The sequence below is a fragment of the Acidiferrobacterales bacterium genome (assembly GCA_028820695.1).
GTDB lineage: Bacteria > Pseudomonadota > Gammaproteobacteria > Arenicellales > JAJDZL01 > JAJDZL01.
Genome location: JAPPIB010000050.1, coordinates 115231 through 172901, shown reverse-complemented (window position 1 = coordinate 172901; position 57671 = coordinate 115231). Strand labels below are relative to the sequence as shown.

At 52.2% G+C, this 57671-nt stretch carries 48 protein-coding genes and 1 pseudogene (2 of these 49 only partly in view); 9 read left to right on the top strand and 40 right to left on the bottom strand.

Going from position 1 to position 57671, the window contains the following annotated elements; translation table 11 throughout:
- The 3 genes in view from OXI60_09015 to tldD are tightly spaced (at most 51 nt apart) and all read right to left on the bottom strand, a layout consistent with a single transcriptional unit that may run on beyond the window.
- Positions 1 to 170 carry the 5' portion of a zinc ribbon domain-containing protein gene (locus OXI60_09015; GenBank protein ID MDE0309952.1) on the bottom strand. It extends 157 nt beyond the left edge of the window, so 170 of the gene's 327 nt are visible here — the first part of the coding sequence; it begins with the start codon at positions 168 to 170; the stop codon falls past the left edge of the window.
- 51 nt (positions 171 to 221) lie between these two features.
- Positions 222 to 1568, bottom strand: a complete 1347-nt coding sequence (gene pmbA, locus OXI60_09010; protein ID MDE0309951.1) for a metalloprotease PmbA — start codon at positions 1566 to 1568, stop codon at positions 222 to 224.
- Positions 1569 to 1577: 9 nt separating this feature from the next.
- A complete protein-coding gene (gene tldD, locus OXI60_09005; protein MDE0309950.1) occupies positions 1578 to 3026 on the bottom strand; it encodes a metalloprotease TldD in 1449 nt (482 codons plus the stop codon).
- A 529-nt stretch (positions 3027 to 3555) separates the two neighbouring features.
- Between tldD and OXI60_09000 the strand changes: the two genes are divergently transcribed.
- On the top strand, positions 3556 to 4524 hold the full coding sequence (locus tag OXI60_09000; protein MDE0309949.1) for a DNA cytosine methyltransferase: 969 nt from the start codon (positions 3556 to 3558) through the stop codon (positions 4522 to 4524).
- Positions 4517 to 5251, top strand: coding sequence for a hypothetical protein (locus OXI60_08995; protein ID MDE0309948.1), 735 nt, complete (start codon positions 4517 to 4519; stop codon positions 5249 to 5251). The genes OXI60_09000 and OXI60_08995 overlap by 8 nt, the downstream gene beginning before the upstream one ends.
- 34 nt (positions 5252 to 5285) lie before the next feature.
- Here the strand turns inward: OXI60_08995 and OXI60_08990 are convergent, their stop codons facing one another.
- From OXI60_08990 to lptD, 20 genes and pseudogenes are all read right to left on the bottom strand, one after another.
- On the bottom strand, positions 5286 to 6089 hold the full coding sequence (locus OXI60_08990; protein MDE0309947.1) for a carbon-nitrogen hydrolase family protein: 804 nt from the start codon (positions 6087 to 6089) through the stop codon (positions 5286 to 5288).
- Positions 6086 to 6439, bottom strand: a complete 354-nt coding sequence (locus tag OXI60_08985) for a hypothetical protein (GenBank protein MDE0309946.1) — start codon at positions 6437 to 6439, stop codon at positions 6086 to 6088. The genes OXI60_08990 and OXI60_08985 overlap by 4 nt, the downstream gene beginning before the upstream one ends.
- Before the next feature lie 2 nt (positions 6440 to 6441).
- A complete protein-coding gene (locus OXI60_08980; GenBank protein ID MDE0309945.1) occupies positions 6442 to 9711 on the bottom strand; it encodes a DUF3971 domain-containing protein in 3270 nt (1089 codons plus the stop codon).
- A 52-nt stretch (positions 9712 to 9763) separates the two neighbouring features.
- The gene (locus OXI60_08975) at positions 9764 to 10423 is read right to left on the bottom strand and encodes a Maf family protein (GenBank protein ID MDE0309944.1); all 660 of its coding nucleotides are present in this window, start codon (positions 10421 to 10423) and stop codon (positions 9764 to 9766) included.
- Between the two features lie 44 nt (positions 10424 to 10467).
- Positions 10468 to 10833 carry a ribosome silencing factor gene (rsfS, locus tag OXI60_08970; protein ID MDE0309943.1) on the bottom strand — a complete coding sequence of 122 codons (366 nt, stop codon included), beginning with the start codon at positions 10831 to 10833 and terminating at the stop codon, positions 10468 to 10470.
- Positions 10834 to 11478, bottom strand: a complete 645-nt coding sequence (gene nadD, locus OXI60_08965) for a nicotinate-nucleotide adenylyltransferase (GenBank protein ID MDE0309942.1) — start codon at positions 11476 to 11478, stop codon at positions 10834 to 10836.
- Between the two features lie 83 nt (positions 11479 to 11561).
- The gene (locus tag OXI60_08960; protein MDE0309941.1) at positions 11562 to 12842 is read right to left on the bottom strand and encodes a glutamate-5-semialdehyde dehydrogenase; all 1281 of its coding nucleotides are present in this window, start codon (positions 12840 to 12842) and stop codon (positions 11562 to 11564) included.
- A gap of 397 nt (positions 12843 to 13239) precedes the next feature.
- Positions 13240 to 14301, bottom strand: a complete 1062-nt coding sequence (holA, locus tag OXI60_08955; GenBank protein ID MDE0309940.1) for a DNA polymerase III subunit delta — start codon at positions 14299 to 14301, stop codon at positions 13240 to 13242.
- Positions 14302 to 14321: 20 nt separating this feature from the next.
- On the bottom strand, positions 14322 to 14831 hold the full coding sequence (locus OXI60_08950) for a hypothetical protein (GenBank protein MDE0309939.1): 510 nt from the start codon (positions 14829 to 14831) through the stop codon (positions 14322 to 14324).
- 8 nt (positions 14832 to 14839) lie between these two features.
- On the bottom strand, positions 14840 to 17341 hold the full coding sequence (gene leuS / locus OXI60_08945) for a leucine--tRNA ligase (protein ID MDE0309938.1): 2502 nt from the start codon (positions 17339 to 17341) through the stop codon (positions 14840 to 14842).
- Between the two features lie 54 nt (positions 17342 to 17395).
- Positions 17396 to 19666, bottom strand: a complete 2271-nt coding sequence (gene mrcB, locus OXI60_08940; protein ID MDE0309937.1) for a penicillin-binding protein 1B — start codon at positions 19664 to 19666, stop codon at positions 17396 to 17398.
- 39 nt (positions 19667 to 19705) lie between these two features.
- On the bottom strand, positions 19706 to 20020 hold the full coding sequence (locus OXI60_08935) for a DUF2007 domain-containing protein (GenBank protein ID MDE0309936.1): 315 nt from the start codon (positions 20018 to 20020) through the stop codon (positions 19706 to 19708).
- Positions 20017 to 20400: a nucleotide pyrophosphohydrolase gene (locus OXI60_08930; GenBank protein MDE0309935.1), complete on the bottom strand. Its 384-nt coding sequence runs from the start codon at positions 20398 to 20400 to the stop codon at positions 20017 to 20019. Before OXI60_08930 ends, OXI60_08935 begins: the two co-directional genes overlap by 4 nt.
- On the bottom strand, positions 20397 to 21680 hold the full coding sequence (locus OXI60_08925; GenBank protein MDE0309934.1) for a cyclopropane-fatty-acyl-phospholipid synthase: 1284 nt from the start codon (positions 21678 to 21680) through the stop codon (positions 20397 to 20399). The genes OXI60_08930 and OXI60_08925 overlap by 4 nt, the downstream gene beginning before the upstream one ends.
- 65 nt (positions 21681 to 21745) lie before the next feature.
- A complete protein-coding gene (locus OXI60_08920; protein ID MDE0309933.1) occupies positions 21746 to 22813 on the bottom strand; it encodes a PA0069 family radical SAM protein in 1068 nt (355 codons plus the stop codon).
- Positions 22814 to 22837: 24 nt separating this feature from the next.
- A complete protein-coding gene (locus OXI60_08915; protein MDE0309932.1) occupies positions 22838 to 23905 on the bottom strand; it encodes an AI-2E family transporter in 1068 nt (355 codons plus the stop codon).
- Between the two features lie 394 nt (positions 23906 to 24299).
- A pseudogene (locus OXI60_08910) lies at positions 24300 to 24515 on the bottom strand (transposase).
- A 169-nt stretch (positions 24516 to 24684) separates the two neighbouring features.
- Complete coding sequence (locus OXI60_08905) at positions 24685 to 29493, bottom strand: NAD-glutamate dehydrogenase (GenBank protein ID MDE0309931.1); 4809 nt, start codon at positions 29491 to 29493, stop codon at positions 24685 to 24687.
- Positions 29494 to 29800: 307 nt separating this feature from the next.
- Positions 29801 to 31102 carry a peptidylprolyl isomerase gene (locus OXI60_08900; protein MDE0309930.1) on the bottom strand — a complete coding sequence of 434 codons (1302 nt, stop codon included), beginning with the start codon at positions 31100 to 31102 and terminating at the stop codon, positions 29801 to 29803.
- Between the two features lie 120 nt (positions 31103 to 31222).
- Entirely contained in the window at positions 31223 to 33631 is a 2409-nt protein-coding gene (gene lptD / locus OXI60_08895; protein ID MDE0309929.1) for an LPS assembly protein LptD, read from the bottom strand.
- 95 nt (positions 33632 to 33726) lie between these two features.
- Between lptD and OXI60_08890 the strand changes: the two genes are divergently transcribed.
- Entirely contained in the window at positions 33727 to 34743 is a 1017-nt protein-coding gene (locus OXI60_08890; GenBank protein ID MDE0309928.1) for a phosphotransferase, read from the top strand.
- 3 nt (positions 34744 to 34746) lie between these two features.
- Positions 34747 to 35451, top strand: coding sequence for a nucleotidyltransferase family protein (locus OXI60_08885; protein MDE0309927.1), 705 nt, complete (start codon positions 34747 to 34749; stop codon positions 35449 to 35451).
- Here OXI60_08885 and OXI60_08880 read toward each other — a convergent pair.
- Genes OXI60_08880 through OXI60_08865 form a run of 4 tightly spaced genes read right to left on the bottom strand, consistent with a single transcriptional unit; the run spans position 35434 to position 38287 of the window.
- Positions 35434 to 35862 (bottom strand): OsmC family protein, encoded by a 429-nt coding sequence (locus OXI60_08880; GenBank protein MDE0309926.1) that lies wholly within the window; start codon positions 35860 to 35862, stop codon positions 35434 to 35436. The two genes, OXI60_08885 and OXI60_08880, sit on opposite strands and share 18 nt — an antisense overlap.
- Before the next feature lie 13 nt (positions 35863 to 35875).
- Positions 35876 to 36676, bottom strand: coding sequence for an indole-3-glycerol phosphate synthase TrpC (trpC, locus tag OXI60_08875; protein ID MDE0309925.1), 801 nt, complete (start codon positions 36674 to 36676; stop codon positions 35876 to 35878).
- 1 nt (position 36677) lies between these two features.
- Complete coding sequence (trpD, locus tag OXI60_08870; protein ID MDE0309924.1) at positions 36678 to 37694, bottom strand: anthranilate phosphoribosyltransferase; 1017 nt, start codon at positions 37692 to 37694, stop codon at positions 36678 to 36680.
- A gap of 2 nt (positions 37695 to 37696) precedes the next feature.
- Positions 37697 to 38287: an aminodeoxychorismate/anthranilate synthase component II gene (locus OXI60_08865; protein MDE0309923.1), complete on the bottom strand. Its 591-nt coding sequence runs from the start codon at positions 38285 to 38287 to the stop codon at positions 37697 to 37699.
- A gap of 1211 nt (positions 38288 to 39498) precedes the next feature.
- On the opposite strand from OXI60_08865, the gene pyrE reads away from it, so the two are divergent.
- The 3 genes from pyrE to OXI60_08850 are packed head-to-tail and all read left to right on the top strand — an operon-like array spanning position 39499 to position 42390.
- Positions 39499 to 40155 (top strand): orotate phosphoribosyltransferase, encoded by a 657-nt coding sequence (pyrE, locus tag OXI60_08860; GenBank protein MDE0309922.1) that lies wholly within the window; start codon positions 39499 to 39501, stop codon positions 40153 to 40155.
- A 29-nt stretch (positions 40156 to 40184) separates the two neighbouring features.
- Positions 40185 to 41141, top strand: coding sequence for a complex I NDUFA9 subunit family protein (locus OXI60_08855; protein MDE0309921.1), 957 nt, complete (start codon positions 40185 to 40187; stop codon positions 41139 to 41141).
- A gap of 22 nt (positions 41142 to 41163) precedes the next feature.
- Complete coding sequence (locus tag OXI60_08850; GenBank protein ID MDE0309920.1) at positions 41164 to 42390, top strand: multifunctional CCA tRNA nucleotidyl transferase/2'3'-cyclic phosphodiesterase/2'nucleotidase/phosphatase; 1227 nt, start codon at positions 41164 to 41166, stop codon at positions 42388 to 42390.
- Positions 42391 to 42424: 34 nt separating this feature from the next.
- Here the strand turns inward: OXI60_08850 and OXI60_08845 are convergent, their stop codons facing one another.
- The 13 genes from OXI60_08845 to OXI60_08785 all read right to left on the bottom strand — a co-directional run bounded on the left by OXI60_08845 (position 42425) and on the right by OXI60_08785 (position 56300).
- Positions 42425 to 42832 (bottom strand): hypothetical protein, encoded by a 408-nt coding sequence (locus OXI60_08845; GenBank protein MDE0309919.1) that lies wholly within the window; start codon positions 42830 to 42832, stop codon positions 42425 to 42427.
- A gap of 67 nt (positions 42833 to 42899) precedes the next feature.
- On the bottom strand, positions 42900 to 43460 hold the full coding sequence (locus OXI60_08840; protein ID MDE0309918.1) for a gamma-glutamyl-gamma-aminobutyrate hydrolase family protein: 561 nt from the start codon (positions 43458 to 43460) through the stop codon (positions 42900 to 42902).
- On the bottom strand, positions 43346 to 43768 hold the full coding sequence (locus OXI60_08835; GenBank protein ID MDE0309917.1) for a hypothetical protein: 423 nt from the start codon (positions 43766 to 43768) through the stop codon (positions 43346 to 43348). Before OXI60_08835 ends, OXI60_08840 begins: the two co-directional genes overlap by 115 nt.
- A gap of 19 nt (positions 43769 to 43787) precedes the next feature.
- Positions 43788 to 44552 carry an HAD family hydrolase gene (locus OXI60_08830; GenBank protein MDE0309916.1) on the bottom strand — a complete coding sequence of 255 codons (765 nt, stop codon included), beginning with the start codon at positions 44550 to 44552 and terminating at the stop codon, positions 43788 to 43790.
- 35 nt (positions 44553 to 44587) lie between these two features.
- Positions 44588 to 45109, bottom strand: coding sequence for a hypothetical protein (locus tag OXI60_08825; GenBank protein MDE0309915.1), 522 nt, complete (start codon positions 45107 to 45109; stop codon positions 44588 to 44590).
- Positions 45102 to 48089 carry a sarcosine oxidase subunit alpha family protein gene (locus tag OXI60_08820; GenBank protein ID MDE0309914.1) on the bottom strand — a complete coding sequence of 996 codons (2988 nt, stop codon included), beginning with the start codon at positions 48087 to 48089 and terminating at the stop codon, positions 45102 to 45104. Before OXI60_08820 ends, OXI60_08825 begins: the two co-directional genes overlap by 8 nt.
- Before the next feature lie 12 nt (positions 48090 to 48101).
- Entirely contained in the window at positions 48102 to 48371 is a 270-nt protein-coding gene (locus OXI60_08815; protein MDE0309913.1) for a sarcosine oxidase subunit delta, read from the bottom strand.
- 17 nt (positions 48372 to 48388) lie between these two features.
- Positions 48389 to 49663: a sarcosine oxidase subunit beta family protein gene (locus OXI60_08810; protein MDE0309912.1), complete on the bottom strand. Its 1275-nt coding sequence runs from the start codon at positions 49661 to 49663 to the stop codon at positions 48389 to 48391.
- 4 nt (positions 49664 to 49667) lie between these two features.
- Positions 49668 to 50078: an 8-oxo-dGTP diphosphatase MutT gene (gene mutT / locus OXI60_08805; GenBank protein ID MDE0309911.1), complete on the bottom strand. Its 411-nt coding sequence runs from the start codon at positions 50076 to 50078 to the stop codon at positions 49668 to 49670.
- A complete protein-coding gene (gene argJ, locus OXI60_08800; protein ID MDE0309910.1) occupies positions 50059 to 51309 on the bottom strand; it encodes a bifunctional glutamate N-acetyltransferase/amino-acid acetyltransferase ArgJ in 1251 nt (416 codons plus the stop codon). The genes mutT and argJ overlap by 20 nt, the downstream gene beginning before the upstream one ends.
- A 3-nt stretch (positions 51310 to 51312) precedes the next feature.
- Complete coding sequence (gene secA / locus OXI60_08795) at positions 51313 to 54054, bottom strand: preprotein translocase subunit SecA (protein ID MDE0309909.1); 2742 nt, start codon at positions 54052 to 54054, stop codon at positions 51313 to 51315.
- Positions 54055 to 54562: 508 nt separating this feature from the next.
- Positions 54563 to 55018: a cache domain-containing protein gene (locus OXI60_08790; protein MDE0309908.1), complete on the bottom strand. Its 456-nt coding sequence runs from the start codon at positions 55016 to 55018 to the stop codon at positions 54563 to 54565.
- Between the two features lie 46 nt (positions 55019 to 55064).
- Positions 55065 to 56300 carry an aminotransferase class V-fold PLP-dependent enzyme gene (locus OXI60_08785; GenBank protein ID MDE0309907.1) on the bottom strand — a complete coding sequence of 412 codons (1236 nt, stop codon included), beginning with the start codon at positions 56298 to 56300 and terminating at the stop codon, positions 55065 to 55067.
- Between the two features lie 344 nt (positions 56301 to 56644).
- Here OXI60_08785 and OXI60_08780 point away from each other — a divergent pair, with 344 nt between their 5' ends.
- Together OXI60_08780 and OXI60_08775 are read left to right on the top strand one after the other, a co-directional pair.
- Positions 56645 to 57340: an ABC transporter ATP-binding protein gene (locus OXI60_08780; protein MDE0309906.1), complete on the top strand. Its 696-nt coding sequence runs from the start codon at positions 56645 to 56647 to the stop codon at positions 57338 to 57340.
- A protein-coding gene (locus tag OXI60_08775) for an ABC transporter permease (protein MDE0309905.1) crosses the window boundary here: on the top strand, positions 57337 to 57671 show its 5' portion. 2176 nt of this gene lie beyond the right edge of the window; 335 of the gene's 2511 nt are visible here — the first part of the coding sequence; it begins with the start codon at positions 57337 to 57339; the stop codon falls past the right edge of the window. Before OXI60_08780 ends, OXI60_08775 begins: the two co-directional genes overlap by 4 nt.

The following is a 57671-nucleotide window of genomic DNA, read 5'->3' as shown; positions in this document are numbered from 1 at the left end:
TCTGTTTCATACCAACCTGTCCCTTTCAGATGAAAAGCCGCAGCCGACAATTTTCGCCGTAACGACTCTTCGTTACAGGCCGGACACCGGGTCAACCGGGCTTCCTTGATTCTCTGGATGATCTCGAGTTCGTAATCGCAATCTTCGCAGACGTATTCGTATATCGGCATGACTGACAGTTCTTGCTTTGTTTATCTGTATTGATCCTGGACGGATTCAGATCACTCGCCCGATACCGCCATATTGCTGATCAATATTGAACCGGTTCTGATGTTGTGACGCAAATCGACATCGTTTCCAACATCCACAATCGCACCAAACATATCACGAAGGTTCCCGGCGACGGTCAATTCCTCAACAGGATACTGCATCTCACCGTTCTCCACCCAGAACCCGCGGGCACCCTGAGAATAGTTTCCGGTTACAGTATTCACGCCAAATCCCATCAAACCCGTCACCAGCAAGCCGGTATCCATCAACTTGAGCATGCCTGCAAAATCCCGCTCTCCGGAATCAATTGTCAGGTTGTGAACTCCGCCTGCATTGGCGGTGGTTTCCATGCCTAATTTTCGCGCGGAATAAGCGTCAAGCACATAACCTTTGAGCACACCATCCGAAACAATGTCTCTCGGAACGGTCGCGACACCTTCAGCGTCCGCGAAAGCGCTTCCAAGCGCTCGCTTAAGGTGCGGTTGCTCATGTATTCGGGTTCCTTCGGGAAATATCCGCTCACCGATACTGTCGAGCAGAAAACTCGCCTTGCGGTAAAGAGCGCTGCCGCTGATTCCGCCGACCAGGCAACGAAGCAGACCAGAGGCAATCGGTGCCTCAAACAGCACCGGCACATCGCAGGTATTGATTCGCTGGGAATCGAGTCTGCGTAACGTGCGCTTCGCTGTCATCAATCCGATCGACCGTGCACTTTCTAACTGATTCGGGTCACAACCTGTGCTGTACCAATAGTCCTGCTGCATCCCCGAATCAGACTTTCCGATGACGCAGCAGCTTACGGTGTAGGATGTCGATTGCTCCTCATGAAGAAATCCGTCACTATTGCCGAACGCCGACGTTACTTGCCGGGTTTCGACAGTCGCTCCATCGGAATTGATGATTCTCGCATCGCTTGACATTGCGGCTGATTCACATTCCTGAGCAATCTCCAATGCTTTGTCCCGGTCTATATCCGACGGGTGGAAAAGGTCCAGGTCTGAAAACTCGCTGGCCAACCGATCTTTGGGTGCCAAGCCATTGCAGGAATCTTCCGAGGTAAATCCGGCAATTGACTTTGCCGCCTGGACTGTGGCGGCGATCGCCTCATCGCTGAAGTCGGAAGTGGTGGAACTGCCTTTCTTGTGTCCCATGTAAACGGTAACGCGTAGCTCTCCTCCATTGTGGTGCTCAATGGTTTCGAGTTCACCCATTCGAACGGTCAACTCATACCCTTTACCGCGCCCGACATGTGCGCAAGCACTGTCAGTACCTAACTTCGATGCGTAATCCAGGGCTTGTACGACGTACTTGGAGACGCCGTCGCCATCGGTTGCGGATACCAGGCCGTTGCCGGACATTTTCGTTACCTAAATCTCAACACCGCCGACTGTCAGCGAGTTGATTCTGATGGTCGGCTGCCCAACACCCACTGGTACACTCTGTCCGTTTTTCCCGCAGGTACCGGTCCCGGAATCCAACTCCAGATTGTTTCCAACCATCGTAATACGGTTAAGGACATCCGGCCCGTTGCCGATGAGGGTCACACCCTTGACGGGATGCGATACTTTCCCTTTTTCGATCAGATAGGCTTCTGTTGCGGAAAATACAAACTCGCCAGACGTTATGTCCACCTGACCTCCGGAAAAACTGACAGCGTACAGACCCTTGTCAACGGAGCCGATTATCTCGTCATGAGTCGAGTCGCCCGGCAGCATATACGTATTTGTCATCCGGGGCATTGGCTGATGTCGGAACGATTGGCGACGACCATTGCCGGTAGCCGGCTGTCCCATCAGTCTCGCATTGGTCAAATCCTGCATGTAACCTTTCAGGATTCCGTTTTCGATCAGGACTGAATTCATTGACGGCGTGCCCTCGTCATCAATGGTCAGCGACCCCCGCCTATTGGCGATCGTTCCATCATCGACGATCGTGCACAATTCGGATGCAACCTTTTCCCCAACCCGTCCGGCGTAGGCAGATGTGCCCTTTCGGTTGAAATCCCCCTCCAACCCGTGACCGACCGCTTCATGCAGAATAATTCCAGGCCAACCGGGTCCGAGAACAACATCCATCGTTCCCGCCGGCGCGTTAATCGATTCGAGATTGACCAATGCCTGTCTGACCGCTTCGCGGGCATATCCGAGAGCGACATCATCATTTGTCAGAGAGTCGTATGTTCCCCGAGAACCCCCACTGAAACTGCCCTGTTCGCGACGCCCGTTGCTCTGTGCCACCACATTGACTGTCAAACGTACCAGCGGACGAACGTCCGCGCAGACTTCTCCGTCCGCTCGCACAACCATCACGATCTCATGTGACCCTGCCAGATTCGCGATTACCTGACTGACTCTGGGGTCAGCCTTCCTTGCCTCTTGCTCGACACGCTCGAGCAATGACACCTTGTCCGCATCCGAGATGCTAGCGAGTGGATCATGAGGTTCATAAAGAATCGGCGCATTGACCGACCGGCGCGCTGCGGCAGCGATTCGGCCTGAGCCCAATCCCTGCGAGATTCCGCGAGCTGACTCGGCCGCCTGGGCAAGAGTCGGGAACCTCAGGTCGTCCGAAAAGGCAAATCCTGACTTGTCGCCGCTCACGGCCCTGAGCCCAACACCCTTGTCAACATTGTAGCTGCCAGACTTCACGATTCCCTCTTCAAGCACCCAACTTTCCTGACGCGTGAATTGGAAATAAAGATCCGCGTGATCTATGTCCCTGCCCGTCATTTTGCCAAGCAGGGTATCCAATTCCCGATCGCCCATCTCGACCGGATTCAGTAAGGTTGCGCGGGCCCGCTCAATGTAATTGTCCATTTTCGAAGAACTTTCCTGACACTTTATTCAGAACATCAATTCTCTAATATTATCAATTGATTGGAGATTTCAAAATCGTTATAGGTCCGAGGGAGACATTCCAATGAATATGAACCGCATCGGACGTGCGGAACTCAATCTGACAACGGAAATGAGCCGCTCGGGAATTATAGCAACTCGCGGTGGGTGCAACCCGACAATCACCAGCCCCATCAATCACTCGGACAACTCGTCTCCTTGGAAAACTATAATCTGAAATTCAATCAACCCGCACTCGCTGCCTTACTGCAGTCTCATCAAATGCGAACGAGGACAGGATATTGTTGCAAAGTGATAAAATTAGTGAAGTGACGTATTCCACCCGCTTGTCAATGAATGCTGGTTTTGTACCGTACCGCGCGTTGTAAAATCAATGGTGAGTGATCCTCCAATGTTTTGGTATGGATAAACGTATTCCAGGTATGAGATCGGCCCGCAATACAAAACGTTACTCACCTTGATAATGTCCGGAGTTAGTAATCAATCACAGATGAATTCTCCAACACGGACAGACAGTGTTTCCACACATTCACGCATCATTGGGCATGCAAGTACTCAGGGACGCAGCCTGAATACATTCATCGATTTGTTTTGTGGAGTCGGCGGATTTCACATCGCTGCTGCTGCGGTTGGTCTTGAATGCGTATTCGCCAGCGAAATTGACAAGCCGGCACGCAGCGTTTACAAGTCTAATTTTGGTATTCCCCCGAATGGTGATATTACTTGCATCGATGCGTCCGATGTGCCTGACCATGATTTGCTATGTGCCGGATTCCCCTGCCAGCCGTTTAGCATCATAGGCAACCGTCGGGGATTTTCGGATACAAGAGGAACACTTTTCTTCGACATCGCGAGGATACTGGAGCGCAAACGCCCGGCAGCATTCGTATTGGAGAATGTCAAGCAACTCGTTACTTCAGATGGTGGACGGATCATGGACCGCATTATTTCCGTGCTGCAGTCGCTGGATTACGAAGTTGACTTCCGTGTTCTAAACGCATTGGACTATGGATTGCCACAAAGAAGGGAGCGAGTCCTGATCGTTGGCCGGATTGATGGGCTGACTGATTTTGACTGGCCTGAGCCAAACATATCCATGAAGCCGCTATCAGAATTGTTGGAAAAGTCGCCTGACAAGCGGCACTATGTCAGCGATAGAATCAGAAACTCGAGGCAAAAGGCACACCAAGCCGATACCATACCGTCAATCTGGCATGAGAACAAAGGGGGCAATGTTTCCAGCCACCCGTTTTCATGCGCCTTGCGTGCTGGGGCAAGTTATAACTACCTGCTGGTCAATGGAGTGCGTCGGTTGACACCGCGAGAAATGTTCCGCCTGCAGGGATTCCCAGACAGTTTCAATTTGCACGAAGTCGACGCCCAGGCACGCAAGCAGGCGGGAAATGCAGTACCGGTCCCGATGGTGAAAGCTGTTATCCGCAAGTTAGTAAATGCTTGACTACCCGAGATTACGCGGTGTCCGCGGTTCTCAGTCCGGTCCATGGCCGATTGGTCGAGTTCCAGAATACGTCATTAGGGAGATTGGCAAGCAAATCGTACTTCGGCTAGCGATTGGCAGAAAGGATATCTCGGGCAATGACTTCAGTGAAATATTTGCAACCGCTGTAAACGGTGTGGATTATGCGAGTCCCCTAGGATTGGCTGATGTTGCCCTTCAGACTACCGCTTGGTCGGTTAAGACAATCCAATCCAGCAATCCGTTCGGCCAACAACGAGTACGTCTGATTTCCGGTCGGAATTCACCTGATTATTCTTTCGGGATAAGTGACCCGCACGCGGATTTACAGAAAACCGGCGATGCTGTATTGTCAATCTGGAATGCCCGTCTCAACACTGCGAGAAATGAACACAATGATCTTCGGATTGTCGTTCTCATTCGAAATGTCGAAACCAAGCAATTTGTGATTTTTGAAGACGAGCTTCGACAGTATGCAGCAGGCAATTACAAATGGGGTCTGAATCCTCGCGGCAATCTCAATGGTTGCGAAAGGAATGGTGGAAGACATGTTTTCACGTGGCAATTCCACGGCGGACAATTTACAGTATTGAGGAATATTCCAGCTTCTGCGAGACGATTTGCGATCAATCGGGATGTGCCTCTTGTTGAGCCCTCGCGTATAGAGCGACTGATCGAATACAGTGACGATTGGATTGATCTCAGATAACTGCACTACCCTAACGCATTCACAACATTGACACCTATTGTTCCACTTCGGAAAACCTCTTGCGAATCTCATTGACTCTTCCCGCATCCAAGTCAGCAGTGATAACACCATCGTCCCTGCCCTGTTGTGCAAGAATCTCTCCCCAAGGGTCTACGATCATGGTATGACCGTAGGTCGTTCGTCCGCCAGGATGTCTCCCCCATTGTGCCGGGGCAACAACATAGGCATGATTTTCGATGGCTCTGGCGCGTAAAAGAACCTCCCAATGTCTGCAACCCGTCGTGTATGCGAAAGCCGAAGGAATCGCAAACCAGATCGCGTCTTTTGCGGTCAGCTTTTCATAAAGAGCGGGAAATCTAAGGTCGTAGCATACAGTGATCCCGGCAACACCAGCCGGTGTCTGCTCTGCGACAATCTCACTGCCAGCAACGGTATAGCTGGACTCCGAATAGCGCTCTCCATCCGGCAACTCGATATCAAACAGGTTGATCTTGTCGTATCGGGCAATCGACTCGCCACAATGATCGAAAAGCCACGACGTGTTGCGGACCTTACGGGTATTTTCGCACTGCGTGAAAATACCGGCGGCTAAAATCCAGATTTTCTCGCGCCGTGCCAAGTCCGAAAGAAACGTCCAGACTGTTCCGCCGCCTTCCGCAGGCTCGGCAGCGGACAGCCTGCATTGATGGTTCGGTGCCATAAGCGAGAAGCACTCCGGCAAGACCGCAATGACAGCAGACTGACGTTTCGCTTCGGTGACAAGTTCTTCGGTCGATCTGAGATTGTGCTCGACATCGTCACCGGAATTCATCTGAATTGCCGCGACACGCGGCATCATGACCCCCGTTTCGGCGCTACAATCACAGCCATCGTCTCGTCTATGCCGGAGCCGGGTTCAAGCACGATGTGCTTCGACTCTATTCCCAGACCGACCAGCATTGCACGCAAATCCAATGCCCATTGATTGCCCTCATCTCCGCCGGGGTAGCGAATGATCAACTGAGCGTTTTCGGATTCCAGAAGTTTCGCAACCGCGCTTCGGATTTGCGGTATTTGAAGTACAACGTCAGCGGAAGCGTCATCGGGCCACTCATATCTGGGTATCAGCACCTGATATTCGCTTTGGGCGCACACAGCCGGTGCAGCGAGTATCGCGAGCAAAATAAAGAACTTTCCCAGTACTTTCATCTTTACGATTGGTCCGGGTCGACAGGTGCCAGTATCTGGGTATTGACCACCTCCACCTCCGGTGCGTCCCAAGGTCCCCTGATTTGATACTGCAGCTTAAAAAGTTCGACATCCATTTCCTCGAGAAACTCCTGAGCGAGGTAGGTCAGCAAGCCCTGAACGGGATTGATGAGCGTGGCAATCGTTGTGAGCGACTTTCCGACATTTGATCGGGCGCCGGCGACGAGCCTGTGTTCCTTTCTTGTCCAATCTGTCGAGCCTTGAATGACAATCTCGACCGAAGGGCTGTTCAAGCGTACACCATCAACCAAGATGATCCCGTCGACAACTGTCATCTTGCCTTCGATGCTATGGAATGCGATGCCGCCTTTCAGGATATCACTCACGTCAACAGAGATTCTCTGAAGCAAGGTGTCGTAATTCAATACGCCGACGACCGCGGTGGAGGGGTTGTTCGCCGCGTCAACCACGGTTCCATCCTTGGCGACGAATCCGACTTCACCGGATGTCAGGTTTGGCTGCCACTTGGTGAGGGCGTCGTTCCAGGTCAGATATCCGGAAAGATTGATGGCACCGCTGTCGAACTTGCCAGGATAGCCGAGCTGACTCATCGCCGCACCGAGATCCGCTGAATTGAATCTGAAGTCGATTCGCGTCGACTGATCGTATTTCCAATCTCCGGTGGCCACGATAGACAATGAAGGAGTCTGAAACTTAGCCGACTCGATATGCCAGCTGTCGTTGGTCGCCTTCGCTTGAATGACGCTATCTCCGAAGTGATATTGGCCGTAGCGCAAGTCAGAACATGAAAAGTCCAGGTTCGGTACGTTACGTGGATTGACTGATCGCTCTGGTGGATCGCTTTGCGCTTCCGGAATATGGCATTTGGACAGTCGAACTGTCAGATGCGGATATTCTCCCTCTTGAAGGAAATCGGTACTCCTGAAATCGGCTGTTCCGGCAACCTCATCGGATTCGATCTCAATTGCCCAGGACTTGTCTTTCTTTTCTATCGTCGCGCTGACCCCGTTGAGCCGACGTCCTCGAGCCATTATGGCTGATCCCAACTGCGCTTTGACAATCTGCAGACTCTCCAACTGAAGTTTGGACTGCGACTCGTTATCGGCAAAAAGATTCGACCAATCTTCATAGTTCAATTCAGGTAGCGACAGGGCAAGCCGCACACCGGGTGACGGCGTGCCGATGGGGTCCGCGTCACCGATTGCCAATGACCCCGAATGGATGTTCCAGGTTCGATTGCTCAAGGTAGCATTCAGTTTTCCACTCACAATTGAAGCCAGATCAAAATCGAACTCACGCTCAGTTCCATCAACCGTTCTTATATTGGCACGCAACGGAACGGGCAATCCAGGACCTTTTTTTAACGGAAACGGCAATGCGGAGTCCAATCCGGTCAGCGGGGACGAAAATGCGATGGTGTTCTCATTCGGTTCAAAACTGTAATCAGCGCGCCACTCAAAAGAACCCGACAGTTTCGATCCAAGAGCAGAACCGATTATCGGTCCAAGTTCAGCCGCTGCCGAACTTCCAGTCGCAGTGCCTTGGACAACATAATTTCCTTTTGTTCCCGACCCGTAGAATTGAGTCTTGAAATCTCCTCCGACGGCCTTGGCACTCAGCTCTCCGGAGGTGATACCGATTCGATCGAAATTGACCTGACCTTGAATCTGCGATACCTCGAGGCCATATTCGGTCACTGCAGAGATATCACCCGGTCGGGCAACGCCCTCGATCAGATATTCCTTGCCCCGCCTTAGCGGAACTACCACAGAAAGTGAGACGTTGCCGGTTCCGGAACCTTCCGCAATGCCCTGTGTCTTGCCTGGCAACACAATTCCATCCGGCCCGAAAAAGTCAAACAACATTGGCATGGGTACATCCATTTCCGCTGACAGGTTTAAAATCGGGTCGGATACTGTAAAGTCTTCGATATAACCTGTCAGTTCGCCAATCGGCTCACCATAAATCACACCACTCGATCCCGCCACGTCCAACCGTTTGCCGCGGACTTTGAATGTTCCATTCCCATCCTGTAACGCAGGCCATTTATTTCCATAAACGAAGTTAACGTTCTGAAAATCACCGTCAACATTCAGCTGCTCGAAATCCTTATGCAATATTGCATTCATGGGATCTCCTGCAAAGGTTCCTGTCGCCCGTCTCACCCACAACGAATCAAGTCGCTCTGACATATGTTTGTAGAACTTTGGTGGAAATACAGTTGGATACAGGTCCAGAATCCTTTTAGCATCCAAGTTGACGAGTTCAAACTCCGTATTGACCCTGTTACCTGTATCATCGGCCTCCCAACTTCCCTTGATACTCGCTATAGTTTCGGTCGAATCCGGAATATCACCGTCGAGCTGCGGATCCCGCATCTCGACAGTCCAGTTGACTGATTCGACGTGTCCATCCACGATCTCCCCATTTATATGTGCATCCGCCACCGCTGTCAGAGCGGTCGGATCAATCTTTGTCTTCCCGGCATCCGAGATTGTCCAGGCTGCGGCCAACCATGCGGCATCCAGCGAATCAACATCGATCTCGAACTTCGACATCGTTGATTCGTCCACCGGTTCTGTCAAATCGAGTCTGAACGAGAATACCGATTGATTGCGCAACTCAGATTCCACCTTACCAACCATCGAGACTCCCTGGTCTGTATGTGTGGTTTCGAGTGAGAAATCGCCAAGTACTCTGACATCAAGATCCTGCGAGTCCAGCAAGACTCCGAACGAACCGTCGCTGATGTCGATCGTACGGACATTGGACTGCAGTGCGGACAGGAACAATGAATTGAGTGCAAGCGCCCCCATTGCGCTCGTTTCACTGGATTTGCGGCCGCTCGCGACCGATATTGATGCGTCTACTGAAGGGTTGGCAATACCAATCTGATCAATTTGCACACCCTCGCTGGTGAGCAAGGGACTCGCCAATCGGACCTGAACCGCATCAGCCGACAGCAAAATTGAACCTTCATCCAATTCACGGGTGACGGACAGTCCGTGGATTTCGAATTCCGGCAACGACTCCCTGAACGAAAAATCAATCTGATCGAATGAAAATCTACCATCAGAACGGCTGGCAGCTTCAGATAGCAGCCAGGGTGTGAAAGAATCTACATTGGTGACAGCAAGTGCCAGACACAGGACGATCAATAAAACGAAACTGCTCGCGAGTGCGATGATTCGCAGGAATATCACCAACAATTTGTGGGAAATCCGCCCGGACAGGTTCAGGAAGGTGTTCATGTGCGCAGAAGTCTATTCGTCTAATTCCATTCAGGGTGTATTGTACGCACAATCAGATGCAATACTCACCACCCCATGACCGCGTGAGAGGGAATTCTTTCTGCAAATCTGTGTTGGCGAACTGTTCATCGGGTACCGGCATACCGACATTTTTCAGAAGCTGCATGGTCAGCGACACGGGTAATCCGATAACACTGCTGTATGATCCATCGAGTCGAGAGACGAACTGTGCGGCCTGGCCCTGAATGGCATACGCACCCGCTCGATTCTCGTACTCACCATCCCGCAAGTATCTAGTCAGTTGCTGTTGTGACAGCCTGACGAAATGAACCCTGGTCGAATCGCACATGGACTGCTCATGCGTACCGCGACTCACTGCCACCGCCGAATGAACCTCGTGTACGCGGTCCGACAGTTTCTGCAGCATGTCCCGCGCCTCTTCCCGGTGACAAGGCTTCCCAAAAATGCAATCGTCGATCGCGACGCAGGTGTCCGCGCCAATAACGATGGCATCTTTCGTGCCGTCGGGCAACAGGGTCAATCCTTTTCGCACTTTGTCAACCGCGAGTCGAGTTACATATTCGCGCGGTGTCTCATTTTCTGTCACTGACTCGTCGATCTGCGGATGAATGATCGAGAATCTGAATCCGAGTGCTGTAAGGATACGACGTCGCTGGGGCGAACTGGATGCCAGAAAAATCTTGCAACTCATCGTTGAGGCCTCACTCACATGGGATGCCTGAGCGTTTCAGTCAATCACTTTGACGCTACCCCGACCTTCTCGCCGTACGGAACTTTCAGTGTGTGTTTCCACAAACGTTCCAGGTTATAGAATTCGCGAGTCTCGGCGGTCATGATGTGCACCAGCACATCGCCGTAATCCAAAAGAATCCACTGTGCGTACTGCTCACCCTCAATTCCAATCGGCTTGGATCGGAACTCGCGTAATTCGTCGACAACAGTGTTCATAATCGCCTTGACATGGCGATTTGAAGAGCCGGTAACGATGATCATGTGATCGGAAATATCTGTCATTTCCTGAACGTCAAGGACGCTGATGTTCAGTCCCTTTGCGTTCCCGATCGCTTCCATGATCGCCTCAAGAATTGGATTGGACTTCAACTATGGTGTTCCTCCTGTACTTTGGTAGAGATTGTGCTTGTTGATGTATTCGTACACAGATTCTGGCAGCGACTCAGAGCAGTCGTCTCCCCGCGCAATCCTGCTTCTCAACTCGGTGGCGGATATGTTCACCCGTTCCACGGCAACGTGAAGTATGCACCCCGACATTTTCCTGTGCAGTATCCAGGGATTGAACTCCAGCGCCTGCAGCCACCATCCGGGAAGTTGATTCGGAAAATCCGCACCCGGACGATTCATTACGATGATGTTCGCGAGTTTCAGGACATCCGCCCACCAGTACCAGCGATGGATATGCAGGAATGCATCCATTCCCAGAATCAGACATAGTGGACGCAACGCGAATTCACTTCGCAGCGAACGCAGAGTCGTCACCATATATGACATTCCGGCCCGTCGCAGTTCCCGGTCATCGGCAACGAAGTCGGGGCGACTGTCAAGTGCCAGAACCATCATGTTCCAACGATGGATGGATGCTGTCTGAGGCTGATCGCGGTGTCCGGGACGGGAATTCGGAATGTAATGAACCTGAGAAATTCCCGTAGATTCGCGGATCTCCAGCATTGGTCTTATATGACCAAAATGTATCGGATCAAAGGTGCCACCGAATACTCCGATCGGTTTCATCTGCACGATACTTCGTCATCGGCTCCGACTCGGACGACAGCCTGATTACACAGGTCGGTGAAGATAGGGGCAAAGATCAAGATCTATTCTCTGATTGTGCCGTCTCCATATACGACAAATTTCTGCATGGTAAGTCCTTCAAGTCCTACCGGCCCGCGGGCGTGGAGCTTGTTGGTACTGATTCCGATCTCAGCGCCGAGTCCGTATTCGAAACCGTCTGCAAACCGTGTCGAGGCATTGACCATGACCGAACTTGAGTCCACTTCCCTGAGAAAACGTTCAGCATGAACGATACTTTCTGTCACGATCGAGTCGGTGTGTTCGGAGCCATACTTCCGGATATGATCGATCGCCTGATCCAGGCCATCGACGATCCGGACCGCCAAAATCGGTGCCAGATACTCTTCGTACCAGTCATTTTCATTCGCCGCCAGCATTTGCGGAAACAAGCGGCGGCTGTTCTCGCAACCACGCAGTTCAACACCCTTTTCAGTCAGCATCGGAACCACCCGGGACAATAGGTCGTTTGCAACCCGCTCGGACACGAGAAGAGTCTCAATGGCATTGCAGACACCGTATCGATGGGTTTTTGAATTCATCACAATTGGAACTGCCTTGTCCATATCAGCGTCATCGTCAACATAGACATGGCAAACCCCATCAAGATGCTTGAGCACCGGAATTGCGGACCGGGCCGCGATCCTCTCAATCAATCCCTTGCCACCCCGGGGGACAATCACATCAATGAATTGGTGCAGCGTCACCATTTCGTCGATTGCGCTTCTGTTCGTCGTTTCGACGTACTGGAGCGCATCAGCATTGAGCCCGCCTGACTCAAGTCCGGAACGCAAGCACGAAACGATCGCACGATTGGAGTTGAATGCTTCAGAACCTCCCCGGAGTATTACTGCGTTACCCGACTTGAGGCACAGCGCGCCTGCGTCTGCTGTCACGTTCGGACGGGACTCGTAGATGATACCGATGACACCCAGCGGTACGCGCATGCGCCCTACCCGAATACCTGACGGACGTTGGATGATTCCGGAAATTTCACCCACCGGGTCCGGCAACTGTGCCGTCTGCCTCAACCCATCGGCCATCGCCTTGATTCTGGAATCTGTCAGTTCCAGGCGGTCCAGCATCGCATCGGACAGATTTTTGTCGCGACCGAGTCCGAGATCAATCTGGTTGGCCTTCTGAATGCTGATTGAACTGGATTCGATTGACTTCGCGGCAGTCAACAACGCGTGATTGCGCTGATCGGTCGAAGAGCGGGCAAGTCCATAGGATGCCGCTCGCGCAGCCGATGCCAACAGGGTCACATAGGTACCGACATCAAATTCCTGTTGTAACTGGGTGTTCAATGCAATTCCTACTGGCTGGTGTTCAGCACGGGTCGGGGATTAATGCAGGAAAAGTGCTATTCCATACGCGACGCATTCGATCCGATCCGTGTCGGACCTGGATTCTGACTGAAATTTCCGGACGTATCAATGCCGCTGATGTCACGTTCGCCGATCCAGTGCACATGATTCAATTGTACGCAACAATTCAGTCTAGTCAATGTTAAATGTCGAGGCACTTTCGTTGCGACGGACTTCAGAGAACCGGAAGGGGCGCTTGAAGTGCTGTTGTGCCGATTCCGGTCAGATGATCCCGTCGGCCGGGGACTTTGCAGCGAAATGAATTGCGTCGCAGCCGTCACGATGAATTTTCCGGAATCAGGACGCGCTCGCATCCTCACGCGCTTTGGAATTGACGTCAGCGAACCCTGGCAAATCTTGCAGGTGCAGTTGGCTTCGCCCGCGAACGGCACATTTCGAGAATGATTCTCTCGAACTCATACCAGATGCTGCCGCCGACCGGCGGATCGTCGCGACCCTTCACAATGCGGTCGACCCGTGCCAACCGACGCAGGCACCTCGCACTGCCGCCGACGCCGAGTCTTCCTGCAGCTTCACGAATCAGATTTTCCCGAGACTTCCAAATTCGCAATTCCTTGAATATCTGCGCCAATGGCAATCGCCGGTCAGTCGCAACTGCAATCTTGTAGACAATTCTTGCTTCCCGAGCCATTGTCATCAGCACCACCACAGGTTCGACTCCCTCTGTCTTCAGGCTATGCAGCAGGCGAACGCCCCGTGCGGAATCACCGGCCAGACAGGCATCAGTGAGCGAGAACACATTGAACCTCGCCTGGTCAACAACCATCTGCTCGAATCTCTCAAGTGTCAGGCGGCTTTCGTCATGGCTGAGTTTAAGTTTGCGCATTTCGTTGGCGGCAGCCAGCATGTTGCCTTCGAAGTAATAGGCAAACCGGCTGATCACCTCGCGGTCGTAAGTGAACCCGTTGCGGTCAAAAAAGCTTTTGATCCACTCCTGAAATTCCCTGAAGTTCAATTCGCGGTTATCGACTGCGGTGGCCTCTTGAACGCACTGCTTGAACCATTTGGAACTGCGGGCGCTGGAATCAATTGCTCCGCCGATCACCAGCACCATTGCGTCTGAATTCTGATTGTCCAGGCAAGCGGTCAGGGCCGCCGCACCCTGTTGGCCTGGCCTCCCGCTGGCAGGGAGCCTTAACTCAATGAGTTTTCTTGATGCGAAAAGCGACTGCTCGGTGAGATAGTCATTGAGCAACTGCCAGTCAAAGTCCGCGTTGGCAGTCATCACGATCCTTTCCGAGTAGCCCTGCTCTTTTGCATGCTCCCGGATGATACTGCAACATCGCTCGACCAGAAAAAGCTCCTTGCCAAAGATGAAATACCGGAAATCAACTTTTTCCTTGAGCCGGCGGGCGAGTTCAGCTCTATCCATTAGCATGGCAACGGTAGCCTGCGCCCTTATTGACCCTGAATTATTGCTACCAGACGATGGGCAAGCAGTTGTGCGGCTTTCTCACGGGATCGTCGCAAGGCATCCTTGGTCGTGACGTCACGGGCTACCTCCTTGTCACCGAAGTTCGAGTAGTCAAGCCTCAGTTCTATTGTCTGGGAGACCATCATCTCATCCTGGCCAGGTTCCTTCAGGCGGAATTGGATCGAATATTCCAGAGTCTTGATATTCAATGTCAGGCTATCGTCGACATCCTCGAAATCGTCTTCGGTGTATTGCTCGTCGAAAACTTCTACGAGATAGTCGCCATCGTATCCGACAACGTTGAATTCAAGCCCGGCCAAACTCTCGGCCAGCTTCAAGCGAAATTCCGGATTGGCTGTCCGAATGGTTATGGAATAGTCATAGTTGACCGACATTGTCGACGAGGAACCGTCCGAACCGCGCAATTGAAATCCGCAACCTGACACCAGCAAGCCTGCAAGTACCAATACCAATAACTTCGTAAGGGATTTCATACTCGACCTCATATGATTACATTGACCATCTTCTGTGGAACAATAATTATCCTACGAACCGGCTTGTCGCCGACATGTCTTTGTACGCCGGCATTGTCAAGCGCGATGGCCGAGATCTGCTCATCCGATGCCTCGACACTGATTTCAATCTGACCGCGAAGCCGACCATTGACCTGTACCGGCACCGTAATTGCCGACTGTACCAAGGCAGTACTGTCGACTTGCGGCCACGGCGCGTCAATCAACGGTTCGGATATTCCCAGACGAACCCATAATTCATGGCAGATGTGCGGCGCTATGGGTGACAGCACGCGCAACAATACGAATATTGCTTCTGCGACCGCCCTTAGCCGATCGGTCGACTCAGATGTTGAGTGGTCCGAATCAAACGTCGAAACCACGTTTACAATTTCCATGCAGGCAGCGATCGCAGTATTGTATTGATGCCGATTGAAGTCGTAGCTGATTCGCTGCAGCAGCTGATGGGTACGCAGCCTCAGTTCCCTGACTGCATCATCTTTGATTCCATGAGCCCAGTCAAAGTCGTCAAGGCTGCTGCGGCCATCGGGTTTGCAGATGCCTGTGATGGATTCCTGAAATCTGATGACGAGGTTCCACAAACGATTCAGAAACCGATAGGCGCCGCCCAATGCCTCATCATTCCATTCCAGAGTCTGATGCGGCGGTGATGCAAACAGTATGAACAGCCGCACACTGTCGGCACCGAATCGGTCAATCATCTGTTGCGGATCGACCACATTGCCGACGGACTTCGACATCTTTGATCCATCTTTCAGAACCATGCCCTGTGTCAGCAGATTGGTAAAGGGCTCATCGGAATCAAGCAGTCCAAGATCGCGCATCATTTTGTGATACATCCTCGCATAGAGAAGATGCAATACCGCGTGCTCGATGCCACCAATGTAATGATCCACCGGCAGCCAGTAGTTCGCACGGTGGTCAACCTTGGATTCAACACCGGGAGTGCAGAATCTGGCAAAATACCACGACGATTCGACGAACGTATCAAAAGTATCTGTCTCGCGCCGGCCCTGAAGATCTGTTCCCGGCACCTCAGCGTCCAAAAACGCCGGATCGTCCCGGATGGGTGACTGTACACCCTTGAACTCGACGTCCTCCGGCAATACGACTGGAAGATCCTCGTCCGGCACCGCATGAGGGTTGCCGTCGGAGTCATAGATCACTGGAACGGGACAGCCCCAATATCGCTGTCTGGATACTCCCCAGTCCCTGAGGCGATAATTGATCTTGCGCTCACCATTGGCATGGTGCGTAAGGAAATCAGCGGTCGAATCAAAACAGCCTTCAAAGTCAAGGCCATCAAACTGTCCTGAGTTGCACGATTCGGTATTCACCTTGTCCACATAGGCCCCTTGATCGAGATCCACATCACCTCTGGCCGGTCGTACAACTTTTCGAATATCCAGATCGTACTTGCGGGCGAACTCCCAATCGCGTTGATCATGTCCCGGAACTGCCATGATGGCACCGGTTCCGTAGGTGATCAGCACGAAGTTGGCGATGAATATCGGAATTCTCTCGCCGCTGACCGGATGAATCGCGCTGATCGGCAGCCGCATGCCGACCTTTTCCATGGTTTCCATGGCGGCTTCCGAGGTGTTGTATTTCTTACACGACTCGATGAACTTCGCAACGTCGGAATCTAATTTGGCAAAGTGCTGTGCCAGCGGATATTCCGGTGCAATCGCAGTGTAGGTTATCCCCATGACAGTGTCGGGCCGGGTCGTGAAAACACGCATCGGCGGGTGTCCGTCCTCAACCTCGATATCAAACTCAACACCCTCTGAGCGACCAATCCAGTTTCTCTGCATGGTCTTGACCGATTCCGGCCAGCCGGGCATATTGTCCAGTTCATCCAGCAGTTCGTCGGCATAAGCCGTGATGCGAATAAACCACTGGGGGATCTCCCTTCTTTCGACCAACGCGCCCGAGCGCCACCCCCGTCCGGTGCTGTCCACCTGCTCGTTCGCCAATACGGTCTGCTCAACGGGATCCCAATTCACGATCGCCATCTTGCGATAGGCAAGATTCTTTTCGATCAAGCGCGTGAAAAACCATTGTTCCCAGCGATAGTATTCGGGTTTGCAGGTTGCAAGTTCACGGGACCAGTCATAAGCGAATCCCAGTCGCTTGAGCTGCCGTTTCATATCGGCGATATTTTCGTAGGTCCAGCGGGCCGCGGGCACACCCTTGGCAATTGCGGCATTTTCCGCCGGAAGCCCGAAAGCATCCCACCCCATCGGCTGAAGGACATTCTTGCCGAGCATCCTCTGGTATCGACTCATTGCATCGCCGATCGAATAATTTCGAACATGCCCCATGTGCAATGCGCCGGAGGGATACGGGAACATGCTGAGGCAATAGAATTTCTCCCGGCCGGGATCTTCTGTCACCTCAAAACTCCGATTGTCGGACCAGAAATTCTGGGCCGAAGTTTCTACCTGCTCGGGGATATATTCGTCAGTCATGATAGGTGGTCATTTTACCAGTATTGTTGCGGGTCAAGGCCAATCCGTGGAAGACTATCCGGCCCCATCGCAGTTTGACACCCGGTTCGGAGCGGTTCCGTTGAGAAATGGGATTCTTTTTCCGTCGCTACAGCCTGCGCCAGCCCGATACCCTGTGCGGGGATCGATGTCGACGAACTCAATCGATTCACTGACTCCCGGTTCCAGGGGCTGCAAATTCAGGTGTTTCATCATCGATGACCAGATCACCAGTGCGCCGTTTGCTCCGGTCAGCCCGACTGGACGGTTGTCATCGCGACCCACCCAGACAGCCCCAAGCATGTTTCCCGAAATTCCGACGAACCAACTGTCTCGATAATCGTCGGTCGTCCCGGTTTTTCCGGCCAGGGCCAAAGCGGCCGGGAAGGACTCCAGCAAGCGTCTCCCGGTGCCGTTGGAAACCGCTTCCTGCATGGCGAAAAGTGCAAGGTAGGCTTGCTCGGCAGGTATCGCTGAACGGGCACGGAGCTGGGTCTGAATTGACTTATTTCCTGAATTGTCGGCAATTGTTGATATGGCGCGAAGTCCGGTCAGATAACCATAGTTGGCCAATGCCTGATACATCTGAACCACCTGCATGGGTGAGAGTTCCAGCGTACCGAGTAACATCGAGGGGTAAACCGGGCCCTTGATCTCAATGCCCAACCGGCTTAGACTTCCAGCGACCGAATCGACGCCGATTTCTGTACCGACGCGGACGGCAGGTATGTTCCTGGATTTTGCCAGTGCCTCAAGTATGGTGATGTCACCCAAGAATTCCTCGTCGTAGTTCTGCGGAGACCACAATTGTCCATTTTCCGTCCTGTAGGAAAACCGCTCATCTGCAACAAGACTGCCCAGCGTCCATTTGGATTCCTCCATGAACGCGCTGAGATAGACGATGGGCTTGATGAGCGAGCCGATTGGCCGGTGGGCATCGATCGCCCGATTGAAAGTGCCCACATAGCCCGTTCTGCCACCGGCAATCGCCAGCACCTCACCGTCGTCCGGGCGAATGACTACGACTGCGCCTTCAAGAGTGCCGGAAGGGATTCCGCGCTGCCTCTCAATTGCGGTCAGTTCCTCGGCAAGTGATTTTTCCGCCGCTCGCTGTACCTCGATGTCCATGGTTGTAAACACCGAAAAGTCGCCTTCCGTGAACCCTTCCGCAGAAATCTTGCCGGACAGCTGCCGAAGCACGACGTCGGAAAACGATGCGAACTCCCGTCGAACGCGATTTTTCGAGGTTGCCAGGTCAAGTGGTTTGTTGACATGCTTCGTGAAGGTGTCCTGCGAAATCAATCCATCCCTGCTCATGATGTTCAGGACCAAGTCACGACGTTCTTGTGCCCGTTGCGGATTCCGTAGCGGATTGTAGGCGCTTGGCGCCTTGATCATCCCGACAAGCTGGGCGATTTCCGCCGCGTTCAGTTCGGACAGCGGACGACCGAAAAGAAATTGGCTTCCGAGTCCGAATCCATGAATTGCACGTTTGCCATCCTGCCCCAGAAACACCTCGTTGCAGTAGGCTTCCAGAATTTGATGTTTCTCAAGTCTGAACTCCATGACTACCGCCATGGCAATCTCAAGCAACTTGCGCTGGTAAGTCCGCTCATCCCTGCCATAGATGTTCTTGATCAGCTGCTGTGTCAGGGTGCTCCCGCCTTGTACGATTCTTCCCGCAGTCAGATTGACCCAGGCCGCGCGCAGGATTGCCTGTAAGTCCACACCTCGATGCTGTGTGAAATTCCGATCTTCCACTGCCACCAGTGTGGTGAGTAACAACCTTGGCATTTCTTCCAGTTTCTGCAACGACCGATCTTCATGCTGTAACTGCGAAAGGCTTCCGATCAGAACCGGCTTCAGCCTGATCAGGGAAATACTGGAACCGGTTTTTCGATCGGTGATCGCAGCAATCCTGTCACGGTCAATGCTTATCCGCGCAGACATCGAACTTCGCTGTCCGTCCCAAAATTGAAATTCCCTTGAAACCAGATCAATTGTGTCCTGATCTTTACTGAATTCACCCGGTTGTTTCGGATCAGCGACTGTTCGGTAACCCAGGTTTCGCAATCGCCGCTCAAGTTGATCGGCTGAAATGGGAAGACCCGGATAGATTTCGGTGGCGCGACTGTAGATGTGTACAGGAATATCCCACAACTGGCGGTCAAAGCGCTCCCGCACCTGATGGTCAATCCACAAAAATCCGGCAACCGCACCGATTGCTGTGAGGGAAACCGCCCATACTGTAAATCTGATCAGCAGACTTCGGAGCAGCCCTTTGAAACGAAGTTTTCTCTTTTTCAAGTCGGTTGTGGAAAGTCAGTTGACGGCAAAGTCACACCGTCAATCCACTGCAAGCTGCGCAGAGCAACTCCAGCAAATTTCGAAGTTGACCGGATTGAGCTGGCCACACTCCGGGCAGTCGCGTTCGGCGTCCACGAATTCCGCCGGCTGGCACTGGCTCACGATCTCAAGTGCGTAGTTTTTGTCCCGGTCATTCTCCACCCAGACTTCCGGCCAGGTGTGCGTAAACGGCAACTCCCCGACCGCGCCGTTGGAGAACTCATTGAACACGTGTGCGACGATACCGTTTTCTCGAATCCGATTGCAGACGAGATGCGCGTCCGCCAGGTTTTCGGCGATGTAGACTCTGATCAAGACTGGTATTGTGTGTATTTCAGGGCACTGCCCCGGGCTTGGCTGACTGGATATTTTTCGGTATTGATCCTGATTTTTCTGCGGGTTGCCTCCAGCAGATCGATATCCAGCCGATCACAGATGCGAATCAGGTAATTCATCACATCCGCGACTTCTTCCTCCACCCGCTGCTTTTGGTCGGAGTCAAGATTCAAACTCTGCTCTTGCGTCAACCATTGGAAGATCTCAGCCAGCTCAGAAGCCTCGACCATCAATGCCATCGCCAGATTCTTGGGAGAATGAAACTGCTCCCAGTCCCTTTCTTGGGCAAAATCCCGAATTTGCTGAATCAGTTTGTCGAATTCAACAGTTTCGGCGGATTTTGCAGTCGAGACAGTCAACTTTGCTGATATGGGTATAGGTGTTCGCGCGTCATCGCAATACTGTTGTCGGCTCCGCGGGCGAATGCAATCTGAAACAGCTGCAGTGTTCCAACCAGAAACGCCGAGATCGAGCCGCTGAGATACAGTCGCCATGCACGAACGAATCTGTCATCAAACATCCCGCAAATCTTCTCCTCGTTGTCGTTGAATCTTTCCAGCCAGTGTCCTAGTGTTTTCGCATAGTGCAGCCGCAGATTCTCGATGTCAAGCACTGAAAAATTGAACGGTTCGACAATATCCATCATTTCACGGATGGTTGGAGGGTAGGCACCGGGAAATATGCGCTTCTCAATCCATGCGCTCATCAATTCCGGGGTATTTCTGCCAATCGAATGGACCAACGCCCGGCCATTCTCAGCCAGGCAGCGATCAACGACCGCACCAAGCGCCTGATAGTTCTGACTCCCTACGTGCTCCAGCATTCCAATCGAAACAAATACGTCGTAAGAACCCGTGATATTGCGATAATCATCCTCGACGTATTCCACCAGGTCATCAAGTCCCTCCTGTCGGGCCTGTTCGGTGGCATAGACAATCTGTTCGTGTGAAATATTATAGGATCTCACATTGACGCCATAGGTCTTCGCCATATACCTTGCGAGTCCACCCCAACCGCATCCCGCCTCGACTACCGTCTGACCGGGCTGAAGCATCAATTTACGACACACGTGCTCCATTTTCGCAACTTGTGCCTGTTCCAGCGTCATGGACTCGATCGGGTAGTACGCACAGGTGTACTGCATGGCCTCTCGATCAAGCCATAGAGAATAAAACTCGTTGCCAAGATCATAATGATGATGGATGTTTGACTTGGACCCGGCCAGTGTGTTCTTTCTGGGCTTCTTCCTCGATAACAGTTCCTGCAACTGAAGCACACCTTTCGGATTTTTATCAGAATGCTTCTTTGCACGATATGCCTCACAGAGAAATTCGACCAACTCGCCCTCAATCTCGATCTGACCGTCACTGTAGCCATCACCGAAACCGATTTCTCCCTGTGTGAGCATCCGCCGATACGCAGAGCGGGAATTGAATTTCACAGTTGCGATCGATTCCTGATTCGCGACGGATATTGTCTCACCGTCCCATAATTGGACATCAATTCGAGGGTTGCCTGAATAATCGAGTAACCTCCTGACCAAAGAACGATCCAAGGCGGTGGGCGCAGAAGAGGATTCGCCGGATTTCGGCTGGTTGGTTTCCAGTGCGAGCGGTGCTGCATGCTTTTTTACTTCCATCACAACAATTCAAATGTAAACAAGTCAATTCATCCGGATGGGCGAATTACCGCGAATGTCACCGATCACGTGAACAGTGACATCTGGACTGCGCCGGTGACTGTCTTGCGAAACTTCGCAACGTCCAGTTCAACCGGAGGCGTGTCCAAACCGAATTTTCTTACCGCACTCACGAAACGCTTGTGGATCATTTCGGCGATCGGTCCGGTACCGCGCATCCTTTCAAAAAATTCAGAGCTATTGGTCCTGCCACCCCTGACCTGCTGGATCAGACTCATCACGCGAGCTTCGCGACCCGGATAGTGAGTCCTCAACCATTCCCGAAACAGATCTGCCACCTCCAGCGGCAGTCGAATCATTGTCCACTCAGCGCGTCGGGCACCCGCCTGTGCACATGATTCAAGAATCGTCTCGACTTCATGGTCGTTCAGCCCTGGAATGACCGGAGCAACGAATATTGTAATCGGAATTTGATGCTGTACAAGTCGAGAAACTGCCTTGATACGACTGTGTGGCGCGCTTGCACGCGGTTCGAGTCTTCTTGTAAGGCCCGCATCAAGTGAGGTGATAGAGACATTGACGCCGACGAGGTTGTGCCGTGCCAACTCTGAGAGTAAATCGATGTCCCGCATGATCGACGCTGATTTGGTCGTGATCTGCAACGGATGGCGATGCTCCAGAAGCACTTCGAGTATCTGTCGGGTCAGGCGCAGGTTTCTCTCAACGGGCTGATACGGATCCGTGTTGGCTCCAAGCGCTATGGTCTGACACTGATATGAATCCGCGGTAATCTCTTTGGTCAGTTTTTCCGCAACATCATGTTTGGCGAACAGTTTGGTTTCGAAATCCAGTCCAGCCGAATAGCCGAGGTAGGTGTGACTGGGCCTCGCATAGCAATACGAGCATCCGTGCTCGCACCCTCGATACATGTTGATCGACCGGTCAAATGGCAGGTCGGGCGACCGATTTCGTGCGATGACAGTGCGGGCGTTGTCGTTTTCTATTGTGGTTTTCAAGGCCGGCAACTCCTCGTGATACCAACCGTCGTCGAATTCCTGGTGATCCCAACTCTCGAATCTGCCCGAGCGATTGGATATCGCACCTCGACCTTTCGGTGGTGATTTGGGAATCATGAGGTCTGTTAGCCGAAGTTGGGTTTATTCCTCGATTGAATCGCTGGCTCTGGGCCACGAAATCAATACAGCCTGAACAAGTGTCGCCAGTGGAATCGCGAAAAATACACCCCAGACTCCCCATATTCCACCAAAAACGAGAACGGCAACGACAATCGCCACCGGATGAAGATCGACCACTTCGGAGAACAGCAACGGAACCAGAATGTAGCCATCCAGGAATTGAATGATCAGATATGCAATGACCAGGTAGGCAAATTCCGGCGAGATTCCCCACTGGACAGCAGCGACGGCGACGACCGGGATTGTCACTACTGCCGCGCCGATAAATGGAATCAGCACCGACAAGCCGACGACGACGCTCAGCAGCGCAGCGAACTGGAGTCCAAACGCGGTGAAAACAATGAAAGTCACCCCACCAACGATCAGGATCTCCCAGAACTTACCGCGTATGTAATTCGACATCTGTCGGTCGAGGTTTTCCCAGACTGTTTGTGTCAATGCATGATCCTTGTCCGGAAAAAAGTGGGAAAACCATTGGGTCAATTTGGCCTTGTCCTTGAGAAAGAAGAAAACCAGGATTGGAACGAGTATCAGATAGACGACTATGGTGATCACACCCACGACAGAGGATGCTGACCAGGTGACCACAATCTGTTGTCCCTGCCGGGTGACGAACTCCGTTGTGGCCCTGAAAAATATCTCAATCTGCTCAACCGAAATGATTCCAGGGTAGCGGTCGGGCAATTGAAGCAGTGAGTCCCGAGCCTCGGACACCCAGGTCGGCACCTGGGCCACCAATTGCAATGCCTGTTGTATGACAAGCGGCAGAATTCCGAACACCAAGGCGACGATCAGGACAAGAAACACACATAACAGAATCAAAACCGCGGTCAGGCGCGGAATTCTTATCCCCTCGCAGAATTTCACCCCGCCTTCAAGTATGTATGCGATGACAGCACCGGCAATGACTGGAGCGATCATTTTCCCCGCATAGATGACCAACGAAAATCCCACGATCAGAAAAACCGAGAGAATGATGATCTGAGGATTATTCAGCTGGCGCTTGAACCAGTCGAGAACGATCTGCACGGCTCTAACGTGTTGAAATAATAAAATTCGAAAGCGACAGTGACATCGCAACGAGTCTGATCATCGACGATTCACGGATGATCCTGACATTTGAATAATTTATTGGATACAACGATTACGTACGCTGGCTTTTCAGTTCATTTTAGTTGAGCGCAGGAATCGAAGTTGGAAAATTTGGGGATGATGCGGCAAATCCCGCAAGATCTTGAATGCCAATATCCCGGTTTTCGGTGCTTCTGTGCACGGGAGTTCCATCTTTCACAGACATGAGTGAACAACTTCTCGTCGATTTTTTGCTTGCGAGCGACCGATGTGAGGCAGATACTCTGGAAAAACACGCTTGATCGGACCCGACCCCCCCCTGTCACGCCGTCACTTCGTCTGCCATCGTCCCGATCGAGTCAATTCGACGGTTCAGACACTGCCGTGCCATCACGCCAATCTCAACTTCAGCAACATTCAGCCAACTGCCATGTTTCGGCGTGTACACGGATTCAAACCGATCCCATAGCGCCTTGACCTCCGAGGCGGTCAAGGTCTCATACAGTGTCCCTGGACGGTGGGCGTTCAAATTGTCCATCACCAAAGTAATCTTGCGACTGGGCGCGGAGGGTCGACTGTATGTTCTCACTTGGAATCACCGCAACGCCTGACCGCTGCGCTGTCGCCCGTAACGCAGCGCCCCAGAAGGAAAGCCAATGCGATTCAACCGCGTTCATTGCATCAAGTAACGCCGCTGAATCCGCTGCACCAAACTGGCACAAGCCAAGTCTCAAGTATCACTGATCGGAACTTCGACCGAGCAGATGCACCTCACTGATCGCAACAGTCAGTGTCGCAAAATCAACTTTGCTGATCGACTTCATGTCGGCAATTATGCTTGCCAACATGCGGCATCCATTGCTGTTTGCATCAATCCATTCAGAAACGGCGACCTTCGGATCACTTTTCTCAGCACTTTGTACCACGTCACCGGCAATCGAGAATTGATGGGAGTGAACATCATCGGCAAGTCTTGATTTGGCAAGATTGTGCCAGCGGTTTTCCACCGGCAGCATTGCTATTTTCTGCCGAATCCATATCAGTTCCAACCGGGCACCGATGTCGAAGTAAACACCAGCGACGAATTCAGCCGACTTGTTGGATGCCTTCATGATCTCAACGATGTCGAACGCAGTCGAAAGTGCAATCAGTTCGACAATGCGTCGTGCCAACGCTTTCGGTACCTTGTTGTCAGTCAATTCCTTCACCTGCCTGTTCATCGCAGACAGATACTGCTTGGTCAAGGATTTGGACAGGCTCTTGGTCAGTTTGGTAACGTCAGACTTGAAGTATTCCACCGACTCCTCGATATCCAATGACTGTCCTCGATAACGCAACAGCCACAATGCAGCGCGTTCCAGAAGACCGCTGACGTAGGAAAGCATGGTAATTTGGGTGTGGGCAGGAACCTTGTTATCAAGATCCTCGATCGACTGCCACGTGTCTGCCATGTCAAACACATCGCGCGCGACGCAAAAAGCCCTGGCGACATCGTCGTATCCGGCATTCGTATATTGCCGCATTCGATACACGAAAGTCGGACCACCCCGATTGATGAGATTGTTGGTAACGGATGTCGCAATAATTTCCCGTTTGAGACGATGATCGTGCATCTCGTCACTGAATCTCTCGGACAGTCGCTGAGGAAAATACGCGTATAGCTCCTGAATCAGGTAAGGATCCTCCGGCATGGCCGAATCCAGCAGGTGCTGATACAGTGTCATTTTCGAATAATCCAGCAAGATGGAAAGTTCCGGATAGGTAAGCCCCAATCCTTCATTCTGCCGACGCCTGACCTCGTCCCTGTCCGGCAGAAATTCCAATTCAGGGTCCAGATCGCCGGATGACTCGAGTTCCCGGATATATTGCCAATGCTCTCGGATCAGACTGCCTGACTCTGCATTGATTGCACTCAATGCCTGACTCTGCTGGTAGTTGTCTGTGAGCACAAGTTCCGCGACCTCATCGGTCATGTCACTGAGAATTTTTTCTCTTTGCTTGTCAGTCATGTCGCCATTGCTGACCACCTGATTGAGTAGAATCTTGATGTTGACCTCATGATCAGAGCAGTCCACGCCACCTGAATTGTCGATAAAATCGGTAAAGCAACGCCCGCCGCGCAAACAGAACTCGACACGTCCCAGCTGGGTCATGCCCAAATTCCCACCTTCGCCCACAACCTTGCAACCCAACTCGCTGCCATCGACGCGGATCGCGTCATTCGAACGGTTTTCCGTATCCGCATGGGTTTCAGTGGTCGCCTTGACGTAGGTTCCTATACCTCCGTTCCAAAGCAGATCGACAGGTGCCTTGAGCATTGCGTTAAGCAATTCGTTGGGTGTGAGCTTTTTTGCCTTTACACGCAGTGCTTGCTGTGCCTGAGGGCTGAGGCTGACTGCTTTCGCACTTCGATCGTAGATCGCGCCGCCTTCGGAAATCAGATCCTTGTTGTAGTCCTTCCAGGTCAGGCCCGGTGAATCAAACAGGCGTTTACGCTCCCTGAAACTGACCGCCGCGTCCGGATCGGGATCAATGAAAATCTCGATGTGATTGAACGCACCGATCAATCTGATATGTTCTGACAGCAGCATGCCATTGCCGAATACATCACCGCTCATGTCCCCGATGCCGATGACAGTGAATTCTGTCGTCTGCGTATTCATGCCCAATTCGCGGAAGTGACGCTTAACGGACTCCCAAGCCCCGCGGGCGGTGATACCCATGCCCTTGTGGTCGTAGCCGACTGAGCCACCGGATGCAAAAGCATCTCCCAGCCAGAACCCATATTCTTGTGACAGTGCGTTGGCAATATCGGAAAACGTTGCGGTGCCCTTGTCCGCCGCCACCACCAGATAAGGATCATCGTCATCGTAGCGCTTCACATTGGCAGGCGGGACAATCTGTCCTGCGACGATATTGTCAGTGATATCCAGCATTCCGCGGATAAAGTTCCGGTAACACTCGATTGCGTGTTCCTGCACGGTAATGCCGGAAGGTGTGGGTTGTTTGATCACAAATCCACCTTTCGACCCGACGGGAACGATCACCGCGTTCTTCACCATCTGCGCCTTCACCAATCCCAGCACCTCGGTTCTGAAGTCCTCGCGCCGGTCTGACCATCTCAGCCCGCCCCGTGCAACCTTGCCGCCTCGAAGATGAACCGCTTCGATTTGCGGTGAATAGACAAAAATCTCATACATCGGTCGCGGATCAGGCATCTTGTCAATCCTTGCGCAATCGATCTTGAACGACAGGTATCCCAGGCGATTGCCCGAAGCATCCCTACAGTAGTGATTTGTGCGAAGCGTGCTTGCGATCGCATTCAGATATCCTCTCAGAATCACATCTTCGTCCAGACTGACAACGTTGTCCAGATGAGTATGCAGCTTATCGAGCAATTCTGACTTTTGGTCTTCCGTCGCCGAACTGCGGGGTGAGAACATCGCCTCGAAATACTCGATCAGGTCAGATGTCATGTCGACATGTCGAATCAGGGTTTCGGTAATGTACGACTCACTGAACGTACTGCCGATCTGCTTGAGGTACTTGCTGTAAGCGCGAAGAACAACCACCTGCCACCAATCCAACTTCGCTGCCAGAACAAGCCGATTGAAACTGTCATTCTCGGCCTGTCCGCGCCATATGCTCTTGAATGCACCCTCGAAGCTCTCCCGATGCTCATCCGCCACCAATTCCTTATCATCCTTGTCTTCAAGTGTATAGTCATGAAGCCACAGATACGCTCCATCCGCCAACTTGATCTCGTAGGGTTTTTCCTCGACCACCCGCAAACCCATGTTCTCCAGCACAGGCAGACTGTCAGACGGGGAAATCTGCGTTCGATAACTGTAGATTCTCAGGCGAATCCTATTGCCGTCCGTCTGGTTCAGGGGCTGGTAGAACGACACCGCCAAATCGCTCTTTTCAGACAACCCGGCAAATTTGGCCAGGTCGGCCGCAGCCACCCATGGGGAATGGTCTTCCTGGTAACTCGCACTGAATGATTCTTCGTACTTCTTGTAGTATCGAAGTCCCCGATTCTCACCGTAGCGCTTTATTGTTGCGTCATACAGCGAATTGTTCCAGGTTTTGGCAGCGTCTTCCGCCAACTGTTGGATCTCGGGCAGCGTCCGCTTCGGAACTGATTGCTTCTCGACGCGTATCGTATATGTGATCCTGGCCAGAACTGAACCGGAAAACGTCGAAAGGAACTCTGAGGAAACACCATTGAGAGAATCCATCAGAATATCGTTGATCCTGACTCTCAGTGCCCGATTGAACAACTCATGGGGCGCATAGACGATAGCGCAATAAAATCGACCGTATTGCTCGCGACGCAGCAGCACCCTGACCCGCAGATGTTCCTGCAGTTCGAGCGTATCTGCGACATCCTTGAACAACTCCTTCTTGGAGATTTGAAACATCATGTCTCTCGGATAGTTCTCCATGATATTGGTCAGCACGCGGAGGCTGTGAGTCGTTGAGGAAAATCTACTCTTGCGCAATACATACTTCATCTTGTCACGCAGGACCGGAATCAGTTCAGCGCTGCCGTTGTAAACGGTGGAACCAAACAACCCGACGAAAAGTCGCAACCCCGTACACTCGCCTGCCGCGGACAGATTGGGAAATACGATCAGGTCCATATTGTCGACCCGATGAATCGGAGATGGCGCGTCGGCCTTGGTGACCAGCAATGAAGGATTCTCAATCATGGATGCCAGGTCTCCGATCGGGAAAATCTGATCAATATTGTCAATCGATTTCAGCCATCCCAATACCGACTTCTTGTCCAGCGTGACACTTCCGCCTTTGCCGAACGACAGCTCGCAATACCCGAGAAAAGTGAAATTGCCATCATTCAGCCATTCGCTGAATTCCGGATAGTCCGTCAGGTCTGAATCACCGTGTTTGCCATCGGCAGCGCGGATATTTTCGGCGGTGTCTGTGGCGCGTTGGCGCATGGCGGACCAATCCTCAACCGCCAGCTCAATGCTATCGAATGTTTTCAGCAGCAGACTGCGGAGTCTTGAGAATTCCCTGTCATCGGCAGGCTTGTCAAATTCGAAATGCAGAAACGACTCGAAGATTCCCTTCAGACCACTCGCAGTGAGTGGGGAGGAAATGGATTGAAGAACTCCGTTTTTGTCGCGTTTCGCGAAATAGACGGGATGAACCGACAATTGCTTTCGCAAACCCATCTGGCTCAATACGTTAGATATGGAGTCGACCAAGAAGGGGCGGTCGGTCGTGACGACCTCAAGCACCGCGTGCTCTGATCGCCATCCGTCGCGCTCGACATCCGGAACATAGATTCTTATGTTCGGCTGCTCCGCTTTTCGTTTCCTTCCGAGATTGATATGGGCAAGAGCCGCACCCTTCAGATCAAATAGATCCCTGTTGCTCAGGTCCTCATACGGTACTCCGTAATAGTAGTGATTGATGAAATCAGGAAAATAGGGAATATCATCGGTTGAAGTGCCAACTTCATCGTTGGTCATTCGCTTGATCAGCGCCTCAGTTTGCTTGGAATGCAAAATTGACATGAAGACAATCCTTCGTCGAAGTGTGAGTTTCGTATGCGCAATAACTATACAGCATAACCCTATACGCAAAAAAAGTTCTGTCCTTGTCGGGCGCAGACAGCTCGCAGCTGAAATATTATGTTGGTTTCGCAGGCAGAAGCCGGGAACAGATTTGTGCAGGGTCTCTATATGACCGGTTCACCGAGCCATGCGTGCGAGATTGCAACGAGCGAAATGTTTTCCTGTCCGGCCTGTCATCCGTCTCCTTTGGGAACATGGACGATGTCTGATCGTCCGCGGACTCAAGCAAGGCCAGCCGGAAAGAAAGTCAGCTTCCGAAAGTCTTTCGATACTTGATCGCGGCAGTCGCCCTTAATTGATCAACCCACTCGGCAGACTCCTTGCGCAGCTTCACATTGCGCAGTCTGTCGCGTACCACACTTCTCTTGCTGACCTCCGCCGAGCCGATTCTAAACCCCCGCAACTGAAGGATATAGACGTTGTTGGCAAAAGTCTGTACCGGTGACAGATCGCCTGGTTGCATGGTCTGCAGCAACTCAAGGTACTCAAATGGCATATTGTCCTCAGTGACCCATCCCATATCGCCGCCGTCGAATCGGGTCGTGGAATCATTCGAATACAATTTCGCCATCGAACCGAAGTCGGCGCCATCAACAATCGTTCGACGCAAATCCGCCAGCTGCTCGGCAACCACTGCCAGTCCAGCCTCGTTACTCGCATGAAGAACTATTCTCGCGAGATGAAACTCCCTGATTTGCGGCAAATCAATCAGACCCGACGTAGTATGGTTGTTTACCGCGGCAAATACGATGCGGTCAGCCGTCTTGATTGGCCCGACGACTTCACCCACCCGGACTTTGGATACTGCCGCCAGAACTTCAGGTGCTATGCCATTGACCGGAATCCAGCCCAGATTTCCTGCTTCAACTCCCTCAATATGCAAAGCGCCATCCGTTATCCGACGGAAATCGATTCCTGATTTGATGGCACCTTCGATCTCATTGGAGAGCTGGCGATATTCCGCTCTGGCCGCAAAACTCATCTGATTGCTATCCGGAATGACAATAACCGACAGATCGTACTGTTCACCACCCTCAAATTCCGACTGATTGGCACTCAGGTAACGATCGATCTCGTCCTCCCTGACCTCAATCCGACGCATGAAGACCAACTGTGTCAATTTCTCGTCCATCAGTCCTTCGCCTACACTGAGCCTTATGTCACCAAGCGTCAATCCCTGGCTCTCGAAGTGAGACAGAAATTCATCCACTGGAACATTGTTCTGACTGCTTAACTGTTCCAGCCGATTTGAAATCTCCTCGCCAAAGACATGAATGTTCAGAAAACTCGCCTCCTGGCGTTTCAGCAATTGTGAGATCTCTGTCTCAATCGCCTGAGGCCTGACAACATCGTCAGCCAAGTCCGAACCGCCGGCCTGCCTCACGTCGAAATTCAGTAACCTGATCCGCCTTTCGATATCCGTCTCTGTAATCGGATCGCCATTGACCGTGACCACGATTCGGTCTAACGAGTCCGACTGGCCCCAAACTGAAGAGATTGCCAGCGACAGCGCCACGACTGCACTGACTGACAAGGATCTAACCCACACTGTCCCCATTCGCGCGATCAACATATTCCTCCTGCAACTGCATGTAACGATTTTCTCAGCATCACTGAGTCTGCCCGATCAAATGGAACTCCGTCAACTGGTGTGCCTTGCCAGTCGCGGTCAATTAAAGTTGAAACTATCGATGGCAATAAGCAACTTAAACGAGTAGTCAAGTTTGTTGTTAGCTTCCCGTTCCCGGACGACCTGGAATCCGAGATTCAGACAGCATGAATAATAATCCATCTGCCAGAGCGCTTTTTTCAATTCATGGTCCCTTACGGATTCAATCACAAGAAATTTCGACCGCCACCCGGATTTCAATGGCAGGTCAAGCAACGCTCCAATCTGCTCATCGGCATCAATCTGCTGATAGTCATACCTCTTGAAACGATACACTGTACTGAACTTGGCATCGTCGAGAAACTTCCGGGACAGTTTCAATGTACTCTGAGTGATCTCATCATTTTTGTCGTCGTATAGCATTCCATAGTCAACCTGCCATCGAGCATCAATGAGATTCATGCCCAGAAAGATGTCGGACTTGTCCGATTCAGTGTCAGGTTCATCTGATTCGATCATCTCAGGACCATTTGAATCGGGATCAGGGTCATCTGATTCGGTCATCTCAGGACCATTTGAATCGGGATCAGGGTCATCCATTTCGGTCATGTCAGAGTCATCTGATTCGGTCAGTTTCGGCGTTCGATCACTTGAATAAAATATCCGTCCTATCCCGAACTTCCTGATATTCTGGTAGTCCGAGCCTCCGTTCATGGTGAATGACACACCCAGACTCAACTGTTCCATATCCCTGACCCGGTCCCCTCCGACATAGGGCTTGGACTCAAACAAGTCGTCGTAAACATCAATCGTCCGGATGGTGGTGTCAAAGATGGGTATTTTCTCCTGACTTTTTCTCGGTGTTGAAGTGAACTTCATGCGCGGTTCGATCGTCCATAACTGCACGTCCCCGTCTTTTTGAACGTTCCGATCAAAAAACAGCCGTCCATCCGCCTCGAAATACTTGGACGAAATCGTGTAACGACTGTCGTCATCCTTTGGTACGTTGGATTGTTTGTGGTATTCGATAGTTTCAGCACCGGCCCGGGTGTCGAACCGACCGAAGTCCTTATCAACTGAATATCCGATCGCTGAATCCGTTCGATATCGGGTTGCCGAAAACTTGGTTTTGTGACGGAATCGGTCCACAGACAATCCCAAGTCCAGGTTCAGTGAGTTACCGAAAGGAATCGAATGATCATAGGTCGCCCACGGAACCCTATTATGTGTCCGCTCGGACTCATCATCCATCGGTTTGGCGATAACGTACTGATCCGCTCCGAACGAGAACCTGTATTGGTCTCCGAAGGCACCGGCTTCCACGCTGCGTTGGAGGTATTTGTCGTCACTGCCGAATAATGTCGAGAAATCGTTCGTATAGGTATCATCGGAAACCCATCGGAAATCCAACTTTGAATACAGATTGCTGCCATTGAACCAGTTGGATTTCAGTTGCGCGGCATAACGTTTTTCCTTACTCGGATTGTGACTGACTTTGGGTTTGGAATTGTCATCGGCTCCATTTTCGGGCTCTACATTGCCTTCGCTTTCGGACCCCCCATCGCCGTTGGCATTGGATTTATCGCCCATTTTGGGCGGAATCCCGCGATTGTCCCTGGGTAGAAACTCAGCGCGTAGCATCGTGTCCGAGTACATACCCAAATACCGAAATTCGCCCTCCATTTGAAGGCCTCGTTTGGATAACACATTCGTACTGACTGTCGCATCATAGTTCGGCGCCAAATTGAAATAATACGGAGCCTTGATAATCGCGCCGTGACCACTGCGATAGCCGATGGAAGGAAACAGGAAACCGCTTAACCGTTCGCTTCCCAGCGGAAACCCCAGAATCGGCGAATAAAATACCGGCTTGTCCAGAATCATCAATACCGCACCTTTTGCCCTGCCCTGCCTGGTGTCGGAATTCAACTCGATTTCAGTTGCCATGACGTATACATCGTCAACACCATCGGGACAATGAGTGGCTGAGACTTCATCCATTTTCCACAACCCATCGTCAGCTTGCAGAGTTTCAGCTGTACCTCGAACTGTCAGGACGGGAGCATCCTCACCGGCTGCGTCAATGGAAAACAACACGAATTCGACATTACTGCCCGTGAGGGCATCGCGGGCTTGGTCGATTACGAAATCATCACCCGATATTTGGGAGCCTCGCTCGGAAATGGTCGTCTTATCTGTCGTGCGAACCATGTTGGTTTCCCGGTTGTAGGACATTTGCTCAGAATTGATTGTGCGACCATTGTCGCGCAGTACTACGTTGCCGGAGAGTTCCAGTGTCTCGTCATTCACAGTGACTGAGTTTGCGATTAATTCGACTTCAGAATCGGACAAGGGCCGAAGGTCTCCATTGGGGTCGACCGCTACAACTGCCAGACATTGCTCAGCCTTCGGCTCTGGCACCTGCTCGGATACAGCCGACTCGGACAGACCGATTGCAAATATAATCAAACACAGTTTGATCCATTGCATGGGATCCACGCCAAACATGGCTCTAGTTTGCCTATACCGCATAACCCGAATCCACCTTACGCAATCCGATCTCCATGGCCACCAACGAGAGCCTGAAACACCTCTGTGAAAGCGACGATCGAATCAAAGAACTCATCGCCTGGCTTTCCGATGTTCTGGAGGGAGACATCAGTTCAATTCAGTTCGCTTCCGAAGATGCCAGTTTCCGTCGGTACTTCCGCATTGTCCACGCTACGCGCTCATATATCGCGATGGACGCCCCAATTGAGCACATGGACATCGAGGTGTTCGTCAAGATAGCAACGAAATTTCTGAAATCTGGTATCAACGTTCCAAAAATATTTGAGTGGAGCAAAGAAAAGGGATTTGCATTAATTTTAGACTTTGGAAGCACGACCTATCTCGACATATTAACCCTTTCCAATGCAGATACATTGTACACGGAAGCAATCGATGCGCTGATTCAGTTGCAACTGGCGACTTCGTCGGAGCCCGATTTCCTGCCACCATACGATGCAAGATTACTGAACAAAGAGATGGATCTGTTCCGCGACTGGTATCTCCCGCAACACAAAAACCAAGAGATTACAGACGAAATCTCAGATGTCCTTGAGCACACGTTTGGCATTCTTACCAGCAAGGCATTGGAACAGCCGAGAGTCTGGGTGCATCTTGACTATCATTCCCGAAACCTGATGTTTACCGACGATCACAATCCCGGCATCATTGACTTTCAGGATGCTGTTTTGGGACCGATCAGTTACGATCTGATGTCCTTGTTGCGAGACTGTTACATTGTCTGGCCCAACTACAAGCTAAAGCAATGGATTCACCTTTATCTCAAAAAAGCAGAACAGTCCGGCATGTCAATCGACTTCGAACCGGACCAGTTCATCGAGTGGTTCGACTGGATGGGAATTCAACGGCATATCAAGGTTGCGGGAATATTTTCACGGCTGTGTTACAGGGACGGGAAACGAAAGTTCCTTGACGATATTCCAACCGTGATGAATTATCTGGAATCAGTCAGTGGCAAGTACAGGGAACTCGAGCCCCTGCACAAGCTGGTTTTGAGATTGCAGATGTCATAGCCTATGGATGCCATGATTCTAAGTGCCGGACTCGGTGTGCGGATGCGGCCATTGACCGACAGCACACCCAAGGCGTTGCTTGAGGTGGGCTCACACCGGCTGATCGAGTATCACTTGCTCAATCTCGCCCAATCCGGAATTTCCAACGTCGTAATCAATACTTCCTATCTGGCTGCCATGTTTGTGGACGCACTCGGAGACGGAAAGGCATATGGTGTCAACATCACCTATTCTCACGAAGGTGATACACCGCTGGAAACCGGTGGCGGGATACTCAAGGCATTGCCAAAGATCCGATCGGATCCATTTCTCATAGTGAACGCTGACATCTGGACTGACTTTTCGCTCAAAGGTATTCAATACCAGGAAGGTCAGGATGGATGTCTGGTCATGGTGGACAACCCGCGACACAACCCAAATGGGGATTTCATGCTGTCCGACGCTCGACTCCGACTGCCGCAAGAAGGATCAAACTTGAACTCGCTGACTTACAGTGGGATCGCGGCGTTGCGCAAATACCTGTTTGAAGACACCAAAGATCCCGTCTTTCCGCTCTACCCGATTTTCCGGGAATCGATTCTGCGCGGTAAACTCGCGGGGCAATATCACGATGGCGACTGGATCGATATTGGCACTCCGGAACGGCTTCAGTCTCTTGCTGCGACGCTGCAATCGAAGCAGATATCGCGATCAGTCCGAATTCGGTGATTCAAGCAACTCGAGTTCGTAAGTCACTTTTGCAGTGGAAGCCAACATGCGTGTCGCCGAGCAATAGGTTTCGAGTGACAAGTCAATCGCACGCCTCACCTCGCGCTCTTTGATGTCATCGCCGCGCACCCTGTACTTCAGGTGAATCGAGGTGAACACCTTGGGAACCTGTTGTGCGCGCACTGCCTCCATTTCGATTTCCACCAGTTTCGGCTCGCGTCGTCGCTTGCGAAGTATCTGAACAACATCGAACGCGGTACACCCGCCCATGCCCAGCAAAACCATCTCCATCGGACGCATGCCCAGATTCTTACCGCCCTCTTCCGGCGGACCGTCCGTGAATGTACTGTGACCACTTCCGGAGGTTACCTGAAACCGCACACCGTCTATCAGCCTCACTTCACCTTTCATCGCCACGCTCCAGTCATTGATGAAAAATCTCGTTCAATCGGGCGCCCGGATCAGGAGATTTCATCAGGGATTCACCGACGAGGTAAGCGTCGATTCGAGCTTCAGACAACAATCTGACATCATCGCGCTCGTGAATTCCGCTTTCCGAAATTACGATGCGATTGTCCGGCACACGTCGACGAAGATTCAGTGAAGTCTGCAGTGTTGTCTCAAAGTTTCGAAGATTTCGGTTATTGATTCCGATCATTCCATGCGGATAACTCAACGCCACCTCGAGTTCTTCGTGCGAATGCACCTCAATCAGCACATCCAAACCCAATTGCCTGGCACTGTCACCAAGATCAACTATCTGCTGATGATCAAGTGCAGCCACAATCAGCAGGATACAGTCGGCCCCCGCAACTCTTGATTCATAGAGTTGATAGTCGTCGATAATGAAATCCTTGCGAAGCGCCGGGAGACTGGTGGCGAGTCTGGCATCAGTCAGATCGATCAGTTCTCCCTGAAAATACTTCTGATCTGTCAGCACTGAAAGGCATGCTGCCCCACCTTGCTCATAGCTTCTCGCTACAGACTGAACGTTGTAGTCCGCCCGAATGACTCCCTTGCTCGGAGAGGCCTTTTTGCATTCCGCAATTACCGCGGCTTTTCCCTCCTGCAGCCACTCGCGTATTCTCGCTTCAAATCCTCTCGGCGGTTCAACATCGTCCAGCCGACTTACAAGCTGAGACAGAGGAACCGACACTTTTGCAGATTCGACCTCACTCAACTTGTCCTGGATGATGGATCGCAGAACGTCTGGAGCCTGAGACATATCAGAGACTGTTTGTGAGTTTCACAAATTCGTCGAATCGGTCGCTGACCTTTCCTGACATCACTACTTCGTGTGCGAGCGAAATTCCATCGGTAAGGCTTTCCGTCAATCCAGAAACGTAAATCGCCGCACCCGAATTCAGTATCACCATGTCGGCGGCCGGGGACTTTTCACCGGAAAAGACTGACCGGATCAGTGTGAGGCTCTCTTCGGGACTTGCAACGGTGATCTCCTCCCGGTCGTGCGAATCCACTCCAAATTGGACAGGATGAATGCTGTAGGTATTGACCTCCCCACCTTTCATTTCAGCCACCCTGGTCGGTGCGTTGCAACTGATTTCGTCCAGACCGTCTTCCGAACTTACGACCAACACGTGTTCCGAACCGAGTTTACCCAGTACATGGGCCAGAGGTTCGACCAGCTGTACACTGAACACCCCCATTAACTCGCGAGATACATGTGCCGGATTCGTCATCGGACCGAGAATGTTGAAAATCGTACGCACGCCGAGTTCCCGGCGCGCCTCGATTGCGTGTCGCATCGCCGTATGGTGTGCCGGTGCAAGCATGAACCCAAATCCTGTCTGTCTGATACATTGCGCAATCTGCGCGGGTTCAAGGTCCATTCGGACACCGGCGAATTCCAATAAATCCGCACTGCCACATTTTCCGGAAGCTGCCCGAGCGCCGTGTTTTGCGACTTGGGCTCCCGCTGCAGCGGCTACAAATGCCGATGCTGTCGAAACGTTGAAGGAAGATGAGCCGTCGCCACCGGTCCCAACCACATCAATCAGGTGGGGTGCGCTGATATCAACAGCGGATACCAGTTCTCGCATTACCGTGGCTGCTGCAGTTATCTCCTCGATTGACTCGCCCTTCATGCGCATTCCGATCAAAAACGCACAGATCATCGAATCTGTTATCTGACCGGTCATGATCTGTCGCACGACATCCTGCATCTCATCTCCGGTCAGGTCCTGTCTTTCAGTAATCTTCTTTAGTGCTTCCTGAATATTCATTTTCACGCTGATGTTGCCGACCGAATACCGGACTCGGCCAGAAAGTTACTCAAAATGTCTCGTCCGCAAGCGGTCAGAAATGATTCGGGATGAAACTGTACGCCGAAGACATTGTGCTCGCGATGACGCACTCCCATGATGACTCCGTCGTCTGTCCATGCCGATATCTTCAAGCAGTCTGGCAGACTGTCGCTTTGCGCAATCAATGAATGATAACGAGTTGCAGTGAATGGATTTTCCACTCCCTTGAAGAGCCTCTCATTGTCGTGATAGACCTGCGAAACCTTGCCATGCATGACTTGCTCCGCCCGTACGATATCCGCGCCAAATGCGTGACAGATGCTTTGATGTCCCAGGCAAACGCCGAGAATGGGAATTGCGCCGGCAAATTCAGATACGGTTTCGACAGACACTCCCGCTTCATTGGGCGTGCAAGGTCCTGGTGATATGACTATCGCATCGGGAGATTCACGCTCTATTGCGGCCATGTCAATCTGATCATTTCGAAAAACGCAAGATTGGTGTCCCAACTCGCCCAGATACTGGACGAGATTGTAGGTAAATGAATCGTAGTTGTCGATAATCAGCAGCATGTTGAATCAAACATGATGAATGGTGGAATTAATGAAATAGATACCCCCTAGGGGTTTAACAACATCATAAAGTGCCGGAGTCGGAATGAGCCAGTTCATCACAAAATTCACACGGAATATCTAAATGAAGAATATACACAAAATCAGCAAGGTCGGTGTGGAACTTGCCAAGAACGCAATTCAAGTTGATGCACTTGACGGAGAAGGCTGCAAGGTGATGAACCGAAGGTTTTGCAAGGCCACTGCGCTTATTTTTGTGCAAGATCAATCTGAGTGCGGTGGGTATGGGGGCTTGCGGCGGCTCTCACATCTGAGGTCGGGGCCTGGAGCGATTGGGACTTCAGGTCAGGATGACGCAAACACAGGTTGTCAAGCCTTATGTCAAGACGAACAAGAATGATGCAGCGGATACGGGTTTCGAGGCGATGCACTTTCCGACGATGTGATTTGTGAAGATCAAGACTGAGCGGCAACAGACAGTGCTGTTGGCGCATCGTGGGTCAGGGTGCGGTTGATCAGGCAGCGCACACAGACCATCAATGCGATGCGTTCGCACTGCGCGGAGTTTTTGCGTAATGGTTCCCATGGGTGACTGGGGTACGAACAGACTTGCTGACAGGCAAAAGACCCGCGCAGTGAAATGCAAAACGATTAACCTGTCAAGAGAGTTGTATTGGTGAGATTGTGAACTGATGACAAAATGGGCGATGCCTGCACAAGAAGATTGTGGCCTGAATGGCGTGCGGCATATTGGAAGCCAGTGAACAAAAGTTCCGTCTGCAACGATTGATATGAAACGTAAGGCTCAAAAGTGCTGGGTTGCAGTTGAGTGTTTACGGATCATGCCAGTCGCATAAATGATGGGGCAGGTAGGGAGATATTGTCAAAAGCACAACAGTGCTTGAATTGGGAGGGCGTCCATAGATATACAGTATCCACGACGTAATTGACTCCAATCGAAATCACCAAATTTGCCTTGTTCTGCTTCATTGCTCTAGAAGCTGTCACGTGAATTTCGCTTAAAATGCGTATTCGCTGAGAAAAACGTCGCGAAACTCGGTTTATTCAAAAACTTGCGAATCGCGTTCATTTTCCAGCGAATACGCAGCTAGCATGCTAATTGGCTCGATGTACAAACTTATGTCCTCGCTGCATTTACATTAAAATCCTACTTTTGGATCGGTAAACTATACGACGATTCAGGCTGTTGAATGAAAACCACCGATACACTGCATTACAACTTCCTTTCGGTCGCGTACGAATATGGTGCCCTGCAGTTTGGCGAATTCGTGCTGAATTCAGGGCGAGTCAGTCCGTATTTTCTCAACACCGGGCTGTTTTCGAGCGGGGAAACTCTTTGTTCCCTGAGCGAATTCTATGCTCAGGTGATCACGCAACGAGTCAGTGGCGAGTTCATGATCTACGGCCATGCTTACAAGGGAATCCCACTCGCAGCTTCAACTGCGATGGAATTGCATCGCAGTTACGGAGTTTCGGTTCCATTTGCGTTCAATCGAAAAGAAGCCAAGGACCATGGGGACACAGGTTGGACAGTGGGGGCGCCACTGAGAGGCCGGGTGGTCATTGTTGAAGACGTGATCACATCGGGATTGTCGATTGAGCGGGCAGTCGAGATCATCAGCAGCCAGGGGGCAGTACCGACCGCGGTCGTTATATCGCTGGACCGAATGGAACGGTCAGCTGACTCCAACCAATCTGCGGTGGCTATTGCCAGCCACAGGTACAATATTGATATCTACCCGGTTGCAACCGTTCGCGATCTGATTGAATTCGTATCCGCAACGGCAGAATTGAGGATGTATGTCGAACCACTGCACAATTATGTGGAGCGGTACGGTGTAAACTGACTTGACGATCACTTTTGCGTAATCTCCAGATGTCCACTTACCATCCGAAAAACGCTCTGATATTTGGCGGTGCCGGCTTCGTTGGCCGCCACCTTGCGTATGAACTGGCAAAACAGGATTGGAATGTGTCGGTCGTGACCCGTCGACCGCACCGACATCGAGACCTTATCGTCATGCCGACGATAAAACTCATTGAAGTCAAACAGTTGAATCCCGAAACTATCCGCAGCTTATTGAGCGAAAACGATACGGTGTTCAATCTGATCGGTATTCTGCACGAATCAAAACGACATGGTTTCGACGCAATTCACACACAGCTACCCGGCAATATCGCCGATATCGGAATGGAAAGAGGGATCCGCAGGCTCATCCACATCAGTGCTCTCGGTGCGGATATCAACGCACCAAGCAAGTATCTTCAAAGCAAGGCGCACGGAGAGCGCGTATTGGTCAACCGGAAGAATCTGGGTCTGCAATTTGACATCATCCGCCCGTCCATAGTCTTCGGGCCCGATGATTCATTCACCCGACTGTTTGCCAGATTGCTGAAAATTGCAAAGTTCATATTCTTCGTGATCTCACCGGACGCGAAGATGCAGCCTGTCTTTGTAGGCGACCTGGTCAAGTGCATCGTGCACGCTGCGAATCAGCAACACAGCTCCTGCAAGTCCTTTGATGTCGCCGGCCCGGACGTATTTACGTTTTACGAACTGATCCGCTCAATTGATGAGCTGTCAGGTGGACATCATCGACTGATACGTTTGAACGATTCTCTGACAAGAATGATTGCTAATTTCGCACAGTTCGCACCCGGCAAACTGCTGACACCCGATAATGTTCTTTCTCTTCAGGTTCCGAACGTCATCGACACGGAACAACCGGCACCCTATGGTGCGCAAACCAGAAGATTTGAGGATACCGCGGCGTCCTGGCTCAAACCGCAAACCCGACGATTCGACGCCTACAGAACCCAGGCCGGACGCTGATTCACCAAACAGCTATATTGTCATGCCCTCGTCGAGGTCGGTTACCACTATTGAACAACTCGACTGCTATCTGGTAGGCGGGGCGGTGCGCGACAGACTGCTTGGAATTTCGGAAAATTCCGACCGAGACTGGGTGGTGGTCGGAGCGACACCGGAAATTATGCTTTCCCTGGGGTTTAAGAAAATCGGTCTCGATTTCCCGGTATTTCTTCACCCGCAATCACATGAGGAATACGCACTCGCCCGAACCGAACGGAAATCAGGACGAGGTTACAAGGGGTTCGTCGTGGATACCTCATCTGACGTGACCATCGAACAGGACCTGCATCGGAGGGATCTTACCGTCAACTCGATGGCAGTCGCCAGTGATGGCACTCTGATCGACCCATACGGGGGAAAGTCAGACCTGGAAGACGGTCTGCTCCGACATGTCTCGAAACACTTTGTCGAGGACCCATTGCGCGTATTGAGAGTTGCACGTTTCGCGGCGCGTTTCTTTTCGAAAGGATTCATTGTCGACCCTTCGACATTTGAACTCATGCAGACGATTTCACTGTCAGGTGAACTGACAGACCTTGCGACGGAAAGGGTCTGGCAGGAAGTCCGGGCAGCGCTCGGTGAAGATTATCCCTCCGTATTCTTCAATGTCCTGTACATCTGTGGTGCACTTGAACGACTGTTTCCGGAATTGAAGTCGTTGTATGAGCGCGACGATGCGGCGCAATCGCCACTTGCGATCAACGCGCTCGATCATGCCGCCGGAATGACTGAGGAAATCATCCATCGATTTGCTGTTGTCGCCTATCTCATCGGTCATCAGGCGGGCCGACGTGATGTATCTGAGAGTGACCCGGACTGTTCTGAAGCTCGCGATGCGGTCCGCAAGTTCTGCAAAGGGTTGAAGGTGCCGGTCAAGTACAGAACCCTGTCAATACAGATTGTCGGCTACGCAGATCAGGTACGCCAAGTCAGGAAACTTTCCGCAGAACGGATTGTCGACATTATTCGAGAGCTTGATGGCTTGCGCAATCCAGCACAATTCGAACTGTTTCTGAACGCCTGCACGATTGTATTGAAGACCCAGTCAGCCTCAGCAAATGAGGTCGAATCAGCAATCGGGTTGATGAGATCGATGCGAGACCAGATGAGTCAGGTGGATGCTGAAGCGTTATCGAAAATCTATTCTTCAGAAGAATTGAGGCGACAGATACGACTTGCGCAGATCGCGGCCATTGAGCAAATCAGGTAGTGTAACAGCCGAAATAACCCGGCAGGCTGACCTGTCAGCGTTGCCGCCATTGTGAAATGCCCTTGGCAATGAAGTAAATCAACCAGACCGGCAACGAGACGATCAGCGTATAAAGCGCCACTCCAACCGCTCCGAGCAAACCGCCGACAGTAGCCGCCATAGCGCACAAGGGAGCAAATACCACAACCGTGAAAAAAGCAGTCTTTCGATTGTTTCGAAACAGTTTCTGAAATGCATATGTGAGCGGCATGCCGCACGGCCATGAGACCAATGTTGCCAGGTAGGTATGGGTATCACGGGGAAGAAAAGACGCGGTGGACTGCAAATCAAACCCTTTCAATCCAAATTGGATCAGGTAGAGTACTACAATGGATAACGGAACCCAGACCGAATACAGGAACGTTCTGAGAAAAGCGCGGGAATATTCCGATTTGGGCTTCACGAGTCGTCAGGTTGTTACAGTGGTCGACTACCAACCGGCGTGTCTCAATCGAAACGTCTTGTTCGCCTCACTTGCTCGTCGCTCTTGGCAGGACCTGATGCTCGATCCAGTTGCGCGCTTCCAAAAATCGGATATCCTGATCAAGAATATCCTCATCAATGCCTAGATTCCACGCCACATCCTTGCGACCGGGGTCCTCATAAAGCGCATCCAGACGGTTCGTGTAGTCCCTGACTTCAGTCGAATCGGAAAAAAATCCGATACTGATCAGTTTCTCCTCCCGGCAACGGATCAAAGCCGCCATTTCCTTTGTGTTGTATTCCGGATGATACTGAATTGTCCACATGACTCCGTTAGCGTGTGAAATCTCCAATGCCTGCACGTCAGAAATTGAATTGGCGGCCAGTATCTTTGAATTCGGCGGAGGTACGGTCACTTCGTCCTCGTGGCTGGCGAACACATCAAATACTCCGGATTTCCCCCTGTACATCGGGTGGTCCAATCCATCTTCAGTCAGACGAATCTTGCGCCCAAATCCCATTTCACGACCTTTGGGGTTGACATCAACCTTTCCGCCTGCGGCAACTGTCCCGACCTGCAGTGCCCAGCAACTTCCGAAACTCGGCACCCCCTCTGTCTGAAAACTTCCTGTTGCAGACTGATCTGGGAAAGGACAGCGGGGTTGTCAGAATCTGTAACAGACAGGTTTGATCCGGTCATGGCCACGCCATCGTAAGACTTGAGCTCAACACCCGACGGCAATCTTGCATCAGCATCTGCCGGTGTCACGATATCAACTGTTGAGTTCGGTGCAAGCGACAGCAGCATCTGCCTGTAAAGATCACTCGCAGGCGACATTCCGCCCGCGACCAGTTCATCGCGCGATGCCTTTCCGTATCCCTCGACGACCAGAAACTTGAGATTCTCTCCAATCATTTTTCCATCCAGAATGAACTCACTGTGTATCCAGCCGGTTCAGTATGCCGGGCAATTCCAGATAGCTCGGACAAACCGCATCAGCCGTCGTGTTCTTCGCATCAGTGTCGCGTGTCGCAGTGAACAGGATCGCCCGCATGCCCAATGCATGGGCGCCTTTGATGTCATTATGTTCCCTGTCACCGATGTGTACCATCTCATTCAATTCCACACCGAGCTGGGTGGCCGCAGACGCAAATATCGCCGGGTCGGGCTTTGACCTGCCGACCTCGTCCGAGAACGCAAATCCGCTGAAGTACTGAAGCAGTCCATGCAGATCCAGCCACTTTCGCAAATTCCTGCCTGGAGAGAATATCGTATCGGATACGACAGCAAGCGGATAGGCTTTCGAAAGTTCCTCGAGCGCCGCACCCACACCCTCAATCGGATCAGGCGGAACTTCGAGCTCCATATCCTCCAATATCGCCACTAAATCACTGAAATCCCGCGGTGAGAGCGTGCGATCCAGCTTATCCAATATATGACCAATCCTCTCACTGACAGTCCAGGTCAGATACTCGTCATGCCAGACCCGGTTGAATTCATCATTGACCGCTTCGTAAGCCAGACTGATATCTTCCTGCGAGATCGGATCGCCCTGATCCAGCGCTTTGAATACCGCGTAGGGACGTTGATCACGCTTTGGACGTAACCCGAGTGCAGCTCGCTTGGGCTCGTCCGAATCATCGTTGATCACAGTATCCCAGAGGTCGAATGTGATCGCCTTGATACAATGACCTGCCACTATTGCCTACCCACCAACGGTACAACGGTGCGAATTCAGATATTGAACTCGCGGATACTCTGTCTGCACCAGTGCCAGAAATCAGTTCCGAAACTTTGCAGGACATAGACATCAAAACTGTCTGAACGACAATGAATTGTTGCCGTAAAGTGCCCGATCAGGCTGGTTATGACGTCACCGCCTGTCATAGCATCAATGTCGGCCGGACATCCCTTTTTCAAGAAGTCCCGTCGCGACGAACCTGAAATCCGGACAATGGTCCGGGCCGAGGACAGATCGGTCACTGTGGCATCAGTAGAAACAAATCGCTCGCGCAACAACCGCAGCGTCTCGTCAGCCGGTCGGAATTCAGATTCGAACAACCATTCACCCGGACCGTTCCACATCAGCGTTACATCGTCTCCGATACAAGATTTCCTGTCTTGTGGAAGTTGCTCGATTCCAAAGGGGTTCAGTACCTCGTCCGCGGTACCTGATTCAAGCCCATGAATCTGAAACAGCGTCTCGACCAACCGCTCCTGCAGAGCGACACTGGGTATTGATCTTCCCTCAACCACGGGTTCTTTCTCCTTGCGGATCAACAAAAATATGGTGCGCGACCTTGACTGGAACGGTACGGCCAGTCAAGGGTGATGCGGCATACAGCTCCGTACCGTAGATCTGTCGGCCGTCAGCGATCAGGGCAAGTCCGATCTCCTTATCCAACAACGGACTGTAGCACGAAGAGGTCACATGTCCCCTGGTCTCAGCTGGCGGTCGTGTGTCGGACGCGGCAACAATCTGGGCTCCCTTGGGTATCGGCCTGCCACTGAGCGACTCAACACCAACCAGCTGCTCTCGACCGGATGACACCAGAGCTTCGCGCTCAGCAAGGCGCTTGCCGACAAAGTCCTCGTCTTTTTTCATCATACGCTCGAACCCGAGATCACCCGCAGTCGTACGACCATCGAGCTCAGCCGAAACGACATGACCTTTCTCAATCCGCAGGACCGTCATGGCCTCCATGCCATACGGTGCGATATCCCACTCACGTCCTGCTTCAAGCACTGCCTGCCAGACTTTCTGCGCAAACTTGGACGGAATATGAATTTCATATCCCAGCTCGCCGGAGAAACTCACACGGAAAATGCGCACAGCGATGTCGTCGATCCGTGATTCCAGATACCCCATAAACGGCAGATTATCATTGCCTGCCTCAGTCTCCCCGATCAGCGCACCCAAAACCTTCCGGCTGTGCGGCCCTGCCAGCGCCATACCCGCCCACTGGTCTGAGATTGAAGTCAAATGCACATGCAACTCGGGCCAGACCGTCTGTGCATAGAACTCCATATGCTCCAGCACCGGCGCGGCATTGGCAGTGGTAGTCGTCATGTAGTACTCGTTTTCTGCGACCCGTGTGGTGGTTCCATCGTCAAAGACAAAACCGTCCTCGCGTAGCATCAAGCCATATCGAACCCGACCGACCGGCAACGATTTCCAGCGATTGATATAGATGCGTTCCAGAAACTCAGCTGCGTCACGGCCCTGAATCTCGATTTTTCCAAGTGTCGAGACATCCGCAATCCCGACCTTCTCGCGAACCTGTCGTGATTCCCGGATGATCGCATCCCGGATCTGCTCTCCGGTCTTCATATAGTAGTACGGACGCTGCCATAGGCCAGCATTGTGCATTTGTGCGCGATTGCGTACATGCCATTCGTGTAACGGTGTTCGCCGCAGTGCACTGAGATGCTTGCCCTGATCCACTCCCGCCAGCGCACCCATGCTGACAGGTGTATAAGGGGGACGGAATGTCGTGTGACCTACCGAAGGAATGTCGGAATCCCGAAGGCGTGCCAGATTCGCAAGCCCATTGATATTGCTTGTTCGACCCTGGTCGGTACCCATACCCAATGTTGTGTAGCGCTTGAGGTGTTCGACCGAGACGTAGCCCTCGGAAAAAGCCAGTTCGATATCTTCTACGGTCACATCATTCTGGATGTCAACAAATCGCTTCGCACCGCGTTTGACTTTGGGCACCTGCCATAGTTGCTGCATCGGTGTTACGGAGCTGTCCTCGACTTTGGGAAAATCAGTTTGCGGCTCCGACCTGAAGCCGGCTTGGGCAGCGCTTCCAGAGCCGATTTCGGAACCCTGGCGCAGACATGCGCCAAGATCCATCTCCCCGTTTGCACTTCCTGCAACCCCAAGTGACTCAAGCTGGTGTTCCGGCAAGTAGGCACCGATTTGCTCATCAAACCTCAGTTTCCCCTGCGCATGGGAAAACAGATGAACGGTCGGAGTCCAACCTCCGGATACACATACAAGATCACAGTTCAAAGTCTCTGCCGAGCCTGCAATCTCTCCATTTTCCTGAAGTCGGCTCACCTCCACTGATCTCACTTGCCGCAGACCCCGTACCCTGGTAATCACAAAACCCTGTTTGAGCGGCGTATTGCCGAGATGGCGCAGCGCACTCTCCCCGGGAGATGCCAGCCGGCAGTCGATCACGGCCTCGACAGTCACCCCGACATCCCTGAGAGCAGAAACTGTCGCGTATGCACTGTCGTTGTTGGTGAACACCACAGCTTTCTTTCCACAACGCACTGCAAACCGATTTGCGTAGCCGCGAACTGCCGATGCCAGCATCACACCCGGCTTGTCGTTACCTCCGAAGGGAATCGACCGCTCGATCGACCCGGTTGCCAGCACAATCTGTCTTGCGCGGATACTTCGCAACCTGTGCCGATCGTCGCGTCCATCAGGCTCCCGTTGATGGTCAGCAACCCTTTCCAGCGCACCGACCAGATTCTGGTCATACAGGCCAAATGCGGTTGTCCGGCACAGAATCTCAACGTTGGGCATGATCCTCAACTTCTGAGTCGTGTCGTAAACCCATTCCTGCGCCGGCTTGCCATCGATCATCTCATCGTCCAGATTGAGTCTGCCGCCGGTGCGTCCGGTCTCCTCAACGACGACCACCCTGGCACCGGACTTCCCGGCACCCAGTGCTGCTGACAGACCGGTGGGACCGGCACCGACGACCAGAACGTCGCAGTACTGATAGAACTTCGAATAGGTATCCGGGTCGTGTTCGGTTGCAGATTTGCCCAAGCCGGCAGCCTTGCGAATGAAGTGTTCGTAGAACATCCATTTTGATGCAGGCCACATGAATGTCTTGTAGTAAAACCCGGATGGGACAATCGGAGACAAGAAATTGATCAAGGCGCCAAAATCAAGATTGACCGAAGGCCAGCAATGTTGCGAAAAAGCTTCCAGCCCGTCGAAAAGCTCAACTTCTGTCGCACGGATATTCGGCTCTGAACGCGGCCCGCTGCGCAATTGAACCATCGAACTCGGTTCTTCGACCCCCATTCCAAAAACACCGCGAGGCCGATGGTACTTGAAACTGCGCCCGACAATCCTCACCCCATTCGCCAGCAGCGCGGAAGCAAGAGTGTCTCCCTTATATGCTGAGTAGGCTTTGCCATCGAACCTGAAGGCAATCGGATGATCACGGCTGATGGTTCCGCCAACCGGATGACGATGAGTATTCATAACCAGGTCCTGCTACTCCTGTGACCGATCGGAATTCGCTGATTCGCTGCCAAGAACTTCATGCGTCCAAGTGTTCCGACGAACCTTGATCCATCGCCTGCAGCCGGCAGAATGATGCCACCATTCGGTGTGCTCGCCACGCGGGTTGTCCCGTGTGTAGACGAAATCGTACCATTCCTGTGCAGAGGCCTGCGCTGGCGGACGCTCAACTGTCGCATCTCCGCGATAAGTAAACTCGGTTTGCGCTCGGTCACCGCAATAAGGGCATGGAATCAACAGCATGAATGAAGGCTCCCGAACTAGTGTGAATTGGGGAAAGCACCGCTGCCATTCTCATCAAGGAGAGCACCGGTCGAAAACCGCTCAAGTGAAAATGGCTCGTTCAGCGTGTGTGGTTGGTCATGTGCGATGGTGTGGGCGAAACACCATCCTGAACCGGGTGTCGCCTTGAATCCACCGTAACACCAACCTGAGTTCAGATACAGCCCATCGACTGGTGTCTTGCCGATTATCGGGCTGCCATCCATCGACATATCCATCACGCCGCCCCAGGTTCTCATCATTCGCACCCGACTCAGACATGGAAACAGTGTCAGCACGGACTGCACGACATATTCGATTCTGGGCAGATTTCCGCGCTGTGCGTAGGAATTGTATAGATCCAGATCCCCACCGAAGAGCACTTCTCCCTTATCGGTCTGGTTAACGTAAACATGTGAAGCGCTTGATGTCACAACAGTGTGGATAATCGGTTTCAATGGCTCGGTCACTATGGCCTGAAGAACGTGGGATTCGATGGGGAGTCTCAATCCCGCCATGGCCGCCAGACGGCCTGAGTTGCCGGCGACTGCCAGCCCGACTTGACCGCAGAGAATCGTGCCGCGGCTGGTCTCAACCGCCGTCACCCTATTTCCGCTGGTCTTGATTCCAGTCACTTCACAATTCTGGATGATGTCGATTCCAAGCGCATCTGCCGCGCGGGCGTATCCCCAGGCAACCGCGTCGTGACGCGCAGTGCCACCGCGCTTTTGCAGCAAACCGCCAAAGATTGGATATCGGGTATTCTGCGAACAGTCAAGGTGGGGCACGCTGCGTCGAACCTGATCAGGCATCAGCAGTTCCGCATCAATTCCATTGAATCTCATCGCATTGCCGCGAATCGAGAATTTCTCCATCTCCGAATCGCTGTGCGCCAGATTCAGCACGCCGCGCTGGCTGAACATGACATTGTAATTGAGTTGCTGCGACAGGCCTTCCCACAGTTTGAGTGAATGCTCGTAGAACTTTGCATTGCCATCCAAGTGGTAGTTTGACCGGACAATGGTCGTATTGCGTCCGGTATTGCCACCGCCCAGCCAGCCTTTCTCCAAGACTGCGACATTCCTTATTCCGTGCAGTTCAGCCAGGTAGTATGCGGTCGCGAGTCCGTGTCCACCGGCACCGATAATGACTACATCGTAGGAACTCTTTGGTTCAGGGTCGCGCCATGCGCGCTGCCAATTTCGATGCCGCGAAAATGCATTTCTCGCTAGAGCCAATCCCGAATATTGCCTTTTGGAAAAAATCTTCAGCATACCGCTATCCGTATTTGTGCCTCAATGCCTCAATGACGCAGACATTCGGTGCCAGCATATCAAAGTCTCCCAACTGCGCCAGCTGCACCCATCGCAGGTTCTGTTGCTCGCGAGCAACGGGAGTTCCGTCATAGTGACTGACCAACCGAAAATCAAGCAGGACCTTTCGGTCCGGATAATCATACTCGAAAGTCATGAAATGAACAGTATCAATGACAGAAATTCCAATCTCTTCCCACAACTCCCTATGCAATGCCTCGTCAGCAGATTCAGCAGGTTCGATCTTCCCGCCCGGAAACTCCCATTTTCCCAGGTATGCATCCTGTACTGTTCTCTGTCCGATCAAAATCTTGTTTTCGGAATCCAGGATCAGGCCGACTGCCACCGCGATACGCTCAGGTTCGATATTCTGCATTGATCCTCACATACTCCGCACTGAAGTCGCACGTCCACACTGTCGCAGAATTGGACTTGTCCCTGCTGACTCCAAGATCGATAAATATCGTAAATTCCTCGTTATTCATGACCTCGAGCGCCTTGTCCTCACTGTATTGCGGGCTGGCCTCACCGTTCACGAACACCTCAACGTCCCCGATACAGATTTGTACATCGGACAAATCCAGATACTCAGTCGGCGCCCGTCCGATTGCCGCGTAAATTCTTCCCCAGTTCGGGTCTGCGGCATGCATGGCGGTTTTGACAAGCGGTGAGTTGGCAACGGTCTTTGCGATTGCAACTGCATCTTCCGGGCTCGCCGTACCCACAACCTCAACGGTCACAAACTTGGTTGCACCTTCACCATCCCGAACAATTGCCTGCGCTAATTCAACCGCGACGTCACCGAGCGCTTTCCGGAACTGCTCGATTGCCTGGTCCGAGACATCCGGTGAAATTCGCACACCCGAAGCACCCGTCGCAATCAGCATACAGGAATCGTTGGTCGACGTGTCGCCGTCCACAGTGATTCGATTGAAGCTTTTGTCAACGGCGGTTTGCAACTCAGTTTCAAGGAAATCAAGCGGCGCCTGTGCGTCTGTCGCGATAAATGCCAGCATGGTTGCCATGTCAGGGTTGATCATACCTGATCCTTTGGCAATTCCGGTGATGACGATCTGACCCGCATCTCCCAGATCAACCACTCGGGTGACACCCTTGGCAACGGTATCAGTGGTCATGATTGCCTGGGCTGCGGCCAGCCAGTTGTCCTCATTCAAAGTCTGCACGCAGCGACCGACCGACTGTTCGAACTTCTCAAGCGGCAATCGTTCGCCGATCACGCCGGTGGAAAAAGGAATGACAGATTCGACTGGAATTTCCAACTCGTCAGCAACATTCCGACAGACCTGGAGGCAATCGTCGACGCCTGTCTTGCCCAGACCGGCATTGGCATTTCCACTGTTGACCACCATGGCGCGGATTTTTCCGCACTGGTCGGCGGCCATGAACAGCAGGTGGTCAATCGCCACATCAACCGGAGCTGCCCGCGCTTCGTTGTTAGTGAACACTCCGGCGATCGTGGATTCGCCCGAGATCTCGAAAATCGCAAGATCCTCACCTGGAGACTTGCGAATCCCTGCGTCGACGGCGCCGATCCGGATGCCCGCGACAGGCCGTAAGTTTCCGGGCGGCTGGAGACCTACACTCATCGATCAGGCCGCCTTCCCGCAACAGACCTTGTATTTCTTTCCAGAACCACAGGGACAGGGCTCGTTCCGTCCCACTTTGCGGCCTTCCCGAACGACCTGCTTGACAACCGGTTTTCTCGCCGGCACCGCTGAACCCGATTGTGACCCGGGTTGCGGTGAGGGTGCTGGCTCTTGTCCGGCGTAGGTATCGGATTGCGGATGAAAAAATTGCATTTTCTGCTGCGGCGGAGCTTTGCGACGACCGATCGTCTCAGCAGTGTCAGACGCCGCAATCCGAACACGCGACAACATTCGCACGACTTCATGACGCACGTTCTGAAGCATGTCGGAAAACATTTCGAATGCCTCGCGCTTATATTCCTGCTTGGGATTTTTCTGGGCATAGCCGCGCAGATGAATGCCCTGCCGAAGGAAATCCATGTTGGCCAGATGATCTTTCCATGCGTTGTCAAGTACCATCAGCATCACAGCCTTTTCCACCGCTTTCATCTCATTTTCGCCGACTTCCTCCATTCGTTGAAAGTATCGTTCCTGAACGGATTCATTGATTCGCGTCAGCAAGCTGTCCTGAGTCAGGTTGGAGTCTTCATCCAGCCACTGTGAGATCGGCAACTTAAGGTCGAACGCATGATCAATTTCGCGGGCAAGTCGATCGACTTCCCAGTACTCGTCGGCAGTTTCCTTAGGGATGCAGGAATCTACAACATACGCTACGAATTCACCCTGGATCAGGTCGATCGCATCGCGGATGTCTTCCGAATCCATTAGGGCATTTCGCTGATCGTATACAACCTTTCGCTGCTCGTTGGCCACATCGTCAAATTCCAGCAACTGCTTGCGTATGTCAAAGTTCCTGCCTTCGACCTTGCGCTGTGCATTTTCGATGGCCTTGCTGACCCAGCTGTGCTCGATCGCCTCGCCCTCTTCCATGCCCAATTTACCCATCAGGCTTGACACCTTCTCAGACGCGAAGATTCGCAGAAGGTTGTCTTCCAAAGAAAGGTAGAATCTGCTTGAGCCCGGATCACCCTGACGGCCAGAGCGTCCCCTGAGCTGGTTGTCCACCCTTCTGGATTCGTGTCTTTCGGTGCTCAGTACGTGCAGGCCGCCGGAACTGACCACTGCATCATGACGACCTTGCCAATCCATTCTGATGGATTCAGGGTCAGCGCTATTAGATTGTGCATCGGCGAGTTCCATTTCCAGATTGCCGCCAAGAACGATGTCGGTACCCCGACCCGCCATGTTGGTGGCGATCGTCACCGCACCGGGACGACCCGCCTGAGCGATGATGCGCGCTTCTCTCTCATGTTGTTTGGCATTCAGCACCTCATGCGGAATACTGCCTTTGCTGAGCAGCCCCGCCAGATACTCGGATGTCTCGATCGAGGCAGTGCCGACCAGGACCGGCTGACCGCGGTCCCGACAATTCTGAATGCCCTCGACAATGGCGGCGTATTTTTCTCGAGACGTGCGGTACACCAGATCAGGATTATCGTCCCGAACCATCTCCATATGTGTCGGAATCACCACCACTTCCAGTCCATAGATCTGCTGAAATTCCTCCGCTTCCGTATCCGCAGTACCGGTCATTCCGGCAAGCCGGTCGTAAAGACGGAAATAGTTCTGGAAAGTGATGGATGCAAGCGTCTGGTTCTCGCGCTGAACCGTCACCCCTTCCTTGGCCTCGACCGCCTGATGGAGTCCGTCCGACCATCGACGCCCCGGCTGCATCCTTCCTGTGAACTCATCGACAATTACGATCTGGCCTTCATGCACGATGTAGTCCACATCCTTCTGAAACAACCGATTGGCCCGCAACGCTGCATGCAGATGATGCACCAATGCGACGTTCGAGAAATCATACAGCGTGCTGCCTTCGGGCAGCAATCCTGCCGTGGCCAACAGCTTTTCGGCGTGTTCGTGTCCCTCATCTGTGAGATACACCTGTCGGGACTTCTCATCCACATGAAAATCGCCGGGGCCATCCTCCTCGATCTGTTGGGTGAGTTTTGGAACAATCCGGTTCATGTGCGCGTAGAGTGCTGTACTGTCCTCGGCGGCACCCGATATGATCAGCGGGGTTCTTGCCTCATCAATCAGGATCGAATCAACTTCGTCAACGATGGCATAGGTGAGTTTTCCCTGAACACGATGATTGGCCCTAAAGGCCATGTTGTCACGCAGGTAGTCAAAACCCAACTCATTGTTCGTGCCGTAAACAACGTCACAGGCGTAGGCAGCCTGTTTCTCATTCGGGGTCATATTGGGAACAACGACACCAACCGAAATGCCAAGAAATGAATAGATCGCTCCCATCCACTGCGCATCCCGGCGGGCCAGATAGTCGTTGACGGTCACGATATGTACTGAATGTCCAGCCAGCGCGTTGAGATAGACCGGGAGTGTGGCGACAAGCGTCTTGCCCTCGCCGGTGCGCATTTCGGCGATCTTGCCAAGATGAAGCACCATGCCGCCAACCAGCTGCACATCGAAATGCCGCATGTTCAGCGTTCTTGCAGACGCCTCGCGAACGACTGCAAAAGCCGTCGGCAGGATGTCGTCAATCGGTTGGCCGGTCTCGAGGAGTTCTTTCAGTTTCGGTGTATGCGCGGCAAGCTCCTCATCCGACATGGCTTGCATGGCCGGCTCTAGTTCATTAATTGCCTTGACAGTCTTGGAAAACTGCTTGAGCAGTCTTTCATTTCGACTGCCAAAAACCTTCGACAGCGTCTTCGAGAACATTTGTGAATGCGTCTTAGTGGTACAAATCGACGGGTCCGTATATGGCTGCCTGACGTATCTAAGCCGGAACTTTCAAGGCCGGCAAAATAATTCGGTTCAGCTTCCGTATTGACAACGATGATTTGCGACAGAAATCAAGGGACTCACACAGTGCAGACCGTCATATCGCACTACACACATGCGCAACGACTGCTTGTGACCGCGAATTATATGCCTATCGATCAGTAGTGGTTTACCAAAGTGCCTTTTCCGGTATCCCGTGAGTATGCACTTTCCTCCGTCCACAGCCGTTTTCGTCAACTCCAAACCGGTGCCTCTCACCTATTGGAAACTTGTCGCTGTCGTGGCAAGTGGCTTTGCATTTCTTGGCATCGTATCGGACGCGATATCCCGGGCAGGCCGGACTTCAATCTGCGGGTGCGGGTGCGTTACCAAAACGTTCTCTGTACCCCAAGATGCCTGAAGGAGACGCAGAACTGAAATTGTGGCGGCAATCTGCTGCAAGACATCAGTCTATATAGATGCCAACGCCAAAGAGGTGATTGTCGTGCAGTACAAGCCAACTTGCCTTTTTCCTCGGTGCGCCATCAGTCAGGGTTATCGATTTATAGTTGATCCACGTACCTGTCGGGGATGCAGTGCTTAACATTTTCTTGCCGAATTCGTTTGAATCAATGTCAACGAACTGTCGGATATCGACTCCGACAAAGGATGAATTCGCCGCGTGAGCAACAATCGGCCCGCCAATCCGAATGACGAAAACGTAAAGATCACGGTCGAAAAACTCAGGCGCGGGGTTGTCAGTAAACTTTTCAAATGCCCTATCGCTACCAACCTGATCGTAGTAAGCAATCGCCCGCGCTACCATGTCCTTGGCCTCGGCAGCGGTACCGCGCTTGAGGTCTGCGCTGGCCGAAACTGCTGCTGCCAGAAGCAAAAACGCGATTGTCAGTGTGGTTCGCAAGAATTGACTTGACACTTTCAGGGTGAACTAGAACTTTGAACTTGGATTACAGGATACTGTCCAGCGCCGCGATCAGACGCTCGACTTCTGATGCGGAATTGTAATGGACCATACTGATGCGTATGACTCCGCCCGCCCGGTCCAGTCCAAGTGCATCGACACAGCGCTTCGCATAAAAGTTGCCGGAGCCGATGCCAATGTCTTGATAACCGAGCTGTTCGGCAACTTTGTCGGAGCGTTTTCCCTCAACCGCGAAAGAAATTGTCGGTACTCGTGAAGCAGCGCCGACTTGCGCTGGACCGATGATGCGAACATCGTTGCGCGTATTGAGATAATCCATCAGTGGGCGGGCTATTTCATCTTCATGTGCGGCGAACATTTCGAACACCTTGATGTAGCGATCGTGCAGACTCCGTCCACATTCACCGAAGTGATGGTGAAAAACGCGGTCAAAATATTCGCCGATACCTTCAATCGAAGCGGCTGTTTCGTGCAGATAACCGCCCGGCTGAAGCTTGCAGGGCAAGGCGGACTTGGTGAAAAAGAAATGATTCTGATTTTCCAGTTTCAGAAGGTGTTCCTTTTTGCCGCACAACACGCCCAGATGAGGTCCGTACAATTTATACAGACTGAATAGAAGGAAGTCGACCGAAGACGCCTGAAAATCCAACGCGCGATGAGGTGCATAAGCCACAGCATCGACGCAAATCAACGCACCGGCCGAATGCACCAGATCAGCAATCGACCGAATATCGTTTATTGCGCCCGTAATATTCGAACACCAGGTGCAGCACACAAGACGGGTTCGATCTGAAAGTAAAGGCGCGAGTTTTTCCACTCCCCCAAGATCCGCTGTGTCAGGGTCAATCTCCCATTGCCGGATTGTCACTCCCGCATCCTCAAGCCTGCGCCATGAGCCGATATTCGGTTCGTGGTCAAGGTTGGTAACGACTATCTCATCGCCTGCTTTCAGTGAAGGTTTCAGCGCATTGGCCAGGACGTACACATTCATGGTGGTCGAGTGACCCACGATGACTTCCTCAGGGGCGGCATTGACCAGTTCGGCGAGTTTCTGATGACTGCGGTCAATGCGCTGCTGCGCTTGAGCTGACGCTCGATAAGGCGCACCGGGCTGAACCTGATTGCAGCGCATGTAGTCATAGACGCGATCGCTGACCGTCGATGGAACGAAAGTGCCGCCCGCGTTTTCGAAAAAGGCCCAATCACCGATATTCGGAAACTGGCTGCGAATGAAACGCAGGTCGAATTGTGGCTTGCTCATGAAACTGGATTCCTTTACCGTAATGTGAACCGATCAGCACAATTGCACTTGCCGAATGCGCAACGCCAATTTGCCGTTGGCAGATTACAGGTCTCGGGCGCTATTTCTGCTTTGCTGAATTAATACCGGCTCCAAATTGAATGCAACCGACTTTTCAAATTTTACGAACTCTGAGGGTCCCTGCAACGAAAAATACTGATCTTGTCGGCCAATACCCAAGCCTGTAATATGGAAGTATCATACTTTCACCCGGACCAATCAGTTTCAGGTACCCGATTTGCCAGTGAGTGAGCCAAAAGCCTGAATCAGATGATCGCTAATCTGCTGAACAGCCTGCACTGCCCTTGAACGAATCCACGGAAAACTCACCGATTGTAGTCCTCAAGGACGTCTCCAAGTCCTTTCTTGAAGGTGACAATCACAGATCTGTACTGGCTGACATCAATGCCCGATTCAGACGAGGTGGCATTCACGCGGTAGTCGGCCGAAGCGGCTCTGGCAAGTCAACCCTGCTGAACCTTATCGCCGGAGTTGACCTGCCGGACAGCGGAACGATCGAAATCAACGGCTGTGCCATCAACGAATCCACCGAACACCAAAGAACTCTGCTTCGAAGAGAAACGATCGGGTTCATATTTCAGTTCTTCAACCTTATTCCTTCCCTTACGGTACAGGAGAATGTTCAACTGCCCTTGGATCTCGCCGGCATGGACAGCCGTCAGGATCGAGTGATGCATATTCTGGACCGGGTTGGACTGAGGGACCGCGCAGATGACTACCCACAAGTACTGTCAGGCGGAGAAAGACAGCGGGTCGCCATTGCCAGAGCCGTTGTACACGAACCTGAACTGCTGCTTGCCGACGAACCTACAGGCAACCTGGACTACGACAGCGCCAGTCAGGTTCTCGAAGCATTGCGCTACACCGCACATCAGCGAACAGTCATTGTGGTCACTCACAGCAGGGAAATCGCGAGTCAGGCGGATGAAGTCTGGCCGTTGCGGTTCGGATCATTCGATCACCCCGATCCGCAGTCATGAGGCTCATATTCGTTTCCTGGCTGCGCGAGATTCTGCGTCGTCCCGCGCTCACCTTATTGTCCATAGTCGGAGTTGCCCTGGGCGTCGCCACAGTCGCCGCAGTTGACATCGCCAATGACAGCGCGAAGAAGAGTTTTCTCGCCGCCAATGAGACCATCTACGGCACAACCACACACAGAATCACCGGTCGAATAGCACAAGAGCTGTATCGACATCTGCGTGTCGATCTCGGACTTGATGTCACGCCGGTCGCTGATGGTCTGATTGAATCAGGTCAAACAGGCAAGCCGCGGCTTCGACTGTACGGTATAGACCCGTTGGCCGAAATCAA

Coding starts and splice junctions, on each gene's coding strand:
- leuS (MDE0309938.1), bottom strand. CDS start 17,341: ATGACTGACGAATATATCCCCGAGCAGGTAGAAACTTCGGCCCAGAAT.
- trpD (MDE0309924.1), bottom strand. CDS start 37,694: ATGAATATTCAGGAAGCACTAAAGAAGATTACTGAAAGACAGGACCTG.
- OXI60_08990 (MDE0309947.1), bottom strand. CDS start 6,089: ATGATGCCGCGTGTCGCGGCAATTCAGATGAATTCCGGTGACGATGTC.
- OXI60_08810 (MDE0309912.1), bottom strand. CDS start 49,663: ATGCTGAAGATTTTTTCCAAAAGGCAATATTCGGGATTGGCTCTAGCG.
- OXI60_08995 (MDE0309948.1), top strand. CDS start 4,517: ATGCTTGACTACCCGAGATTACGCGGTGTCCGCGGTTCTCAGTCCGGT.
- OXI60_08785 (MDE0309907.1), bottom strand. CDS start 56,300: ATGAGCAAGCCACAATTCGACCTGCGTTTCATTCGCAGCCAGTTTCCG.
- OXI60_08865 (MDE0309923.1), bottom strand. CDS start 38,287: ATGCTGCTGATTATCGACAACTACGATTCATTTACCTACAATCTCGTC.
- OXI60_08950 (MDE0309939.1), bottom strand. CDS start 14,831: ATGAAATCCCTTACGAAGTTATTGGTATTGGTACTTGCAGGCTTGCTG.
- OXI60_08815 (MDE0309913.1), bottom strand. CDS start 48,371: ATGCTGTTGATTCCATGCCCTTATTGCGGTGACCGAGCGCAAACCGAG.
- OXI60_09000 (MDE0309949.1), top strand. CDS start 3,556: ATGAATTCTCCAACACGGACAGACAGTGTTTCCACACATTCACGCATC.
- OXI60_08850 (MDE0309920.1), top strand. CDS start 41,164: ATGCCCTCGTCGAGGTCGGTTACCACTATTGAACAACTCGACTGCTAT.
- trpC (MDE0309925.1), bottom strand. CDS start 36,676: ATGTCTCAGGCTCCAGACGTTCTGCGATCCATCATCCAGGACAAGTTG.
- OXI60_08980 (MDE0309945.1), bottom strand. CDS start 9,711: ATGAACACCTTCCTGAACCTGTCCGGGCGGATTTCCCACAAATTGTTG.
- nadD (MDE0309942.1), bottom strand. CDS start 11,478: ATGAAACCGATCGGAGTATTCGGTGGCACCTTTGATCCGATACATTTT.
- pyrE (MDE0309922.1), top strand. CDS start 39,499: ATGAAAACCACCGATACACTGCATTACAACTTCCTTTCGGTCGCGTAC.
- OXI60_08985 (MDE0309946.1), bottom strand. CDS start 6,439: ATGAAAGTACTGGGAAAGTTCTTTATTTTGCTCGCGATACTCGCTGCA.
- OXI60_08920 (MDE0309933.1), bottom strand. CDS start 22,813: ATGATTCCCAAATCACCACCGAAAGGTCGAGGTGCGATATCCAATCGC.
- OXI60_08890 (MDE0309928.1), top strand. CDS start 33,727: ATGGCCACCAACGAGAGCCTGAAACACCTCTGTGAAAGCGACGATCGA.
- holA (MDE0309940.1), bottom strand. CDS start 14,301: ATGCTAATGGATAGAGCTGAACTCGCCCGCCGGCTCAAGGAAAAAGTT.
- argJ (MDE0309910.1), bottom strand. CDS start 51,309: ATGAGTGTAGGTCTCCAGCCGCCCGGAAACTTACGGCCTGTCGCGGGC.
- OXI60_08975 (MDE0309944.1), bottom strand. CDS start 10,423: ATGAGTTGCAAGATTTTTCTGGCATCCAGTTCGCCCCAGCGACGTCGT.
- OXI60_08820 (MDE0309914.1), bottom strand. CDS start 48,089: ATGAATACTCATCGTCATCCGGTTGGCGGAACCATCAGCCGTGATCAT.
- mutT (MDE0309911.1), bottom strand. CDS start 50,078: ATGCAGAATATCGAACCTGAGCGTATCGCGGTGGCAGTCGGCCTGATC.
- OXI60_08885 (MDE0309927.1), top strand. CDS start 34,747: ATGGATGCCATGATTCTAAGTGCCGGACTCGGTGTGCGGATGCGGCCA.
- pmbA (MDE0309951.1), bottom strand. CDS start 1,568: ATGTCCGGCAACGGCCTGGTATCCGCAACCGATGGCGACGGCGTCTCC.
- OXI60_08835 (MDE0309917.1), bottom strand. CDS start 43,768: ATGATTGGAGAGAATCTCAAGTTTCTGGTCGTCGAGGGATACGGAAAG.
- OXI60_08925 (MDE0309934.1), bottom strand. CDS start 21,680: ATGGAAGTAAAAAAGCATGCAGCACCGCTCGCACTGGAAACCAACCAG.
- OXI60_08855 (MDE0309921.1), top strand. CDS start 40,185: ATGTCCACTTACCATCCGAAAAACGCTCTGATATTTGGCGGTGCCGGC.
- tldD (MDE0309950.1), bottom strand. CDS start 3,026: ATGGACAATTACATTGAGCGGGCCCGCGCAACCTTACTGAATCCGGTC.
- OXI60_08905 (MDE0309931.1), bottom strand. CDS start 29,493: ATGTCAATTTTGCATTCCAAGCAAACTGAGGCGCTGATCAAGCGAATG.
- OXI60_08880 (MDE0309926.1), bottom strand. CDS start 35,862: ATGAAAGGTGAAGTGAGGCTGATAGACGGTGTGCGGTTTCAGGTAACC.
- secA (MDE0309909.1), bottom strand. CDS start 54,054: ATGTTCTCGAAGACGCTGTCGAAGGTTTTTGGCAGTCGAAATGAAAGA.